The sequence below is a fragment of the Brevibacterium sp. UBA7493 genome (assembly GCF_002479565.1).
Classification (GTDB): Bacteria; Actinomycetota; Actinomycetes; order Actinomycetales; family Brevibacteriaceae; genus Brevibacterium; species Brevibacterium luteolum.
The window spans coordinates 148779-206449 of record NZ_DLOD01000002.1; the positions used below are offsets into that span (position 1 = coordinate 148779).

47 protein-coding genes, 1 pseudogene and 1 CRISPR repeat array (1 of these 49 only partly in view) are annotated in these 57671 nt (G+C 65.6%); of the genes and pseudogenes, 40 read left to right on the forward strand and 8 right to left on the reverse strand.

Annotation, left to right across the window (positions count from 1 at the left end; translation table 11 throughout):
- The first annotated feature begins 83 nt into the window (after nt 1-83).
- Both B4E96_RS01015 and B4E96_RS01020 read left to right on the forward strand, forming a co-directional pair.
- Nucleotides 84-971 (forward strand): universal stress protein, encoded by an 888-nt coding sequence (locus B4E96_RS01015; RefSeq protein WP_286956058.1) that lies wholly within the window; start codon nt 84-86, stop codon nt 969-971.
- 64 nt (nt 972-1035) lie between these two features.
- Complete coding sequence (locus B4E96_RS01020) at nt 1036-2556, forward strand: RNB domain-containing ribonuclease (protein ID WP_286956060.1); 1521 nt, start codon at nt 1036-1038, stop codon at nt 2554-2556.
- Nucleotides 2557-2597: 41 nt separating this feature from the next.
- Here the strand turns inward: B4E96_RS01020 and B4E96_RS01025 are convergent, their stop codons facing one another.
- Entirely contained in the window at nt 2598-3233 is a 636-nt protein-coding gene (locus B4E96_RS01025) for a TetR/AcrR family transcriptional regulator (protein WP_286956061.1), read from the reverse strand.
- Between the two features lie 116 nt (nt 3234-3349).
- Nucleotides 3350-4222 carry a hypothetical protein gene (locus B4E96_RS01030; RefSeq protein ID WP_286956063.1) on the reverse strand — a complete coding sequence of 291 codons (873 nt, stop codon included), beginning with the start codon at nt 4220-4222 and terminating at the stop codon, nt 3350-3352.
- 210 nt (nt 4223-4432) lie between these two features.
- Between B4E96_RS01030 and B4E96_RS01035 the strand changes: the two genes are divergently transcribed.
- The 3 genes from B4E96_RS01035 to B4E96_RS01045 are packed head-to-tail and all read left to right on the forward strand — an operon-like array spanning nt 4433 to nt 9230.
- Nucleotides 4433-6046, forward strand: a complete 1614-nt coding sequence (locus tag B4E96_RS01035; protein WP_286956066.1) for a carboxyl transferase domain-containing protein — start codon at nt 4433-4435, stop codon at nt 6044-6046.
- Nucleotides 6046-8058 carry an acetyl/propionyl/methylcrotonyl-CoA carboxylase subunit alpha gene (locus B4E96_RS01040; RefSeq protein WP_286956068.1) on the forward strand — a complete coding sequence of 671 codons (2013 nt, stop codon included), beginning with the start codon at nt 6046-6048 and terminating at the stop codon, nt 8056-8058. Before B4E96_RS01035 ends, B4E96_RS01040 begins: the two co-directional genes overlap by 1 nt.
- Entirely contained in the window at nt 8055-9230 is a 1176-nt protein-coding gene (locus B4E96_RS01045) for an acyl-CoA dehydrogenase family protein (RefSeq protein ID WP_286956070.1), read from the forward strand. The genes B4E96_RS01040 and B4E96_RS01045 overlap by 4 nt, the downstream gene beginning before the upstream one ends.
- Nucleotides 9231-9844: 614 nt before the next feature.
- On the opposite strand, the gene B4E96_RS01050 is transcribed toward B4E96_RS01045, so the two are convergent.
- Both B4E96_RS01050 and B4E96_RS01055 read right to left on the reverse strand, forming a co-directional pair.
- On the reverse strand, nt 9845-10186 hold the full coding sequence (locus tag B4E96_RS01050; protein WP_259856735.1) for a DUF3024 domain-containing protein: 342 nt from the start codon (nt 10184-10186) through the stop codon (nt 9845-9847).
- A gap of 48 nt (nt 10187-10234) precedes the next feature.
- Nucleotides 10235-10927: a FadR/GntR family transcriptional regulator gene (locus tag B4E96_RS01055; protein WP_259856746.1), complete on the reverse strand. Its 693-nt coding sequence runs from the start codon at nt 10925-10927 to the stop codon at nt 10235-10237.
- A 144-nt stretch (nt 10928-11071) separates the two neighbouring features.
- Here B4E96_RS01055 and eat point away from each other — a divergent pair, with 144 nt between their 5' ends.
- The 14 genes from eat (at nt 11072) to cas2 (ending at nt 28827) form a co-directional block, all read left to right on the forward strand.
- Nucleotides 11072-12508 carry an ethanolamine permease gene (eat, locus tag B4E96_RS01060; RefSeq protein ID WP_259856748.1) on the forward strand — a complete coding sequence of 479 codons (1437 nt, stop codon included), beginning with the start codon at nt 11072-11074 and terminating at the stop codon, nt 12506-12508.
- A gap of 47 nt (nt 12509-12555) precedes the next feature.
- Nucleotides 12556-13965, forward strand: coding sequence for a glutamine synthetase family protein (locus B4E96_RS01065; protein WP_259856750.1), 1410 nt, complete (start codon nt 12556-12558; stop codon nt 13963-13965).
- On the forward strand, nt 13946-14749 hold the full coding sequence (locus B4E96_RS01070) for a gamma-glutamyl-gamma-aminobutyrate hydrolase family protein (RefSeq protein ID WP_259856751.1): 804 nt from the start codon (nt 13946-13948) through the stop codon (nt 14747-14749). Before B4E96_RS01065 ends, B4E96_RS01070 begins: the two co-directional genes overlap by 20 nt.
- Complete coding sequence (locus tag B4E96_RS01075; RefSeq protein WP_259856752.1) at nt 14746-16116, forward strand: aldehyde dehydrogenase family protein; 1371 nt, start codon at nt 14746-14748, stop codon at nt 16114-16116. Before B4E96_RS01070 ends, B4E96_RS01075 begins: the two co-directional genes overlap by 4 nt.
- A 75-nt stretch (nt 16117-16191) precedes the next feature.
- A complete protein-coding gene (locus tag B4E96_RS01080) occupies nt 16192-16947 on the forward strand; it encodes a 3-oxoacyl-ACP reductase (RefSeq protein WP_286956133.1) in 756 nt (251 codons plus the stop codon).
- Nucleotides 16948-17078: 131 nt separating this feature from the next.
- Nucleotides 17079-17750, forward strand: a complete 672-nt coding sequence (locus B4E96_RS01085) for a GAP family protein (RefSeq protein WP_259856754.1) — start codon at nt 17079-17081, stop codon at nt 17748-17750.
- 60 nt (nt 17751-17810) lie between these two features.
- A complete protein-coding gene (locus B4E96_RS01090; protein ID WP_414632654.1) occupies nt 17811-19058 on the forward strand; it encodes an amidohydrolase in 1248 nt (415 codons plus the stop codon).
- 98 nt (nt 19059-19156) lie between these two features.
- A complete protein-coding gene (locus B4E96_RS01095) occupies nt 19157-19474 on the forward strand; it encodes a putative quinol monooxygenase (RefSeq protein ID WP_286956077.1) in 318 nt (105 codons plus the stop codon).
- A gap of 657 nt (nt 19475-20131) precedes the next feature.
- On the forward strand, nt 20132-21373 hold the full coding sequence (gene cas7g / locus B4E96_RS01100) for a type I-G CRISPR-associated RAMP protein Csb1/Cas7g (RefSeq protein WP_286956079.1): 1242 nt from the start codon (nt 20132-20134) through the stop codon (nt 21371-21373).
- A 5-nt stretch (nt 21374-21378) separates the two neighbouring features.
- Nucleotides 21379-23022 carry a type I-G CRISPR-associated protein Csb2 gene (gene csb2 / locus B4E96_RS01105; protein ID WP_286956081.1) on the forward strand — a complete coding sequence of 548 codons (1644 nt, stop codon included), beginning with the start codon at nt 21379-21381 and terminating at the stop codon, nt 23020-23022.
- Complete coding sequence (gene cas3g, locus B4E96_RS01110) at nt 23019-25865, forward strand: type I-G CRISPR-associated helicase/endonuclease Cas3g (protein ID WP_286956083.1); 2847 nt, start codon at nt 23019-23021, stop codon at nt 25863-25865. The genes csb2 and cas3g overlap by 4 nt, the downstream gene beginning before the upstream one ends.
- Complete coding sequence (locus B4E96_RS01115) at nt 25862-26905, forward strand: aldehyde dehydrogenase (protein WP_286956084.1); 1044 nt, start codon at nt 25862-25864, stop codon at nt 26903-26905. Before cas3g ends, B4E96_RS01115 begins: the two co-directional genes overlap by 4 nt.
- Nucleotides 26886-28517 carry a CRISPR-associated endonuclease Cas1 gene (gene cas1 / locus B4E96_RS01120; RefSeq protein WP_286956087.1) on the forward strand — a complete coding sequence of 544 codons (1632 nt, stop codon included), beginning with the start codon at nt 26886-26888 and terminating at the stop codon, nt 28515-28517. Before B4E96_RS01115 ends, cas1 begins: the two co-directional genes overlap by 20 nt.
- 37 nt (nt 28518-28554) lie before the next feature.
- The gene (cas2, locus tag B4E96_RS01125) at nt 28555-28827 is read left to right on the forward strand and encodes a CRISPR-associated endonuclease Cas2 (protein WP_286956089.1); all 273 of its coding nucleotides are present in this window, start codon (nt 28555-28557) and stop codon (nt 28825-28827) included.
- A gap of 203 nt (nt 28828-29030) precedes the next feature.
- A CRISPR array of direct repeats spans nt 29031-30157; the repeat unit is 36 nt; unit sequence CCCGCGGCTTCTTCGGGAGCCGCGCTTCGTTGAGGG.
- A gap of 56 nt (nt 30158-30213) precedes the next feature.
- On the opposite strand, the pseudogene B4E96_RS01130 reads toward cas2, so the two are convergent.
- Both B4E96_RS01130 and B4E96_RS01135 read right to left on the reverse strand, forming a co-directional pair.
- Nucleotides 30214-31400: pseudogene (locus B4E96_RS01130) on the reverse strand (IS3 family transposase).
- A 705-nt stretch (nt 31401-32105) separates the two neighbouring features.
- Nucleotides 32106-33797: an AMP-binding protein gene (locus B4E96_RS01135; protein ID WP_286956091.1), complete on the reverse strand. Its 1692-nt coding sequence runs from the start codon at nt 33795-33797 to the stop codon at nt 32106-32108.
- Nucleotides 33798-33987: 190 nt separating this feature from the next.
- On the opposite strand from B4E96_RS01135, the gene B4E96_RS01140 reads away from it, so the two are divergent.
- The 13 genes from B4E96_RS01140 (at nt 33988) to B4E96_RS01200 (ending at nt 47014) form a co-directional block, all read left to right on the forward strand.
- Nucleotides 33988-34542, forward strand: a complete 555-nt coding sequence (locus B4E96_RS01140; protein WP_239557126.1) for a MaoC family dehydratase — start codon at nt 33988-33990, stop codon at nt 34540-34542.
- Entirely contained in the window at nt 34542-35360 is an 819-nt protein-coding gene (locus B4E96_RS01145; RefSeq protein ID WP_170273528.1) for an HpcH/HpaI aldolase/citrate lyase family protein, read from the forward strand. Before B4E96_RS01140 ends, B4E96_RS01145 begins: the two co-directional genes overlap by 1 nt.
- A complete protein-coding gene (locus tag B4E96_RS01150) occupies nt 35357-36073 on the forward strand; it encodes a peptide deformylase (RefSeq protein WP_170273193.1) in 717 nt (238 codons plus the stop codon). The genes B4E96_RS01145 and B4E96_RS01150 overlap by 4 nt, the downstream gene beginning before the upstream one ends.
- Nucleotides 36074-36130: 57 nt before the next feature.
- Nucleotides 36131-37111 carry a hypothetical protein gene (locus B4E96_RS01155; protein WP_170273194.1) on the forward strand — a complete coding sequence of 327 codons (981 nt, stop codon included), beginning with the start codon at nt 36131-36133 and terminating at the stop codon, nt 37109-37111.
- 89 nt (nt 37112-37200) lie between these two features.
- Complete coding sequence (locus B4E96_RS01160; RefSeq protein WP_286956093.1) at nt 37201-37413, forward strand: hypothetical protein; 213 nt, start codon at nt 37201-37203, stop codon at nt 37411-37413.
- Nucleotides 37414-37423: 10 nt separating this feature from the next.
- On the forward strand, nt 37424-37663 hold the full coding sequence (locus tag B4E96_RS01165; RefSeq protein WP_102161271.1) for a hypothetical protein: 240 nt from the start codon (nt 37424-37426) through the stop codon (nt 37661-37663).
- A gap of 246 nt (nt 37664-37909) precedes the next feature.
- On the forward strand, nt 37910-38431 hold the full coding sequence (gene msrA, locus B4E96_RS01170) for a peptide-methionine (S)-S-oxide reductase MsrA (protein ID WP_170273196.1): 522 nt from the start codon (nt 37910-37912) through the stop codon (nt 38429-38431).
- On the forward strand, nt 38431-39183 hold the full coding sequence (locus tag B4E96_RS01175; protein WP_286956096.1) for a nitroreductase family protein: 753 nt from the start codon (nt 38431-38433) through the stop codon (nt 39181-39183). The genes msrA and B4E96_RS01175 overlap by 1 nt, the downstream gene beginning before the upstream one ends.
- Nucleotides 39184-40452, forward strand: a complete 1269-nt coding sequence (locus B4E96_RS01180; RefSeq protein WP_286956097.1) for an MFS transporter — start codon at nt 39184-39186, stop codon at nt 40450-40452.
- Between the two features lie 161 nt (nt 40453-40613).
- Nucleotides 40614-44156, forward strand: a complete 3543-nt coding sequence (locus B4E96_RS01185) for an efflux RND transporter permease subunit (protein ID WP_286956098.1) — start codon at nt 40614-40616, stop codon at nt 44154-44156.
- Complete coding sequence (locus B4E96_RS01190; protein ID WP_286956099.1) at nt 44153-44935, forward strand: CPBP family intramembrane glutamic endopeptidase; 783 nt, start codon at nt 44153-44155, stop codon at nt 44933-44935. Before B4E96_RS01185 ends, B4E96_RS01190 begins: the two co-directional genes overlap by 4 nt.
- 353 nt (nt 44936-45288) lie before the next feature.
- Nucleotides 45289-46239, forward strand: a complete 951-nt coding sequence (locus B4E96_RS01195) for an ABC transporter ATP-binding protein (RefSeq protein WP_286956100.1) — start codon at nt 45289-45291, stop codon at nt 46237-46239.
- A complete protein-coding gene (locus B4E96_RS01200; protein ID WP_286956102.1) occupies nt 46232-47014 on the forward strand; it encodes an ABC transporter permease in 783 nt (260 codons plus the stop codon). The genes B4E96_RS01195 and B4E96_RS01200 overlap by 8 nt, the downstream gene beginning before the upstream one ends.
- Before the next feature lie 68 nt (nt 47015-47082).
- Here B4E96_RS01200 and B4E96_RS01205 read toward each other — a convergent pair whose 3' ends face one another.
- The gene (locus B4E96_RS01205) at nt 47083-47724 is read right to left on the reverse strand and encodes a VOC family protein (protein WP_286956104.1); all 642 of its coding nucleotides are present in this window, start codon (nt 47722-47724) and stop codon (nt 47083-47085) included.
- Nucleotides 47725-47958: 234 nt separating this feature from the next.
- Nucleotides 47959-48447 (reverse strand): inorganic diphosphatase, encoded by a 489-nt coding sequence (locus B4E96_RS01210; protein WP_286956105.1) that lies wholly within the window; start codon nt 48445-48447, stop codon nt 47959-47961.
- A gap of 160 nt (nt 48448-48607) precedes the next feature.
- On the opposite strand from B4E96_RS01210, the gene dacB reads away from it, so the two are divergent.
- From dacB to folK, 8 genes are all read left to right on the forward strand, one after another.
- On the forward strand, nt 48608-50050 hold the full coding sequence (gene dacB / locus B4E96_RS01215; protein WP_286956106.1) for a D-alanyl-D-alanine carboxypeptidase/D-alanyl-D-alanine endopeptidase: 1443 nt from the start codon (nt 48608-48610) through the stop codon (nt 50048-50050).
- Nucleotides 50047-51186, forward strand: a complete 1140-nt coding sequence (locus B4E96_RS01220; RefSeq protein ID WP_286956109.1) for a zinc-dependent metalloprotease — start codon at nt 50047-50049, stop codon at nt 51184-51186. The genes dacB and B4E96_RS01220 overlap by 4 nt, the downstream gene beginning before the upstream one ends.
- Nucleotides 51183-52298 carry a tRNA lysidine(34) synthetase TilS gene (gene tilS / locus B4E96_RS01225; RefSeq protein ID WP_286956111.1) on the forward strand — a complete coding sequence of 372 codons (1116 nt, stop codon included), beginning with the start codon at nt 51183-51185 and terminating at the stop codon, nt 52296-52298. Before B4E96_RS01220 ends, tilS begins: the two co-directional genes overlap by 4 nt.
- Nucleotides 52299-52369: 71 nt before the next feature.
- Nucleotides 52370-52921, forward strand: coding sequence for a hypoxanthine phosphoribosyltransferase (gene hpt / locus B4E96_RS01230; protein ID WP_102161284.1), 552 nt, complete (start codon nt 52370-52372; stop codon nt 52919-52921).
- A 164-nt stretch (nt 52922-53085) separates the two neighbouring features.
- A complete protein-coding gene (gene ftsH, locus B4E96_RS01235) occupies nt 53086-55293 on the forward strand; it encodes an ATP-dependent zinc metalloprotease FtsH (RefSeq protein ID WP_286956112.1) in 2208 nt (735 codons plus the stop codon).
- 1 nt (nt 55294) lies between these two features.
- Nucleotides 55295-55858 carry a GTP cyclohydrolase I FolE gene (folE, locus tag B4E96_RS01240; RefSeq protein WP_180964730.1) on the forward strand — a complete coding sequence of 188 codons (564 nt, stop codon included), beginning with the start codon at nt 55295-55297 and terminating at the stop codon, nt 55856-55858.
- A gap of 26 nt (nt 55859-55884) precedes the next feature.
- Nucleotides 55885-56781 (forward strand): dihydropteroate synthase, encoded by an 897-nt coding sequence (gene folP, locus B4E96_RS01245; RefSeq protein WP_286956114.1) that lies wholly within the window; start codon nt 55885-55887, stop codon nt 56779-56781.
- Nucleotides 56782-56847: 66 nt separating this feature from the next.
- Nucleotides 56848-57671 carry the 5' portion of a 2-amino-4-hydroxy-6-hydroxymethyldihydropteridine diphosphokinase gene (gene folK / locus B4E96_RS01250; protein ID WP_286956116.1) on the forward strand. The gene runs 145 nt beyond the window's last position, so the window shows 824 of its 969 coding nt (coding positions 1-824); it begins with the start codon at nt 56848-56850; the stop codon falls past the right edge of the window.

Below are 57671 nucleotides of genomic sequence, written 5' to 3' on the forward strand. Positions count from 1 at the left end.
GCGCCCAGCGCCGGTTCCGTCTGTCGGACACGCAGCGAGACCCGGTAGGGTACGCAGTGAGGGTTTGAACCGAGGCAGGTGCGATGCAGATCAACGGCGACATCATTGTCGGAATCGACGGCTCCGAGGCGTCATGCGAAGCCGCAGCCTGGGCGCTGAAGGAATCCCGGCGCTCCGGCCAGCCGCTCAGGCTTGTCTCCGTCGCGGCCGCCGCCCGCCCCAAGTTCGCTGACCTCACCGAAGCCCGGCAGGCCGCCGAGACCGCACGCGCCGAGGTGGGCCGCAGGCTCACCGAGCTCATGGAAGGCCAGGAGACCCCGGCTGAGTTCACCACCGAAGTCCACGACGGCGACCCTGCTGAGGTGGTGGCCGAGCTGAGCGAGGACGCCGGTCTGCTCGTCATCGGCCACCACGGCTCCGACCAGCCGCCGACCGGCCGGATCGGCACCGTCAGCTCCGGACTGCCCGGCCACGCGCTCAGCCCCGTGCTCATCCACCGGGCCACCCGCGGCAGCGAATTCGACTCCGTCGATGTGCACCCGCGCGGTGAGGCCGGCGTCGTCATCGGCCTCGACACCTCCGACTACTCCGGAGTCGCTGCCCTCAACGCCGCCGGTTACGCGGCTGCGACGAACGCGACCCTGCACATCGTCGTCGGCACCGCCCCGCTTGATGGCGACGAGAAGGCCCGCGCCCAGACCGAACTCGACATGACCTGGCTGCGCTCGCACTTCCCGGGCCTGCGTGTCGACGCCGCCTACCACGACGCCGACCCCGTCGACCTGCTCATCGAACAGTCGAAGGATGCTGACCTGCTCGTCATGGGCAAGCGCGGCATCGGCCGGTTCGCCAGCATGCTCGCCCAGCTCGGCCGTACCACCTCGCAGGTCATGCCGCGTGCCGAATGCTCGCTGCTCGTCGTGCCCTTCCGCGACGATCCGAAGCTCGACGACCGCCGCCTGGCTGACTGAACAGGCTGCAGTTGCCCAGCCGCAGGTCCGCAGACGGGTGGGCGGTTCCCGGTAACCTGATCCCATGCTCACCCGCCTGCGTCTGCCCGCCTCACTGTCGCCTCGGCGCCGGGACCCGGCCCCCGGCCCGCTCGCCGCGCACCTGCGCGAAGCCTACGCCGCACTTGCCGCCGACCTGCCGGAAGAGTACCCGGCAGCCGCACTGGCCGACGCCGAGGCGGCGGTCGCCGAACTCGGAGACGCCCCCTTCGCACTCGGCCGGGACGGCATCGACACCGAGCGGGCCGACCTGCGCGAGATCCCGTTCGTCACCATCGACCCCCACGGTGCCACCGACCTCGACCAGGCGATGTTCCTCGAAGCCCTCGACACGGCTGAAGACGGGGCTGCCTTCCGTATCCGCTACGCGATCGCCGACGTCGGCCGGTTCATCACCCCTGGTGGGCCGCTCGATGCCGAGACCCACGCCCGGGGGCAGACGATCTACCTGCCCGACCGGCGCATCCCGCTGCACCCGGAGGTCATCTCCGAAGGCGCGGCCTCCCTGCTGCCCGGCGAGGACCGGGCCGCCTACGTCTTCACCGTCGAACTCGCCGCCGACGGCACGATCGCAGGCCAGGACCTCGGGCGCGCGGTCGTGCGCTCCCGTGCCCAGCTCGACTACGACACCATCCAAGCCGACGCCGATGCCGGCCGGCCGCTGCCCGAGGCGATCGCCGCGCTGCCGGCGATCGGCGCGGCCCTCAAGGCCGATGAAATCGCCCGCGGCGGCATCGACCTTGCGATCCCCGACCAGGAGGTCACCGAGACCAACGGCGATTACACGCTCAGCTACCGGCCCAGGCAGGGCATTGAGGATGACAACGCGCAGATCAGCCTGCTCGCCGGCCGGGTCGCAGCCGATTTCATGCTGCGCGCCGGCCACGGGGTGCTGCGCACGATGCCGCGCCCGGATGAGGAGACTATCGAGGCATTCCTCGCCATCGTCGCAGGCCTTGGCTTCGATGCCGCAGCGCCGTACCAGGCCGTCATCCGCAGCATCGGTCACCAGGAGCGCAATCCGCGTGCGCTGGCCGTCCACTACGCCTCACCCTCGCTGTTCCGGGGTGCAGGCTACACGCTCATCGGTGCGGAGACCGGTGCGAATGAGCTGCTGCAGGCCGCCGTCGGCGCACCCTATGCGCACACGACCGCTCCGCTGCGCCGGCTCATCGACCGCTACGTGCTGCCGATCGCTGAAGCCGCCTGCCGGGACGCCGATGCCCCGGCGTGGGCGCTCGGCGGGCTGGTCGAGCTGCCTGCGGTGATGAAGGAGACCGGCCGGCTGGCCGGCCAGATCGACAAGCAGGTCATCGAATACACCGAAGCCCGACTGCTCGCCGAACGCACCGGCGAGGTCTTCGACGGGGTCGTCGTCGGCTCGCGGACCACGAAGGACGGCACCCAGCTCGTCGAGGTGCATGTGCCCGAACCTGCCGTTGTTGTGTGGGCTGCCGGCAGGGCGCAGGTGGGCGAGCCGGTGCAGATCCGGCTGCGCTCAGCTGAACCGGAGACAGGCGTGCTGTACTTCGACGTCGTCACCTGAGCCGCAGCTGCAACCCGGAGGCAACGGGTTGAGCCGCCGCTTCAGCTGCGGGCCGGCAGCTGAAGCGAGGCGCGCGCACCGGTGAGCAGCTGGACGCGGACGATGTCGCGGTCGATGCGGCGGGCGACATAGGGCGTCGAGTTGATCATGCCGAACACGGCATGAACCCGCACTGTCGCCTCATCAAGGCTGAGTGCCGGGTCGAAGACGGTGACCTGCTCGGCCCACAGGGTCACGTACTGCCGCTGCAGCTGCCGCACCCGGCGGCGGGCCGCATCGGGCAGCGCGGTGAAGTCACGGTCCTGAATCCGGATGAGCTCTGGTTCGCCGAGGGCGAAGTCGACATGGAAGTCGATGAGCTGGCCGATGAGCGCAGCCGCGCCCGAGGTGCCGGTCGCCTCGGCCAGCAGCTCGCGGCCGCCGGTGTGCAGGTATTCGGAGATCCCGACGAGCAGCTCGATGAGGATCGCTTCCTTCGACGCGAAGTGCCGGTAGACCGCAGGCCCGGAGATCCCGGCCCCGGTGCCGATGTCCTCGATGCCGACAGCGTGGAAGCCGCGCCGGGCGAACAGCCCTTTGGCCGCCTGCAGGATCGCCTCGCGGCGCTGAGCCTTCGCAGCAGCGCGCACACCACCGCTGGGGGAGTGGGTGGCAGCCGGGACAGCAGAGGCGTTCATGGCCGACAGCCTAACTCAGTGAGTCACCGCTAACCGAATCATCTCAGCGTCGCCGGAGCAGATGCCCTCAGCGCCGCCGGAATCGATGCCCTCAGCGGCAGGAGTTCGCGTGCGGATCAGTGCGGGCGCTTCCAGTTGTGCGCGGTGGGCGGTGCGGCACCCCGGTAGGTCATGCCGGATTCAGCGGCGGTGAAGAAGCGCAGATCTCCCAGCGGCATGCGGGCCTCGGGGCTCGGATGGGACAGCGCGGCGATCATCTCGCAGGCGCGGTCCTGTCTGCGCATCATGCGTGTGAAGCTCAGAATGACGCCCACTCCGCAGGCGATGAGCGGAATGGTGACGACGGCGATGCTGATGATGCCCGCGACGATCTGCCCGCCGCCGAAGAAGATCGGCGGCGCGGCGACAGCTGGGACGATGCACAGGGTACTGGCGGCGACGCAGATCTTCCAGTCATCGGGTTGGTATCCGCCGTGGAAGTTCGGCAGGCCGTCAACGCCGCGGGCCAACCGTCCAGGCTGGCTGCTGGCCCATTCGAGCACTGTCTCGATGACCCTCGCCTGGTATCGGTCAACTGCCCGCATTTCGACGCCGCGACTGACGGTTGCCGCGATGAGGATGCAGAAGCCGGCGACCACCGCCGCCCCGCCGATGGTGCCGCCGGAGCCGGGGGAGCGGTGATCGAGCCAGAACGCGAGCGCGATCACCGCCCAGGAGGCGACCCACAGCCAGATCAGCGTCATCGTCACACGCCTGAGGAGTCGGCTGCGCCGCCAGGCGCCTCCGCAGGTGGCAGCGAGGACGGCCTGCAGCTGACGGGCCTCCGCCTCGCGCACAGCATCCGGGCTGGGTGCGGCAGCTTCGGCGCGACGCGCCTGCGCCAGCTCGGCGACAGCCCGGCCGCGGTCGGTGATTCCGAGGGCGCGGGACAGCTGGGCGTCGCTGAGCGCGGCGACCATCAGCTGGGCATCAGCGTGGGAGGTGTCCATGACTCCACACTATGACCCTGTCACCGTGTCAAACGGTGCACGCATGTGGCAGGACTGCCACTGCCGGAGGGCCGGGCGGCCGCGGGTGTCAGCCGGCAGCAGTGCACGCCGCCACAAATGCTGGCGGCAGCTGTGTTGTCCCTCACGTGAATCGTTCGCTACCATAAGACTCGGTTAACGATCATTAACTGAACTGTCGGGAGATCACATATGCCAGTCATCGGCTCACCGGTCAATCCCGCCACTGCAGAGGCCAACGCATCCGCCCACGCTGAGCTCATCGCCGAGCTGCGCCAGCGGATCGAAGCCACTGCCCACGGCGGCTCTGAGAAGTCACGCGAGAAGCACCTCGCGCGCGGCAAGCTGCTGCCGCGTGACCGCGTCGAGAACCTCCTCGATCCCGGTTCGCCGTTCCTGGAGCTCTCCCCGCTGGCCGCCGGCGGCATGTACGACGACGCCAGCCCGGGAGCGGGCATCATCACCGGCATCGGCCGGGTTGCCGGGCGCGAATGCGTCATCGTCGCCAACGTCGCCACGGTCAAGGGCGGCACCTACTATCCGATGACGGTCAAGAAGCACCTGCGCGCTCAGGAAGTCGCACGCGAGAATCGCCTGCCCTGCATCTACCTCGTCGACTCCGGCGGGGCGAACCTGCCCAACCAGGACGACGTGTTCCCTGACCGCGACCACTTCGGCCGGATCTTCTACAACCAGGCGACCCTCTCAGCCGCCGGGATCCCGCAGCTGGCCGCCGTCATGGGCTCCTGCACCGCCGGTGGGGCCTACGTCCCGGCGATGGCCGACGAATCGATCATCGTCCACGAACAGGGCACGATCTTCCTCGGCGGCCCGCCCCTGGTCAGGGCCGCCACCGGCGAGGTCGTCACCGCCGAAGAGCTCGGCGGCGGCACCCTGCACTCCCGCACCTCCGGTGTCACCGACCACCTGGCCGCCAATGACTCCCACGCTCTGGAGATCATGCGCGACATCGTCGCCACCCTCGGGCCCAAGGACGCCCCGGCCTGGCAGCGCACCGAACCCGAGGCGCCGGCTTATGACCCGGCCGAACTCACCCAGGTCGTCCCGACCGACTCGAAGGTCCCCTACGACGTCCACGAGGTCATCGCCCGGATCGTCGACGGCTCGAAGTTCCACGAATTCAAAGCCGAATACGGCACTACGCTCATCACCGGCTTCGCCCGCATCGACGGCCACCCCGTGGGCATCATCGCCAACAACGGCGTGCTGTTCGGCGAATCGGCGATGAAGGGTGCCCACTTCATCGAACTGTGCGATCAGCGCGACACCCCGCTGCTGTTCCTGCAGAACATCTCCGGCTTCATGGTCGGCCGCGACTACGAAGCCGCCGGCATCGCCAAGCACGGCGCCAAGATGGTCAACGCCGTGGCCACCGCCCGGGTGCCGAAGTTCACCGTCGTCATCGGCGGCTCCTATGGTGCTGGCAACTATTCGATGTGCGGGCGCGCCTACAGCCCGCGCTTCCTGTGGATGTGGCCCAACGCCCGCATCTCCGTCATGGGCGGTGAGCAGGCCGCCAGCGTGCTGGCCACCGTGCGCCGCGATGCCATCGAGGCCCGCGGCGAGGACTGGCCGGCTGAGGCGGAAGCCGAGTTCAAGGCCCCGATCCTCGACCAGTACGAAGCCCAGGGCAACCCGTACTACTCAACCGCCCGCCTGTGGGACGACGGCATCATCGAACCCGCCGACACCCGCCAGGTGCTCGCACTGGCCCTCGAGGCCTGCCGGTATGCGCCCCTTGCCCGCCCGCTCGACGCGCCAGGCTATGGCGTCTTCAGGATGTGATGACCGTGAAGCTCTTCGACACAATCCTCATCGCCAACCGCGGCGAGATCGCCCTGCGCGTCATCCGCACGTGCCGGCGCCTGGGCATCCGCACCGTCGCCGTGTACTCCGATGCCGACGCCGAGGCCGCCCACACCCTGGCAGCCGATGTCGCCGTGCACCTCGGCCCGGCTGCCGCGAACGAGTCCTACCTCGTCATCGACAAGGTCATCGCCGCCGCCCAGGCCACCGGTGCGCAGGCGATCCATCCCGGTTACGGCTTCCTGTCTGAGAATCCCACGTTCGCCCGCGCATGCGAAGAGGCCGGCATCGTGTTCCTCGGCCCGACGGCCGATGCGATCGAGACGATGGGGGACAAGATCACCGCCAAGCAGGCGGTCGCCAGCCACAACGTGCCGCTCGTGCCCGGCGTGTCCGAAGGCGGGCTGAGCAATGAGCAGCTGGCCGCCGAGGCGGTGAAGATCGGCTTCCCGGTCCTCATCAAGCCCTCGGCAGGAGGCGGCGGCAAGGGCATGCACGCCGTGTTCGAGGAATCCGAGCTCGCAGACAGGCTCGCAGCTGCCCGCCGTGAGGCGGCCAGCTCGTTCGGCGATGACACCTTGTTCCTCGAGCGCCTCGTCGCCACCCCGCGCCACATCGAGGTGCAGGTGCTCGCCGATGAGCACGGCAACGTCATCCACTTAGGCGAACGCGAATGCTCTCTGCAGCGCCGCCACCAGAAGGTCATCGAAGAGGCCCCGTCGGCGCTGCTCGATGAGGAGACCCGCGCCCGCATCGGCGAGGCCGCCTGCAGCACCGCCCGCTCGGTCGGCTACCGCGGCGCCGGCACAGTCGAGTTCATCGTCGCCGCCGATCAGCCCGATGAGTTCTTCTTCATGGAGATGAACACCCGCCTGCAGGTCGAGCACCCGGTGACCGAAGAGGTCACCGGCATCGACCTCGTCGAATGGCAGATCCGGATCGGCGCCGGTGAGGAGCTCAGTCTCACCCAGGACGACATCACTCTGGACGGCCACTCGATCGAGGCCCGCATCTACGCTGAGGATCCCTCCCGCGGCTTCCTGCCCACCGGCGGGCAGGCCATCGACGTCATCACCCCGGCAGGGGAGGGCATCCGCGTCGATGCCGGATTGGCCGCCGGTCAGTTCATCGCCTCGGACTACGACCCGATGATCGCCAAGCTCATCGTCCACGCCCCTAACCGGGCCAGTGCGGTGCAGAAGCTCATCGCCGCGCTCGGCCGCACCGCAGTGCCGGGGATCGTGACGAACATCGACTTCCTGCGCACACTCATGAGCCGTGACGACGTCAAGGCAGGCGAGCTCGACACCGGGCTGATCGACCGGATGAGCGAAGACGAACTCGCCCACACCCCAGCCGAGCTCGACCTGCTCTTCGCCGCCGCGGCGATCATCGAACGCGAGCAGCGAGCCGCGACCGCCGCCGGCGCGGTGACCGTCGACGGGGCCGACCCAGCCGGCGCCTCGGCGTGGGACCGGCCGACCGGCTGGCGCACCTCGCGCCCGGTCGAGGTCACGGTGCCGCTCGTGCACGCCGGAACCGCACACGAAGCGATCTGGCGCGGCGAGCAGGTGCGCTGGTCTGCAGACGGCCAGTGCCGCCTCGTCAGCGGCGGGCGCACCCACCGTGCGCGAGTCGCCGTCAGCGGCGAGAGCGTCTGGGTGATGAGCGAACGCGGCATCTTCGCCTTCACCCGTCCGCAGGCCGACACCGCCCTTGACCCCGGTGCCGCCGGGGCCGACATCACCGCCCCGATGCCAGGCGCGGTCATCGATGTGCGCGCCGCAGACGGCGCCGAGGTGACCGCCGGCACGCCGGTCGTCGTCGTCGAGGCGATGAAGATGGAGCATGTGCTCACCGCCCCCGCCGACGGGATCGTGCACCTGAAGACCCAGGTCGGCACCCAGGTCGCACTCGACGAGGTGCTCGCCACCATCGTCGACACTGACGCAGAAGAAGACAACCAGACTGACAGTAAGGAAGAATCATGACGCAGACATTCACCCCCGGCATGCTGCCCGAGGAGTATGAGGACCTGCGCCTGCAGGTCGCCAAATTCACCGACACTGAGGTCGCGCCGGTCAGCGCCGAACTCGATGAGAAGCGCGAGTTCCCGTATGCGCTGGTGAAGAAGATGGGCCAGATGGGCCTGTTCGGCCTGCCGTTCGACGAGGAGTACGGCGGCATGGGCGGCGACTACTTCGCCCTGTGCCTGGCGATCGAGGAGATCGCCCGGGAGAACCAGTCACTGGCCATCACCCTCGAAGCCGCCGTGTCGCTCGGTGCGATGCCGATCTACCGCTTCGGCACTGAGGAGCAGAAGCGCGAATGGCTCCCGCAGCTCACCGACGGCTCCGGCCTGGCCGCCTTCGGGCTGACCGAGCCGGAGGCCGGATCCGATGCCGGTGGGACGAAGACGAAGGCGACGCTGGCTGACGGTGAGTGGACGATCAACGGCGGCAAGTGCTTCATCACCAACTCCGGCACCGACATCACCCGGCTCGTCACCGCCACCGCGGTCACCGGCACCCGCACCGGCCGCGACGGCACGGAGAAGCCGGAGATCTCGACGATCATGATCCCATCGGGCACCCCGGGTTTCACCGTCGAGCCGAAGTACGACAAGGTCGGCTGGAACTCCTCGGACACCCACCCGCTGACCTTCGAGGACGTCAAGGTCCCGGAAGAGAACCTGCTCGGTGAGCGCGGCCGCGGCTACGCGAACTTCCTGCGCATCCTTGATGAGGGCCGCATCGCTGTCGCTGCACTGTCGACCGGTGCTGCACAGGGCTGTGTCGATGAGTCGGTCAGGTACGCCAAGGAGCGCACCTCCTTCGGCAAGCCGATCTCCGAGTACCAGGGCATCTCGTTCAAGATCGCCCGCATGGAGGCCCGTGTTGTGGCCGCCCGTGCAGCCTACTATCTGGCCGCCTCGCGGATGATCGCAGGGCTGCCGTTCAAGAAGGAGGCCGCGATCGCGAAGATGATCGCCGGCGACGCCGCGATGGACAACGCCCGCGACGCCACCCAGATCCACGGCGGCTACGGCTTCATGAACGAATACCTCGTCGCCCGCCACTACCGCGACTCGAAGATCCTCGAGATCGGTGAGGGCACCACCGAGGTGCAGCTCATGCTCATCGCCCGCGACCTCGGGCTGTGAGGCCGAAGGGTCAGTGATGCAGGCCGGCTGCGGCTGAAGCCCAGCAGACAAGCGGGGTCGTGACGAATCGTCGCGGCCCCGCTTCGTCGCGTCAGCACCACGCAGCGCGGGCGGAGTCCGCACCGGCGTCGGTGGGGTTGTCCGTGCATGGTGCGACTCTTGAGGAAAGAGGCTTCATGTAGAAGACCCGGACACAGAAGGAGAAAGCCATGTCTGCCCAGATCACTGCGATCACCGTCGGTTTGGTTGCAACCGTTGCGCTTCTGGTGACTCTCTACGCTGCCTGAGCGCCGATGTGGGGGCAGGTCGTGCTCCTGGTGTTTGCGGCAGTGCAAGCCCTCGCACTGTTGCTGTGGATGAATGATCAGCGACGCAAGCGCAAACAATGACCGAGCGTAATCTAGCTGCCGGCGAAGCGGCGGAGTTGAGATATGTGCCGCCCACGACTCTTTCGCGGTGCACACGGCCAGCGCGCGACGCGCGGACCGGCCGCGCGCTCGGCTGGCGATGAGAGGCGACCGACGAATGCCGCAGGTGTTCGCAGTCTGGACGCTGTCTTCCTGCGGTGGCCGCGGCTCAGAGTCTCGCGTCTGACCAGCTGTTAGTCAGCGTGGTCAACCCCAGAACACACAGACCTCATCACGGTCGATGCAGTGCAGTGCTGAGTTGATGTCCGGGCCGGGCGTGAAGAGGTCGTAATATCTCCAGCGCTGGTTCCCGTCCATCCAGTAGATCGACCATTCGCCACGGCTGGCGGTGTACCGCAGGCGCGCAAAGGTCTGTTCTATCCAGCCGGGCTGCGAGCTTGATCCACCGGGCCACAGATCCCACAGGCTGATGGTGACGTGGAGACGTGACGGTGTGCAGGTCACACGCATCGCGTCTCTTGACTCCTCAGGAGACTGGTTGAGGCACCATTCTTCGATGCGTCGGAGATCCTGTTCCGGTATCACCATGTCGCAACGGTAGCAGGGCAGTGGAAACGCGCGGTGGCGTCACGGAGCTCAGGAACCCTTGAGGTACCCGACGAGAAGCGCGGCGGTCCCGCGCGCGTGCTCGAGTGCCGCATGCTCAGCTTCCAACGGATTCCCGTTCAGCACCGCTTCCAGAATCGCGCGGTGCTGTTCATTGGAGTGCGCGAGGTTCGTCGTGATCATCGGGATGCGATCGAGCATCGCGTTGACCCGGTCGCGCACCTCGGCGGCCGCCTTGTGCAATGAGGGGATGCCGGTCAGCTCAGCGATTGCGAGGTGGAATCGAGAATCGAGCTGACGATACTGGCCCGGCTCGGCGGTGTCACAGGCATCGCAAGCTTCGCGCAGGTGCCGGCGCTGCTCGCCGGTCAGTGGCGCTTCTGCAGCGAGTCGAGCGGCTGCGGCATCCAGCACTGCTCGGAACTGCAGTGCATCGTTGAGTTCGGATTCGTCGATCGGTCGATGCAGTTCATGGTCTGCTGGCAGTCCAATAATGAATGCTCCACCGTAGCGTCCGCGCTTGATGTCAAGGACACCTGTCTCCTGCAGCTCGTGGAGGACGTCGCGCAGCGTAGCTCGTGAGACTCCAAGGCTTTCAGCGAGCTCCCGTTCGGCTGGGAGCTTTTCACCCACCATGTACTGGCCAAGGCTGATGGCGCGCAGCAAGCGAGACAGGGTCTCTTCAAAGACATTGCCGGTGCGTACCGTGCGGATGCTGCTCACCTGTGTCTGCCCCTCTTCCGAAGTGTCTGCCTCTCAATGAAAGTATACGGAACCCTTGACACCGGCGTGTGATCGGGATTACATTCTCATCAGTTCAATGGTTTGTAAACAGACCAATTAAATAGTTTTTGGGCAGGGGTCCTGATGAAGCAAAGAGTTGAGTACGGCAGCGTTGCCGACAACTACATGGAGAAGCGCCAGCTGCGCAGTGGAGCAGCCGGATGGATCCTGCTGGCAGGTCTTGGCGTCGCATATGTGATCTCCGGGGACTTCTCCGGATGGAACCTGGGCCTGGCCGAAGGTGGCTGGGGCGGACTTGCCATCGCGTTCTGCCTGATGGGCATCATGTATGTGTGCATGACCCTTGGGCTGGCGGAATTGTCTTCGACACTGCCGACCGCTGGAGCAGGCTACGGCTTCGCTCGGAGGGCCCTTGGTCCGCTCGGAGGTTTCGCCACCGGAACCGCGATCATCATCGAATACACGATGGCGCCAGCAGCGATCTCCACGTTCATCGCAGGTTATGTACAAGCCCTCGGTATCCTCCCGGAAAGCGTCCCCAACTGGGTCATCTACCTCGCCGCCTATCTCATCTTCGTCGGCATCCACCTCTGGGGAGTCGGCGAAGCGCTGCGCTTGATGTTCCTCATCACCGCCATTGCAGTCATTGCCCTCCTCGCCTTCGTCTTCGGCATGATCTGGCACGTGGAACCGGCCAACATGTTCAACATCGCGCCTGATGGATCACTCGGATCCAGCGAGTTCCTTCCCTTCGGGGTCTCCGGGGTGCTGGCATCGCTCGTCTTCGGCATCTGGTTCTTCCTTGCCGTTGAAGGCGTGCCGCTCGCCGCCGAAGAATCCGCTAACCCCAAGCGCGACATGCCGCGGGGAATCCTCACCGCGATGGGGCTGCTGGTTGTATTCGGTGCGCTCATGCTCATCATCGTCCCCGGCACGGCTGGCGCAGATGCCATGGGCGTGTCCGATAACCCGCTGCCGGAAGCAGTGCGGACCGTGTATGGAGAGAACTCGGCGCTGGCAACGTTCGTCAACTGGGCCGGTCTCGCAGGCCTCATCGCCAGCTTCTTCTCGATCATCTTCGCCTATTCGCGTCAGCTCTTCGCTCTTTCGCGCGCTGGCTATCTGCCGAAGTTCTTGTCGCTGACTGGTAAGCGCAAGACGCCCTACATGGCGCTCATCATCCCGGGCACCATTGGCTTCGCTCTCGCTGTCGCAACCGGTGGAGACGGTGGAATCCTGCTGAATGTAGCCGTGTTCGGCGCAACGGTCTCCTACGTCCTGCTCAACCTCTCCCACGTTGTCCTGCGGTTCAAGGAACCGCACCTTGAGCGGGGATACCGCACACCCGGTGGAGCAGTCACCACGACCATCGCACTGGTTCTGGCTTCCGTCGCCGTCGTCGCAACCTTCTTCGTCGACATCGTCGCTGCAGGGATCGCTGCCGCCGTATTCCTCGTATTCCTCGCATACTTCTGGTTCTACTCGCGCCACCACCTTGTTGCGAAAGCTCCGGAAGAGGAATTCGCCCAGATCGCCGAAGCCGAATCGGGTCTGCACTGACGATCGGCACACCTCGACACACTGACCAACCCCACGGAAGGATCTCAATGACCGCGCCCACAGGATTCGGGGACCCGCAGCGGGTCACCACCGGTTCGAACCCAGCACCAGCCCTCACGCGCGAGGACCTCATCGGCCTCGTCGACGAAGGAACGATCGACACCGTCGTCGTCGCGTTCACCGACGTGCAAGGGCGGCTGCAGGGGAAGCGGCTCGGAGCGCGCTTCTTCGTCGACGACGCCATTGACCACGGTTCGGAAGGATGCAATTACCTCCTCGCCGTCGATGTCGACATGAACACCGTCGATGGTTACGAAATGTCGTCGTGGAGCACCGGTTACGGTGACCTCGTCATGAAACCGGATCTCTCGACACTGCGGCTCATCCCTTGGCAGCCGGGAACTGCGCTCGTCACCTGCGACATCGAATGGACCAACGGTGAGCCCGTCGTCGCCAGCCCGCGGCAGATCCTCGCGGCCCAGGTGAAGCGACTCGAAGAGCGCGGTCTCAAGGCTTTTGCCGGCACTGAGCTGGAGTTCGTCACCTTCGACACCAGCTATGAGGAGTCCTTCAACCGCGGCTATCGCGACCTCACTCCGTCGAACCAGTACAACGTCGACTACTCGCTGTTGGGTACCGCCCGCATCGAGCCGTTGCTGCGCGACATCCGCAACTCGATGGCCGGGGCAGGCATGTACGTCGAAAGCGCCAAGGGCGAATGCAACCTCGGCCAGCACGAGATCACCTTTAAGTACGACGAGGCGATCCGCTCCTGCGACAACCATGCCGTGTACAAGAACGGGGCGAAGGAGATCGCCTCCCAGCACGGCAAGGCGATCACGTTCATGGCGAAGTTCAACGAACTCGAAGGCTCGTCCTGCCACGTGCACCTGTCCTTCCGCGGACTCGACGGCGAACTCGCCATGGCCGGTGACGACGAGCACGGATTCACCCCGCTCATGGGCCAGTTCATCGCCGGCCAGCTCGCCTGCATCGAAGACTTCACCTACTTCCACGCCCCGAACATCAACTCCTACAAACGCTTCGTCGAAGGCTCATTCGCCCCGACAGCCGTCGCGTGGGGCTTCGACAACCGCTCGTGCGCCTTCCGCGTCGTCGGCTCCGGCCCGTCGCTGCGCGTCGAGTGCCGCGTCGGAGGCGCCGACCTCAACCCGTACCTCGCCGTCGCCTCGCTCATCGCCGCCGGCATCCACGGCATCGACAACGAGCTCGAACTCCCGCCTGTGACCGACGGCAACGCCTACGCCTCCGACGCCCGCCGCCTGCCGACGAATCTGCGCGACGCCCGCGACCGCCTGGCGAATTCCGAGATCGCCCGCGAGGCATTCGGCGAGGACGTCATCAAGCACTATGTCAACGCCGCGAACGTCGAGATCTCGCAGTTCGAGGCCGCCGTGACCGATTGGGAGCGCTTCCGTGGCTTCGAACGGCTCTGACGCGCCCGAGGCGGCGGTCCCGCCGCGGATCGGGATCACGACGTACATGCAGCCGGCTGACTGGAGTCACTGGCGCGGAGTCGAGGCGGCCCTCATCCCGGCCGAATACGTCCGCATGGTCACCGCGGCCGGCGGCGTGCCGATCCTGCTGCCGCCGCACGGCACCCACCCGTCGATGCTCGACGCGGTCGACGGGCTGCTCATCTCCGGAGGAGCAGACGTCGGCCCGGAGACCTACGGCGCTCAGGCCCACCCGACGACCGCCGCACAGTCATGGCGGGACGAACATGAGTTCGCTCTGCTGGCCGAAGCCCGCGACCGAGGCATGCCGGTGCTCGGCATCTGCCGCGGGATGCAGGTCATCAACGCGGCATTCGGCGGCACGCTGCACCAGCACCTGCCCGAGATTCTCGGCCACTCCGACTATCAGCCTGCCCCGGGCGTCTACGGCGAGGTGACCGTTCAGATCGAACCGGGCTCCACTGCTGCCGCGCTGCTCGGGGCTGAGACGACGGCACCATGCTTCCACCACCAAGCCGTCGACCGCCTCGCCCCCGGACTGCACGTCACCGGGCGGGCCGCCGACGGGACGATCGAGATCCTCGAGCCGGCCGCCGCCTCGGGAACGGAAGCGCAGAGCGGTGAAATCGCGCTGCCCGGCAGCGGCTGGCTGCTCGCCGTGCAATGGCATCCCGAACACAACAGCGCTGATGCGCGCGTCGTCACAGGACTCGTCGCCGCAGCCCGCAGCTACCGCACCGATATGTCCGGAGGAGGACAATGAGCACCTACGAGGTCATCAACCCCGCCACAGCCGAAGCGATCCGCACCGTCGAGCTGGCCGATGTCGCAGCCGTCGATGATGCGATCGAACGCGCCCAGCGGGCGTTTGAGCAGTGGCGGGCCGTCGCGCCGAGCGACCGCGCCCGCCTGCTGCGCCGCTTCGCCGCCGTGGTCGACGAGCACATCGACGAGCTCGCCGAGCTCGAAGTGGCGAACTCGGGGCACACGATCTCCAACGCCACCTGGGAAGCCGGCAACGTCCGTGACGTGCTGGAATACTCCGCCGCCGCTCCCGAACGTCTCTTCGGCCGGCAGATCCCGGTCGACGGAGGCATCAACATCACCTTCGCCGAGCCTCTCGGCGTCGTCGGCGTCATCGTGCCGTGGAACTTCCCGATGCCGATCGCCGCATGGGGATTCGGCCCAGCGCTGGCCGCCGGCAACACCGTCGTGCTCAAGCCTGCCGAGGTGACCCCGCTGACGGCTATGCGGATCGGTGAGCTCGCACGCGAAGCCGGCATCCCCGAGGGCGTGCTCACGATCCTGCCGGGCAAGGGCTCGGTCGTCGGCGAGCGGTTCGTCACCCACCCCGGCGTGCGCAAGGTCGTCTTCACCGGGTCGACCGAAGTCGGCAAGCGGATCATGGCCGGCTGCGCCGACCAGGTGAAGAACCTCACCCTGGAACTCGGCGGCAAGAACGCCAATATCGTCTTCCCCGACGCCGACCTCTCAGCCGCAGCCGCCGCAGCACCCGGCGGTGTGTTCGACAACGCCGGCCAGGACTGCTGCTCCCGCTCCCGGCTGCTTGTCCACGCGGACGTGTTCGACGACTTCCTCAGCGAGCTCAAAGACGCCGTCAGCGGGTTCCGGTGCACTGACCCGACGGACCCGGACGCGGACATGGGGCCGCTTGTCACCGCCGCCCACCGCGATTCCGTCGCAGCCTATGTCGACGGTGCCGAGGTGGCGTTCCAGGGTGAGTGCCCGACCGGCCCGGGATTCTGGTTCCCGCCGACGGTCATCACCCCCAATGACATCACCGCCCGTGACTTCAACGAGGAGATCTTCGGCCCCGTGCTGTCCGTGGTGCCGTTCCGCTCAGAGTCCGAGGCAGTCTCGATCGCGAACAACACCGAGTACGGACTCTCCGGTTCGATCTGGACCCGTGATCTCGACCGGGCGATCCGCGTCTCCCGGTCCGTCGAAGCCGGCAACCTGTCGGTCAACTCCCACTCATCGGTGCGGTACTGGACGCCGTTCGGCGGCTACAAGCAGTCCGGCCTCGGCCGGGAGCTCGGCCCCGATGCGGTCGCCGCCTTCACCGAGACGAAGAACGTCTTCATCGCAGTCGGCCCAGCCTCGGACTGACCGCGCTGACCTGATCCCAACAGCATTCCCTGACAGAAGGAGAACTCCGTGAACACACCAGTCGTCGCCGGCCGGATGGACGGCAAAGTCTGCGTCATCACCGGTGGGGCCTCGGGCATCGGCCTGGCGAGTGCCCGCCGCTTGGCATCCGAAGGCGCCACCGTCGTCATCGCCGACCTTGACGAAACCCGCGGCCGGGAGGTCGCCGAGGAGCTCGGCGGACTCTTCGTCCGCACGAATGTCGCCGACGAAGACAGCGTCAAGGCACTGTTCGAGCAGACAGTCGCCGCGTATGGACGCGTCGATGTGGCCTTCAACAACGCAGGCATCAACCCGACTGAGGACAACTCGATCCTCACCACCGGGATCGAGGCGTGGGCGAAGGTGCAGACCGTCAACCTCACATCGGTCTACCTGTGCTGCAAGTACGCCCTTGAGCACATGGTCAAGCAGAAGTCCGGCTCGATCATCAACACTGCCTCCTTCGTCGCCCTGCTCGGCGCGGCAACCTCGCAGATCTCATACTCCGCATCGAAGGGCGGAGTGCTGTCGATGAGCCGCGAACTCGGCGTGCAATTCGCCAAGGAGGGCATCCGCGTCAACGCGCTCTGCCCCGGACCGGTCAACACGCCGCTGCTCGAAGAGCTCTTCGCCAAGGACCCGGAGCAGGCGCAGCGCCGCCTCGTCCACGTCCCGCGCGGACGCTTCGGCGAGCCCGAGGAGATCGCCGCCGCCGTGGCCTTCCTCGCCAGCGACGACGCCTCCTTCGTCAATGCTGCGACGTTCACGGTCGACGGCGGGATCTCAGCGGCATACGTCACCGCTGAGTGACACTCCCGCACACGCCCGCCGCCTGAGAGCACACCGCTCCCGAGGCGGCGGGCGCGTCTGCGTCTCGGGCCGCCACTCGGCGGGCGGCCGGCGCCTCGGGCCCGGTGGCCGGTCGTGCTTGAATGGTGACGATGACTGCCACGTTGCTCCTCCTCGCCGGGCTCGCGCTGCTCGATGCCACGAGCATCGGCACACTCGGCATTCCGCTGTGGATGCTGCTGGCCCAAAGGGTGCGCATCAGTCTCGTCTTCGTCTACCTCTTCGTACTCGCCGGGTTCTACTGGCTGGTCGGCATCGCGCTGTACTACGGCGGGCTGGCGGCCTTCAGCTGGATCGGCGAATGGTCAGCCATCCCGTGGATCGAGCTCATCCTCGGCGTCATCTGCCTCGCCTCGGCATTCCTGCCCCGCAGGCTGTGGGAGGGCCAGGTGGGCTTCGCGAACCGATTCCAGGACAAGGTGGCCGTCACCGGCACCTTCGCCACCGCCTCGGGCCTGGCGCTCATCGCCGGTCTCATCGAGATCACCGGCATGTACCCCTACCTGGCCGGCATCGGCGTCGTCATCAACAAGGGCCTGCCCGGCGTCCTGACGCTGGCAGCCTACGCGGTGGTCATGGTGCTGCCGGCGCTCATCCTCACGCTCATGCGGCTGCTGGTCCATGAGCGGATCGAGCCTGCGCTCGCCGGTTTCCGCGCCTGGGTTGAGCGCAACACCGGAACTGTCACCGCGGTGACCTTCTTTGTCATCGGCGTGCTGCTCATCTTCGACGCGGTGGTCAATCGGTTCGGGTGGATCGGGTAGCGCGGCAGATAGGCTGAAGGGACGCGCATGAACAGCGCTGACCACGGAAACGGAGGACCTATGCCCATCGACGCGCCGCTCACCTCAGCCGAGATCGACCGCCAGCTCAGCACCTTGCTGCCGCAGCTCGAAGAAGAGTACCGGGAGTTCCACGCGCATCCAGAACTGTCGATGCAGGAGGAATGGACCGCCGCCCGCATCGAGGAGCACCTGCGCGCCCTCGACCTGACACCGCAGCGCTTCGGCGGCACCGGCGTCGTCGCCGTCATCGACAACGGCACCGGACCGGTGGTCGCCTACCGGGCGGACACCGACGGCCTGCCGATCGCCGAGGACACCGGCCTCGACTACGCCTCGACCGCCCGGGGCACCCTGCCCGACGGTACCGAATCACCGGTCATGCACGGCTGCGGGCACGACACCCACATCACCGTGGCGCTCGGCATCGCCCGGCTTTTGACCGCAAACCGCGGGGCCTGGTCCGGCACCGTCGTGATGATCTTCCAGCCCGGAGAGGAGACCGGCCAGGGCGCACTCGCGATGCTCAACGACGGGCTGTGGGATCAGGTGCCCAGGCCGCAGGCCGTCTACGGCCAGCATGTGTGGCCCGGCCGGGCCGGCCACGTCAGCCTGTCGGTCGGCACTGCGATGGCGATGTCGGACTGCCTGCGCGTGACAGTGCACGGCAAGCAGGCGCACGGCTCCCAGCCCGAGGCGGCGATCGACCCGATCGTGTTGGCGGCGTTCATGATCACGCGCCTGCAGACGATCGTGTCCCGCGAGATCTCCGCACGCGAAGCGGTGGTGGTCACGATCGCGACGGTCAAGGGCGGGCTGAAGGAGAACATCATCCCGGACTCCGCGGAGTTCACGATGAACATCCGCACCTTCAGCGAAGGGATCCGCGAAGCGGTCCTCGCCGCGATCGAACGGATCATCAAGGCCGAAGCCCAGGCCTCGGGGGCGCCGGAGCCGACGATCAAAGAGATGTACCGGTTCCCGCGCTGCTACAACAGCCCCAGCCATGCCGAGGAGCTGTTGGAGGTGTTCGCTGAGACGATCGGCGAGGACAAGGTCGAGCAGACCGAGCCGGCGACCGGGTCCGAGGACGTCGGCTTGTTCGGCGACACCATCGACGTGCCCTACGTCTACTGGTTCTTTGGTGCCTTCTCAGAGGAGAAGATGGCCACCGAAGGCGGCCCGGCCGGCAATCACTCGCCGTTCTTCGCCCCGGATGAGCTTGGTACGACGCTGGGGACCGGTGTGCGGACCGGGATGGCTGCGATCCTGCACGAACTGCGGCGCTGAGCGAGCTGCTGGCTGCGCGGACTGCTGGCCGCAGTGGGTCAGATGTGCGATTCTTGCAGGTGAGACCGTTTGATCGAGTGTCGCGCCGAGGAGGCATCGTGTATTTCATCGTCGTCAAGTTCCCCGTCAAGGATGAGAGCGTCGAACAGTGGCCGGAGATCGTCCGCGAATTCACCGAGGCGACGCGCGCCGAACCGGGCAACCTGTGGTTTGAATGGTCACGCAGCCTCGAGAACCCGAACGAGTTCGTCCTCTGCGAGGCATTCACTGACGACGGCGCCGAACCGCACGTCACCAGCGACCACTTCGCCAAGGGCCTCGAAGCGATGAAGCCGCACCTGACCTCCACGCCCAAGATCATCTCCCGCCAGGTCGACGGCGAGGGCTGGGACGAGATGGGCGAACTGCAGGTGTGATGCGGACACGTGGTCTCTCGATTGAAATCAGTCGAGAGACCACGTCGTTTTCCCGGAAGTGAATGCGGAACGTCAGCAACCCCGGTATCATTTCTGATCAAGAAGTATGTTCCCCGCACTCGCGGGGATGAGCCCGTTGAAGCCGCCACAATGTAGGTAGATGGCATATTCCCTGCCGTCGCGGGGCTGAATCGGTGCGCGGGCCTGGCCTGCGCACCGATTCTTTCTTCTGCCGGAGCTGTGGGCAGCTGACTTCAAGTCGGCGGCCGTGACCGGCAGCTCTCGCGCATGAGCGCTTCTCCAAGCGCGTCCGAGTCGATTGGTTCTGAAAACCGGTAATTGTGGACCGTCCCAGATTCTCGACTCCGTGCTGGTCAGGCTCAGCCTCATCGACGGAACCCAGACGAGAACCCAGACGAGATTGACTAGCTCCATGTGATGCCCTGCTTCGTGTCGTGTGGGGCGCGCCCGGTTCCGCGGCAACAGGGCGACCCACACGGTTGAATGATACTGTGGTCATAGAGAAAAACAGTTAGGGTGTTGATCGCTAATCCGGGAGGCGCTCAGCGATGTCAGTCCCCGCCGGTACAGTGAAAGACATCACACTTTTATCAGCAGCGGACTGGCTGTGCGCCGCCTTGCTCCATCGTGAGGCGGATGAATCGCGAACTTCTGAAACAGGAGAAGGACATGAAGAAGCTCACTCTGGACACTCTTACCGAAGCATGCCGAGCAGGCGGGTCATCAGTACTGACATCAGTGACACAGCTGGAGCCGGCTGGGGGACACATGTCTGCAGTGGCTCCGGCACGGTTCGTATCTGCGCAGCGCGGTGGAGGTTCGACCTACTCATACATCAAGAGGTATGACGATGGTGTTGCGAAACACGCCGTTGTCATCGACTCTAAGCAAAGCCAGCTGAATCGCTGCGAGGCCGAGCTCGCATACGCAATCGCTGACGGTGAGGAGCCGCTGGTGCGAACCCCGCGCGTCAACCTGAGCTACGACGATCTGGTCTTATCTGACATCGAACTTCCTCATCGCATCTTCGACGGCCACCTCCGCGCGGGCACTATTGATGGAGTGCCGACAACGCAGCACCCTCAGTACCGAGCTGCCCGGGATGCAACGAAGGCAAATGCCAGGAGCTTGCTGGAACTCAGCCCGGGAAGCCTGGTGTTCGGTTCCTGGGACTCAAGCCGGGCCACGAATCAGGGGCGGTATCAGAGTGCGCTCGTTGGTGAGATTATCGGAATCCTGGCAGATCAGACTGGCATAGAGTCTGAGGACCCCCCGATGAAGGGCGGCGCCAGGGTCGACCCCGTCGGTATGAGCGTGCAGCTTTCGGGAAAGCAGATGAACGCGTTGGCGGAAGCGCAGGCCGACGAGCTGAGTCCAAAGCTGTTGGAGAAACTCAAGAAGGACGCACGGGGCGCGAAGAGCGGTACGGTCTCCGGTTCATCTCTCGGCCTCGGAGGAGTCCCACCCACGCTCGGAACCATGGGCGGTGTCGCGTGCTCGAAGATCGTCCGCTCCCACGTACTGTCATTTGCTGCTCTGCGGCAGCTGCGATTCGACGCCGGCACTGAAGGGGACGCAGGCTGCAGAGCGCTGCTGGCCGCGTATGCCCTGAACGCGTTGGCGCGGTCCGACGCAGAACTCAATCTTCGAGCCGATTGCCATCTCGTGGAATCTGGAGAGCCAGAGGTGACTCTTGACCTCCGTCGGGGTCGCACTGAGTCACTCTGCCCGCTCACCATCGCTGAAGCCGATGATCTCCTAGCTGCAGCGATCGAGCAGGCTGAGACGAAGGCTGGCATCACGTGGAACGGTGTTGTCTTGGAAGTCACCGGCAACCCAGAAATCCGCCGGGGCGCCGTTGACGAAGACGAGGAATGATCCCGATGGGTGTCTTCGAAGTGACGATCACACTGCCACTGGGGTCGTACACCGGTCACCGCGCTGACGGATCGCAAGATCCCTTTCCCGACCCAGCGCGCGTATTCTCTGCGCTTGTGCAGGCGGCTTATACGGGTACAAGTGCGACCGACGACGGAGGTGTGAGTCGGCCGTCACCTGCGAGTGCAGCGGCTCTTGAATGGCTTGAAACCCATCCACCGGATGCGCTGCATCTGCCACAGGTTCTACCGCTCAGCAGTGCGCCGCCGACGGCCTACCGGAGAGAGGGGCTCATCCGCAAGGAAGTCGGACGCGTAGTCGATAAAACCTCTGGAAAAGCAACCGATGACGGCGTTGCCGTGAGCGGAGCCTTCGGCTTGGCCTGGAACACAGTTCCGCCGAGCGAGATCGCTGAGGCAATCGACGCGTTGTGCCAGGATGTGTCGCATATCGGCGAGTCGCTCTCGCTCGCGGTGTTGGAGGCACACCTCACTAAGGAAGAAGGGGCAGCTCTTGCTCCCTCGTGGCTCCGTGACAAAACGGCCGGGAGATTCACGCCAGGGGGAATGCGGGTCCGGGTGGCCGTCGCCGGTCGACATTCGGAGCTTCAGAAATTTCACGAAAGCCAAATGGCGCGAAAGAAGATCCCTCTCAGACGAGACAACCACAAGATGTCGGAGGACTCGGTGATCTTCAAGCCGCCGACAGAATGCCTTCGAGAAATTCGATTCACCCGTCCACATCGGCCTCAATCTGACCTTCCGTGGGGCAACGCCCTTGTGATTGCGGTTGACTCGATTGCCGCCCATGCGGACGGCGAGCGTGGGGACCGCCGATCTGACGTCATTCCGGAACATGAGCGCGTCGACTGGTGTGTGTCACTCCATCGGGGTCTTGCAAAGCGCATCGCGGGTCCGGCACCGGCTCTCATCACCGGTCGCTACCCTGAGGGTTTCCCGAAACCGGCCAATCGACTCGCGATCCAATACCTCGATCCGACACTGATGGCCGCCACCGCGTCGCCAGGGGCAGCCGGCGCGGCTGGCGCCTTTGTGCTGCTCATTCCCAGTGATGCAGCGTCAGACGATCTCCTGCTGCTGCACAAAGCATTGTACGGCCTTCGTGAAGTCCGCAGCAGACACGGTGTCGCCCGTGTTCGCCCACAGGACTTGGAGGTCTCCTGTGAGCGCTTTTGGAAACCCCCCGCAGCCGGTATGGCGCGGATACACCAAACAGTTCCTGCAATGGTGGCCGACGTTCGGAAGCAAGGCTCGTCATGGACGCTCGCCGACTGCGTTCTAGTCGCCATCGGTTACACCTGGCGGGATCGGTTGGACTTCACGCCTAAGTCGCATCCTTCGCGGCAGAGGCACCGGGCCTTGCTTACCTATGTGAGCGAACACCTGGACCCGCGCGTGCTCTCAACCCATCGTCTTCCAGTCGATGGTCGGCGGTATGTGCACCGACTGCCGAAAGAGGTCCCTGCTGAGCCATTCACAGCACTAGTCGATATGCGCTCAGTACTTCCGCCCCAGGCTTTGGCCGCCATTGGTCAGAGTCGACACCTAGGCGGGGGACTGCTTGCTCCAGTCGATATGCCTGAGTCCCTACTGGCAGGTTTTGCTGCATTCACCAAGGAGTCACATTGACGAGTACGTTGACGAGAACCGACTTCCCAGAGTTCTTCAGGGAGGTGACAGGACATTTCCCCTTCGCCTGGCAGCTGCGCCTCCTCGATTTCATCCTCGATCATGGGCGATGGCCGGATGAGATCGCTGCGCCGACAGGGACTGGGAAGAGTGCAGTCATCGAGATCCATGCCTTTGCTAATGCCGTGTCGACGAATATTGGCGTGCGCGTGCCGCGGCGGCTGAGTATCATCGTGCCGCGTCGAGCAATCGTTGACTCACACTTTTTGCGGGCTCGCCATTTGCATGATCATCTACAGGAAGCCGACGGTGACACGGTCTCCGGAGCGGTCTGCCGCGCTCTGCTCGCCCTCGGCAGACCTCTTTACGGAGAGGACGGCGGCTCGCAGAGCCCCATACAAACCGTATTGCTGCGCGGCGCTGTTCCAGCAGACCGCGCGTGGGTTGACGATGTCCTCAGCTGTTCCATCATCTGTGCAACGCCTGCGATGTTCGCAAGCCGGCTCCTCTGGCGCGGATACGGGTCTACGCGGTACGCTCGCCCACGCGAAGCGGGCATGCTGGCCTACGACACGGTCGCAGTGCTCGACGAAGCGCATCTGATGAGGCAGCTGGAGATCACGGTACGGCGCGTTCCACAGCTTGAGGCAATGGCTTTGGAAGTGCCTGATCTCCCGGCGCTGCAGGTCGTCGGTTCAACAGCGACACCTGGGGCAAACCGCGCCGGAGGAGGAGAAACGTACTGCTCGGTTGGAGTTGTGGACGGTGACTTCTCCGACGAGGTGCTGGCAACTCGCCTCAACGCGCCGAAGCACATTCGGATAGTTGAGACGCAGTCTTGGCCAGGACGGCGGACTCCCTCCGTCGCATATGTGAAAGAAGTGTGCGCAGAGGTCCTGGATCTTGTTGACAAATTCCGTGGTGACGAAGCGGCTTCTGAAGACAAGCGGACGGTTGGCTGCGTCGTCAACAACGTCGATACCGCTTATGCCGTAGCGAGAGCGTTGGCGAAGGACGCCAGCAAGCCTGTCGTTGTTTGCCGGACTGGCCAGTCTCGACAATACGATTTGGACCGCTCCTTCGGCCTGCAAAACGGAGACGAACTCGACGAGCCCCTCAACGCCGAGCAGCAGCGAAGTTCAGTGACCTCAGACGAAGAACGGTTCGGTGGACTCTATACGATCGCGGGAAACCCACACGTCGATGTATTGGTTTCGACACAGGCAATCGAAGTCGGGATCGACATCGACCTGGCCGCGATGGTGACCGAACTCGCTCCAGGCGCAGCGCTGGCTCAAAGATTCGGCCGGGTCAATAGAGTGGGAAGGTCACGTGGGGCGGATGTGCGGGTGCTGGCTCCCGCAGACACAAGCGGTGATTATGCGAAGGCACCATACGAAACAGATGATCTGAACTCCGCATTGGATTGGCTTCACATGCTGGCTGCTTCACCGGCGGGTGCATCAGCGTGGAATGTGGCACTCAACCCACCAAGCGAGCACACTCCGCGCCGCAATGTCTATCAACGGCTGGAGATCTACGATGCGATTCACCTTTCTCATTCCTCTGAACCACAGTTCGATGATGAGGACATCAGCCTCTACTTCCGGGAAGATCTCGACAGTGACGATGAGCAAGCTGGAGTAGTCGTGCGTGACCGGCTCCCAGCCGACGATTCCGATGCGCTCGCACTGCTTTCTGCTGCCCCACCACAGACAGTTGAGGTATTCCCTTCCCGGAAGTGGGTAGCCGAGCAGCTAACTAGGCGAGTTCTGGAACACCAGCCGGTTGCCGTGAACGACGGAAAGAGTCGTGCGTTCGTCTACCGCAATGGTGAAGTTGTGCAAGTAACGGACCCATCGGATGCTGCATTCAAACCGGGAGACATTGTCATATTTGATGCAGCTGCACCCATTCTCGACGATGACGGCAGGCTCTCAGCCCAGCCTACAAGCTGCGCACGTGCAGTTCCCTGGGAACACTTGGACGGAGTCGTCGGTCTCATCGCTGGAGAGGCCGTCCAGACTTTCGGACCTGATTGGACGCCTGGCGAAGTAGGTAGGCTCGTCAACGAAGAGATTATGGCGACCGGTGATGAGGATACAGTACAGGCGGTCTTCGAAGAGCCAGAAGACGGTGAAGCGCCGCCGTGGATTCTCATAATCGAGAACACAGTGGTGAAGAACGATGAAGACGACCGGCAAGAGGCTTCAATGGCATCAGCTGCAGTTTCGCTTCATCAGCATGCGCAAGCGGTTGGATCACGAGCACGAGCAGTTGCCGACAGTTTGGGATTAAGGCGCAGCCTTATCGATGCACTTGGGTCCGCTGGCATCCTTCATGACGACGGCAAGAGCGCTTCTGCATTTCAAATGATGTTGGGGCGACAATCCGGAGAACCGGTCCTGGCGAAAAGTGCAGCACGCAGTCGCGTGGAGCGCATAAGAGCGCGAGAGCGTTCTGGTCTGCCCACCAATTGGCGGCACGAGCAGCTGTCTGCCGTGATGGCGTCGGCACAATTGCGCAAGAGTCCTGATCACAGCGACAACCATGACCTCGTGATGCAACTGGTTGGTACAAGCCATGGGCGAGGTCGACCGTACTTCCCACACAGCTTCGAAACCCTGTCGAAAGGTCACTCGGCTAGGGCTGGCCAAGACTCAGATGTTGCTTTGCTCAACGACTGGGCGGCGCTGTCGGCTGCCGGGCTCGAACTCTTCAACAGGGGGGAATGGGACGCTGCCATCGAACGGAATCGCCGGCGTCACGGTACATGGGGAACTGCGATCCTCGAAGCTCTGCTACGAGCTGCCGACAGCCAAGTCTCAAAGGAAGGCTCATGACAGAAATCGCGATTGCAGGACCAATCGAGTCTGCCCTGACACACTTTGCAGGCCTGGGACTTGCATCTGTGCTCGATGGAGCAGGTGCTGAAGACATAATGCTGTTCTGGACGGACGAGATTGTGCCGCAGCTCCATCTGCGTACGGCACAACTGAGTGAGCAGGAAATCGCAAAGGTGGTTCATGAGCACGCAGAGTCGCTCAACAGCCCAGACTCGTGGATTCACGCAACCATCGACCACGAGAAGCGAAAAGATTCTGGACTGTTCAGCCCGCGAATCAAAGCACCGGGGAGTCGGGAATCCTGGACAGCATTGACTCAAACACGTCAGCAGCATATCGACCAGCTGATCGCTAATGGCGACCTGCTCTCATTGGAGATGATTGGAGGACTCGGCGAACCTGCATCCTGGCGTTTCGAAAAAAGCGAAGCTCGCCCTGACCACGGCGCAAGTCGATGGGAGATGAAGACGCGCAACCGGGGAGAAGAATTTGTCGGGAACCGGTTTGCCCCATTATGCGATGTAGTTGCTGCACGAACATCAGAAGCCGTACTCGACGGCATCGTAGGTCGAAAATGCGTTGACGAACTTGATTCTAAGGCGACGTCGCGGACTTCTACCGGATTTCAACGACCGGGCCCAACGGACAGCGTCCTCGCATGGCTCGCCCTTTGGGGGCTGACCTCTTTCCCTGTCAGACCGCGTCTGTCATCGATATCTCAGACTGCAGGAGCGTTTCCACAAGACGTTCTGCATACATCCCTGATGGTTCTACCGATCGTTACACGGCCCACTTCTCTCGCACGATGGCGCGGACTCATTGCTCACGCCGTAATCAGAAGGATCGGGGAGGACTTAGTTGACGGAAACCAGACAATTGACATAACGGTTGCGAGTCCTCTTCGCGAGTTGGGGGCTGTAGCACTTGGAACCGCACGGGTTCTGCTTCAGGGCAGTGCCTCGGCTCCGGAACGGGTGGTCCTAGATCTCGAAGTCGTCCCACTAGCTGAGAAGGACTATGGAAGTGACAGTCGGTGAGAACCCACTAAGCAACCGGTCGCCAGATCCAATCCCCTTGAGTTTGGTGGTGCACACGGTCTTCTGCGAAAGACGTGCGTGGCTCGAGTCGGTTGGGGAACGGACTGGTACATGGCAGGTGCAGTCAGGTAAGAGCGATCATCAGCGAACGGACAATCCCAGGGCCTCAACCGCAGGTCAGCATCGCGCCCTTGACATTCATCATCGCTCGCTCGGACTGATCGGCCGATGCGACGTAGTGGAAGGTGTCTCAGACAGCCCGCTGACACTCGTTGAGTACAAGGCGAGCCCGGTGAGGCGCAGAAGCGAGGTCACATACGCCAACCGCATTCAACTCGCCCTCCAGCAACTCTGTCTTGAAGACATGGGCTTCAGCGTGGGGCGCACAGAGATATATTTTACGACTACCCGACGGCGCGTAGACGTTGCCTTGTCTGACTCAGACTTTTCGGAGGCAATTGCCTATGTTGCGCGAACAAGAGAGATTATCAGTGGCGCAGTTGCTCCATCCCCGTTGGAAGATGACTCGCGGTGTACGAACTGCTCACATGTGGCGGTCTGCTTGCCCGACGAACGTGCGGAGGCTCCGGTCACACGGCGAATACTGGTTGCAGATCCGGACGCCCAGGTAGTCCATCTGGCGACTCCCGGAAGCCGCGCTGGAGTCCGTCGTGGGCGGCTGGTCGTTTCGAAAGCAGGTGAGTCGCTTGGAGATGTTCCCCTCGAACGAGTGATGGGCCTCGTCGTTCACGGCAATGTTGACGTGTCCAGTGCGCTGATCCGCGAAATGGCGTGGCGGGACCAGACAGTTGTGTGGTGCTCAGGTACAGGACGTTTGTACAGCTGGTCTAGGCCGGCACGTTCGGCAAACGGACTGAACCGAGTATCGCAACACGTGGCTAGCGCTCAAGGGATGCCAGCGCTGGCAGCCGAGTTCGTCAGTGCAAAGATTGCGAATCAAGCGACCCTGCTTCGCCGATCTGGTGGTCTGAACAAAGCGGTAGAACAATTGAGATCGCTGCAACGCGCTGCCCGCAGGTCCAGACACCTCGGCGAGATCTTCGGATTGGAAGGCGAAGCCGCATCGACGTATTTCGGTGAGTTTCCATCGCTTATCAAATCGTCAGACAGTGATTTCTTCCTGAGCACCTGGACAGGGAGGCACGGGCGAGGAGCAAGTGATCCGTTGAATTCGACACTGAACTACTCCTACTCGCTGCTTACCGCAGAGATGAAACGCGCCATAGCGGCGTGCGGTCTCGATCCCCACGCAGGATTTCTTCACAGCTCCAATCGGAACAAACCAGCTCTTGCCCTTGACCTTGTGGAGGAGTTTCGTGCTCCGGTTGCGGATTCTGCGGTTCTCCGCCTTATCAACAATGGCGAGCTACGCGCGGAGCACTTCGACCAGCGCCTGGGCGGAGCCAGGCTGACTCAGGATGGGCGGCGCCGGGTCATTTCTGGAATCGAGACCCGAATGCAGACCCAGATCACGCACCCGGTGTTCGGGTACGGGGCGACTTGGCGCCGGACGATGGAGATCCAGGCCCGGATGGTGCTCGGTGTACTTGACGGCTCTCAGCAGCGGTACGTCGAAATTCGAGTCAGGTAGGGGCAACATGGGTAGAGACCAAGCGCGCAGGACGCTAGTGGCATATGATGTGCCCGACGATCGGCGGCGAACTCGACTGGCGAAGGTGTTGGAGAACTTCGGCGACCGGATTCAATTCAGTGTGTTTGTTGTCGATGTGTCACCGGCGAAGTTGCTTCGAATGCGTGCGAAAGTTTCCGAGGTCATAGATCCGGACAGCGATTCGGTTCTGTTCTGTGATTTGGGTCTATTGTCCACTCTCGATGAGAAGCGCTTTTCCTACCTTGGCCAATCTCGTGGCATCACCGCGGAAGGTGCCATTATCCTCTGAGCAGCGGCTTTCGAGCGACAGAAGTGCCGCGAGCGCTCCGGTGGTTCAAAAATCGTCGGGGAGCTCTCGCGGGCTATTCGTGCAGGTGGGCGAGCTATAGGCGCGTTTTTATTATTGGGAACTCGGCCTTTTGGACTAGATTGGCAGTACCTCTCGCGTGAGGATGAGTCGTGCGAGGTGAGATATGCTGAATTCTCGGTGCACCCGCGGCTTCTTCGGGAGCCGCGCTTCGTTGAGGGTCACTCATCGTCTTGTCCTTCCATGATCTCCTCCAGCTCCCGCGGCTTCTTCGGGAGCCGCGCTTCGTTGAGGGCGTCGAAGCCGGACAGTCCGTCGAGCGACTGGTCGGCCCGCGGCTTCTTCGGGAGCCGCGCTTCGTTGAGGGCGGGACGGGTTGGGCCAGGATGAGCAGTGCCAGATGACCCGCGGCTTCTTCGGGAGCCGCGCTTCGTTGAGGGTCACCGCCCTCAGCAAGGCGAGCGCTCTCGGGCAGCCCGCGGCTTCTTCGGGAGCCGCGCTTCGTTGAGGGTTCGCACCCATCACCTGAAAGGACACGATCATGCGACCCGCGGCTTCTTCGGGAGCCGCGCTTCGTTGAGGGGTCGGCAATCGAGACCGGGACCGGTGGCAGCGATGCGCCCCCCGCGGCTTCTTCGGGAGCCGCGCTTCGTTGAGGGGGCTCGGCATAGACGGGGATGCACCGCCTCTCGACCCCGCGGCTTCTTCGGGAGCCGCGCTTCGTTGAGGGCGCAGCGACGGCTGGTCATGCGGCCACCACCTGCCAGAACCCGCGGCTTCTTCGGGAGCCGCGCTTCGTTGAGGGTTCGAGACCTTGTACTCGATCTCAGTCTCGGAGAGGCCCCGCGGCTTCTTCGGGAGCCGCGCTTCGTTGAGGGGGCAAGGCCAACACTTTCTCGATGCCTGGCGGGTCGGCCCGCGGCTTCTTCGGGAGCCGCGCTTCGTTGAGGGTCGAGGACGACCTGGTAGACCGTCTTCCGGGACACCCCGCGGCTTCTTCGGGAGCCGCGCTTCGTTGAGGGAGCCTGTTCTACGACTGGTTGCTCGGCGCGACACCTCCTGCGGCTTCTTCGGGAGCCGCGCTTCGTTGAGGGATCCACATACAGCTCGCCAACGGCACCACCAAAGAGCCCGCGGCTTCTTCGGGAGCCGCGCTTCGTTGAGGGCGGCGCAGCGCTACCGACGACCCGGCCTCCTCTGGCACCCGCGGCTTCTTCGGGAGCCGCGCTTCGTTGAGGGGGTTCAGCTTCACCTTATTCTTGCTCATCCGTCCACCCCCGCGGCTTCTTCGGGAGCCGCGCTTCGTTGAGGGGGTCAAAGCCGGTGTCGGGAGTTCGGGACTGCTGAAGGTTTGGTTGACTCTGGGGTTTATGCCGCCAGGGCGACGGCCTTGTGGTGAACCAGCTCGTATTCGATCGGGGTCAGTTTACCTAAGCGCCGTTGCCGACGCTTCTGGTGATAGGTCCGCTCGATCCAGTGGACGATTGCTGTGCGCAACCTCGCTCGCGTGTCCCAACGGCGGCGATCGAGGACGTTTTTCTGCAATACAGCGAAGAACGATTCCATCGCAGCGTTATCGCCAGCAGCGCCAACCCGACCCATCGATCCGACGAGCCCATGGTTTCGTAGAGCATGCTGGAATCTGCGGGAGCGAAATTGCGACCCGCGGTCGCTGTGTACGAGGCAACCGGCCACAACGCTGGGCCCGCCGCGACGGGCCACAGCATCGTCAATTGCTTCTACAGCCAGCCGCGATTTCATGCGCGAATCGATGGCATAGCCAACGATTCTATTGCTGAACACGTCCTTGACCGCGCACATATACAGCTTGCCCTCACCGGTGTGATGCTCGGTGATATCGGTCAGCCACAACTCGTTGACTGCCTGAGCTGTGAAGTCACGTTCGACGAGGTCATCACACACCGGCGGGCCGGGCTTCTGACCACGTTTCCGGGCCCGTTTGACCGTGTGAGAGAACAATCCCTGCCGCGAACACAATCGCCACACACGACGCTCAGAAGTGCAGTAGCCGGCAGCAGCGAGTTCATTAGCGATGAAGCGATATCCGATACTGGCGGGTCATCTGCATGGATGTCGTAGGCGGCATTGAGCAGGTGCGCCTCCTCCCAGTCCCGGGCTGAGACCGGATTCGCACACCATTTGTAGAACCCCTGCGTGGTAAAGCCGAGCACCCGCGCACGTCACTGCCACCGGCACGCCGGTGGCAGCAAGATCACGGACCAGCGGGTACGTCATTTTGGGTGATGACCGCCGAGCTTCAAGTTCGCCTGCGAGAGATACGCTGCTGCTTCACGCAGGATCTTGTTCTCTCGTTCTAGCTCGCGGATGCGTTTGAGTGCTGCCGCCTGGGCGCGTGACTCCTCGGGATCACGGGAGGGCTCGAGGCCGTGCTCGCGCAGGCGGGAGTCACGGACCCAGGCCTGAAGGGCTGATTTCGAGATCCCGAGGTCAGCACAGACCTGCTTCTGGGTCATTCCGTCGCCTACGAGATCGAGCGCTGATTGCTTGAACTCATCGGTGTAGATCTTCGGCATGACCTCTCACCTTCCTGGAATCTATCCAGTCGTGAAGTCAACCAAACCTTCAGCAGTCCCGACTAGATGTTGTGTCCGAATACGGGCCAGAACCGAATCAGGAATCGCTACGGGTCCGATTGTTGTTCCTGGTGGCCGGAATCTACAACAAGTGGAGCCTCAAAAGCTTCATAGGCGCACCGTCTGGGTGACCGTGCCTTCGTCATGTGAGCAGTGTAGGAGGCTCCCTTCAGAATTCGACCAAGCGCCGTTTTCCGTCGGTGTTGTGGCCCAACGCTTGATAAGCTCGGTCGAGTTATCGAAGCGCCACGTCTGCTGTGGCCTTCCACCACGTGCACGATCAGCTTCATTAGACGAGTCGCGACAGCGTGGAAATCTCCAGCGGACTCTTCGTTGAGGATGTGGACATAGACCGGTATCTACATCAGCAGGCGCTTACGCGGCTAAGAGCCGCACTTCGATGGACGATTGAGCCAACCGGCATCCGGGGATGGGCCGGCGGAACACTCCGCCGGCCCACGCTGCGTTCCCTATGCCTTGCGTTCGTCGTTTGTGTTTGAGCCTGCGTACAGCCCAGCGCATCAAGCTTCATCAGCAGATCGCTTGAACGCAAGTCGATCACGCTACTGAGCTGTGGCGACGGAACGAAGATGCTATACGCACCCCTTGCTCTGCTGACATCTCGGCTGGTGGAGTGCCAATGCCCTACCCCACCAGCTCCTCAGCCTTCGCCCGTAGCTCGACCTTGCGGATCTTGCCGGAGACCGTCATGGGGAACTCGTCGGTGATCTGCAGGTAGCGGGGAATCTTGTAATGCGCCAGCTGGCCGGAGCAGAACTCGCGCAGCCCCTCGATCGTCAGCTCCTCAGCCCCCTCACGCAGGATCACCCAGGCCATGAGCTCCTCGCCGTACTTCTCATCGGAGACCCCGACCACCTGCACGTCACGGATCGCCGGATGCTGGTAGAGGAACTCCTCGATCTCACGCGGGTAGATGTTCTCCCCACCGCGGATCACCATGTCCTTGATCCGGCCTGTGATATTGAGGTACCCGTCATCGTCCATGATCGCCAGATCCCCGGTGTGCATCCAGCGCGCGGCGTCGATCGCCTCGGCGGTCTTGTCCGGCTCCTGCCAGTACCCGAGCATGACGCAGTAGCCGCGCGTGCACAGCTCACCCTTCTCACCGCGCGGCACCGTCAGCCCGGTGACGGGATCGACGACCTTGACCTCGGTGTGCGGCATCACTCGGCCGACGGTCTCGGTGCGGCGCTCCAGGCTGTCATCGGTGCGGGTCATCGTCGACACCGGCGCAGTCTCAGTCATGCCGTAGCAGATCGCCACCTCGGACATGTGCATGTCGCTGATAACCCGCTTCATCACCTCAACAGGGCAGGTCGAACCGGCCATGACGCCGGTGCGCAGCGTCGAGAGGTCGAAGTCGGTGAAGTTCGCCAGCTCCAGTTCGGCGATGAACATCGTCGGCACACCGTACAGCGATGTGGCCTTCTCATCGGCGACCGCCTGAAGGGTCGCCTGCGGGTCGAAGCCGGGGGAGGGGATGACCGCGCACGCCCCGTGGGAGTAGATGTCGAGGTTGCCGATGACCATCCCAAAACAGTGGAAGAACGGCACCGGCAGGCACACGATGTCCTCTTCGGTGTAGCTGAGCAGCTCGCCGATGAAGTAGCCGTTGTTCAGGATGTTGTGGTGGCTTAAGGTCACGCCCTTGGGGAAGCCGGTGGTTCCCGAGGTGTACTGGATGTTGATCGGCTCGTCGGCTCCCAGCTCGGCGCCGAGCGTTGCCAGCCGCACATCGGCTTTGACCGCCGGGCGGTCCATGAGCTCTCGGCCGCGCTCGAGCAGGTGGCTGAACGATTCCGACTCGTCGAGGCCACCGGCAGGGGAGGCGACGACCTCCTCGGCGGCGGTGTCGATGAAGACCAGCCGCAGGTTCGCCACCGCATCGGCCACCTCGCGGGCGAGTGCCACGAAGTCCGAGTGCGGGGCGGCCATCTGCGAGATGAGCAGCGTCGTGCCGGACTGCTTGATGACGTATTCGAGCTCATGTGCGCGGTAGGCGGGATTGATGTTGACGAGGATCGCGCCGATCTTCGCCGTCGCGTACTGTACGACCGTCCACTCCGGCAGGTTCTGCGCCCAGATGCCGACCCGGTCGCCCTTGGCGATCCCTCGGTCGATGAGGCTCATCGCCACCGCATCGGAGTCGCGATCGAGTTCGGCGTAGGTCCAGCGCCGGCCGGTCGGGGCGTCGACGAGGGCTTCGCGGTCAGCGAACCGGGCGACGTTCTTCTTGAAGTTCGCACCGATCGTGTCACCGAGCAGCGGCTGGGACGACGTGCCCGAGGCGTAGGAGAGTTCTCGTAGTGCGCTCACGTAGTGACTCCTCATCGAGATCGTAGTGTGACTGCCATCACCGGGTGTGGTGCCCATCATAAATGCAGGCGTCACCGCCGTGCATGCCGGGTCTCGAGCACGGCCGCAGCCAGCTGACAGGGTGCACGGAAGCCCGAGCATAAGAGCTGCCCGAGTGCCCCGCGTCACCTCCGGCTTGTACGCTTGAGCCATGACTGAGAACACGCCATCGACTGAGCAGAACGGCGCCGCTGATGCCGCCCAGCCGGACGCTGCCGAGCCCACCCACGTCATCCAGCAGCGCGGCCTGTGGTTCGAGGAGTTCGAGATCGGTGCGGTGTACAAGCACGCCCCCGGCCGAACGATCACCGAGGCTGACAACACCTGGTTCACCGCCGTGACGATGAACACCCAGGCACTCCACCTCGACGCCGCTTTCGCTGAGACCGAGCCGTTCGGCCAGCGCCTGGTGAACTCGATGTTCACGCTGGCCACCCTCGTCGGACTCTCGGTCTCGCAGCTGACCCAGGGCACGATCGTCGGCAACCTCGGCTTCTCCGAGGTCGCCTTCCCCAAGCCGCTGTTCCACGGCGATACCCTGTATGCGGAGACGAAGATCGTCGACAAGCGCCTGTCGAACTCCCGCCCCGGCCAGGGCATCGTGAGCCTGGAGCACATCGGCCGCAACCAGCACGGCGACATCGTCGCCAAGGCAGTGCGCAAGACGATGGTCTTCACCGCCGACCACGCTGAGAAGGAGGCATGATGACCTTCGCCTTCGCTCCCGCCTGGCTGTTCGTCCCGGCAGATCGCCCCGACCGCTACCGCAAGGCCGCCGACCGTTCCGATATCGTCATCGTCGACCTCGAAGATGCCGTCGCCGAGGCGGACAAGGCTGCCGCCCGGAAGGCCCTGGCTGAGCACTCCGCTGGCGATGATGCCCTCGATCCTGCCCGCACCGTCATCCGCGTCAACGCCCCGGACACCGAGCACTTCGCCGCTGATCTTGAGCTGCTCGGTCGGCTCCCGTTCACCCACGTCATGCTGCCCAAGGCAGAGGACGCGACCGGGCCCGAGGCGCTGGCCGGCTACCAGGTCATTGCGCTCATCGAGACGGCCGCCGGCGGCATCAACGCCGCCGAGGTCGCCGCTGCTGAGAACGTCGCCGCCCTCATGTGGGGTGCCGAGGACCTGACCGCCGACCTGGGCGGCGGATCCTCCCGCAAAGCCGATGGCACCTACCGGGACGTCTGCCGCACGGTGCGCTCACTCACCTTGCTCGCCGCCAAGGCCCACGGCAAGCGCGCCCTCGATTCGATCTGGGCAGCCATCGACGATCTCGACGGCCTCGCTGTCGAGACCGAGGATGCCGTCGAATCCGGCTTCGACGGGAAGGTCTCGATCCATCCCAAGCACATCGCCGTCGTGCGTGAGGCGTTCGCCCCGACGGAGGAGCAGCTGACCTGGGCGCGTGAGGTGCTCGCACTCGCCGAGACCTCCTCAGGTGCTTTCAGCTATGAGGGCAAGATGATCGACGCCCCGCTGCTCAAACACGCCCAGACGATCGTGGACCGCGCCCGATGACCGCACGGACAACCAGCGCCGCACCGATCACGGACTTCGAACCGACCAGCCGCGTCGAGCCGACCACCGTCGCCGAACAGGTCGAGGCCGCACTGGCCGCCGCAGCCGACAACGACGGGATCATCCCGATCGTCGAAGCCGGGCACCCGGTGCTGCGCCAGCCGACCGAGGAGGTCGACGGGCAGATCGACGACGCGACCCTGACTCAGCTGGCCGAGGCGATGCGGACGACGATGAACGCAGCCCCCGGCGTCGGGCTCGCCGCCCCGCAGGTCGGCATCAGCCTGCGGATGTTCGTCATCGAAGATCCGGCGCCGGTGCTCGGTGAGGTCGCCCGCATCCGCGAGCGCACACCCACCCCGTTCGCCGCGATCATCAACTCCCACTACGCACCCGTCGGCGATGAGCAGGTCGCCTTCTACGAAGGGTGCCTGTCGATTCCCGGTTATCAGGCCGTCGTCGCCCGTCCGCGGACGATCACGCTCACCGGCCACCACCTCGGCGGCGGCAGTATCGAACGGGAGGTCACCGGCTGGGAAGCGCGCATCGTCGCCCATGAGACCGACCACCTCGACGGGGTGCTCTACACCGATTTGGCCGAGATGCGCTCGCTGGCGACTTCGGCTCAGGTGGCGCGCTGGTGGAGCCAGCCGACCGCCGCCGAGGCCGCCCGCGCGCTCGGCTTCGAACTGCCCGACTCTCCGATCCTCTGACCTGCCCGAATCCCTGACTCAACCGATTCAGTCCGCCTACGGCCCAAGGAGCCCCACATGCGACTCAACCCGTTCGTAGCCGCGTCCGTCGACCTCGGCCTTGCCGGTCTTGCCGCGTTCCGCCCCTGGTGGGTGCCCGCAAAGCACCAGCAGACCGCCCGCCTCGTCTACGCCGGCGCCACCGGTGTGTTCTCCGCCGCCTCGGGCACGGACTCCTACACCGGTGTCATGCTGACAGATGATGAGAAGACCGAGAACGCCATCAACGCCGGTGTCGGCGTCGGCAGCGCTGTGCTCGCCTATGCCGCATGGCCGCTCATCACCCGGTTCAACCGGTGGACCGATGACAAGCTCAGCAGCTGGGGCGTGAAGAACCCGCCGCTCGTCAGCGCCGCTGTCTCCATTGGAGCGACGACGTTGGCTCACGTGGCGCTCCTCGCGCTTGACAACAAGTTCGAGTGGGCAGCCGATGGGAGCTGGGACGACCTGTCCGAGCAGAAGATCGTGCTGCCGGCCCATGTGCGCGAGGCCGTCCTCGCACTGCTCGATGACAACCACGCCCTCGATGCGCAGACCGCGCAGGTGCTGCGCGACCAGTTCGCCGCAGCTGAGTTCTGGGCTATGCGCGATGACGAGGCCGGCAGTGAAGAGCCCAGCGAATGGCACGTCAGCACCATCACCGTGCAGGTGCCCGACGATGCCGAACGCGTCGTCCCCTCCCGCCAGGCCTACCCGGTGCGCGGGCACATCATCGCCCCGGACGGCACCGACCTGTACCTCAGCATCGAGACCGCCGACGGCCGGATCGCGAGCATCGACCTGACCGAGGACTACGACGTCTACCCGGACCTCGCCGCCGAGACAGAGGGCGAGGCCTTCGGCATGATCGGCAGCGCCGAGAATGCCGAGGACTGGGACGACGATGCCGCTGAAGCTGACTGGGAGGCCCGCGAAGCGCTGTTCGTGCTGCGCAACTGGCCGCGCGCCGGCGAGTTCGAGATCGTCTCCGACGCCGATCGGATGCCGAACCTGAGCTGAGCGCAGTCTGCTGCGCCCAAGATCCGCATGGTAACTGTCGTTGACAACTTGAGTTCCGGTAACTAGAATTACCAAAAAGCAGAGTGTAGATGGAAGTCAAGGACAGTGCTCTCAAGCACGGGGTTCGGCCCGAGGACATTCGTCATGCTCTTGTCAATGTGATAATCGTGCATTTCTTTGATGACTACAGGATGGTGGTCGGGCCCGCTCGGGACGGTTCGCTTCTAGAGGTCGCGGTGAACCGGTCAAGTGAGGTCTTCCATGCGATGCCGGTTCGGCCCAAGTTCCTGCGGCGAAAGTGAGGGATCAGCGATGCGCAGCGATGAAGACCGGCTCGCAGAAATCGAATCTGGAGATGGCCCGGATCCGATTGCCTCAGTGTCGGGAGAACTGGCGCGTGTTGCGGTGGCTGCGATGGACGTGGAGGGTGCGGAGGCGTCGCTTAGAGATGCTGTTGCTTCTGCCCGACGGGCAGGACACACGTGGCAGTCGATCGGCGATGTGCTCGGCATGACTCGGCAAGGTGCGCTTAAACGATTTCGGGTGGCCTGACTGTTGCGCCATGCATCACTGGTTCTCATCGGTTGCACGGTGCTGATGTTCGACTCTTGACAGTTGCCGCTTTGAGCCGAAACCCTTACTCGTCCTGCCGTGGTCGCGGCAACTTAGGTTGCATCATTGGTGTTGCGCTTCCGCGTTCAGATGACAAGCACACTCGTCCTGGTCTGCAACTTTCGAGGCGTGTGTCGACTGCAGCACCCCTGGAATAACTCGCCGGCCGGGGTGGTTCCGACGAATATGCAGACTTTGACCCTGGCCGCAGGGTGCTTCTGGTGTTTGGAGGCCATCTACCGGCAGACCCGCGGCGTCGACTCCGTCATCAGCGGCTATACCGGTGGTCACACCTCTGACCCGGACTACTACTCCGTGTGCTCGGGCACCACCGGCCATGCCGAGGCCCTGCAGGTGACCTTCGATGAGGACGTCATCACCGACGACGTGATCCTCTCGATGTTCTTCACCTCGCATGACCCCACCAGCCTCAACCGGCAGGGCAACGACGTCGGCACCCAGTACCGTTCGGCGATGTTCTACCGCGACGAGGACGAACGGCAGCGCTTTGCCGCCGCCATCGAAGACGCCCAGGAGCTCTACGCGGAACCGATCGTCACCACTCTCGAACCGCTGGGCGACTTCCACGTCGCTGAGGACATCCACCAGGACTTCTACCAGCGCAACCGGTTCAACGGATACTGCATGTTCATCGTCGACCCCAAGCTCGCCGCCGCCCGGCGCGCCTACGCAGAATGGATGCAGTGATGAGCCACGCACAGCCTGCCGCCACCCGCTTCGACGACCCGGTGCTGGCCGCGATGGCCGCCCGCCGCTCGATCTCGAAGGTCGGCTCGCAGACCCCGAACGACGACGAGCTCCTCGCCCTCCTCGACGCCGTCACCCCGGTCGCCGATCACAAGGCGCTCAAACCGTGGCGACTGCTGACGATCCGCGGCGACGACCGTCTCCGGCTCGGTGCGGCCCTCGACGCAGCCGCCGGACGCGAACCCGGTGACAAGCCGAACCCCAAACCGCTGCGCGCTGAACTGCTCATCGCCGTCATCGCCTCACCGACCGAGCACCCTAAAGTCCCCGAATGGGAGCAGCACGCCACCGCCGCCGGTGCCGCCCACTTACTCGAACTCGCCCTCTGGCAGGCCGGCTGGGGCGTCATGTGGCGCACCGGGCTTGACGCCAACGCCCCGGCTGTGCGAGCCCTGCACGGGCTGGGGGAGGACGAGCTGCTTATGGGCTGGCTCTACGTCGGCGACATCGACCCTGCCTTCCGCAAGCGCCTGGAGACCTCCCGCCGCCCACCGAAGGACCCCAGCCAGTTCCTCTCCACTCTGCCCGCGCCCGAGGAGGTGACGGCGGAGAGCACCGATGCTGACGATCCAGCAGGGGAGCGCGCCGGCCAGCGCGCCGACGAGAAGGCGGCCACAACTGCGGCGAAGAAGACCGCCAAGAAAGCTGCGAAGAAGGCAAAGAAGAAGGCAAAGAAGAAGGACCGGCGGTAAGTGAGCCACCCCGCATCCGCCGCCTCCCGGCAGCCCCTGCCCGGGGAGATCACCGTCCTCGTCGCCGCGGCCTTCACCGTCGCCATCGGCTACGGCATCATCGCCCCGGTGCTGCCGCAGTTCGCCGAAAGCTTCGACCTCGGCGTCACCGCCGCGACCATCGTCGTGAGCTCATTCGCCTTCTTCCGGTTCGTATTCGCCCCCGCCGGCGGCAGCCTCGTCAACGCACTCGGCGAGCGCCGGGTCTACATCACCGGCCTGCTCATCGTCGCCGCCTCCACCTTCGCCGTGGCACTCGCCCAGAACTACTGGCAGCTGCTGATCTTCCGCGGCCTCGGCGGGCTCGGTTCGACGATGTTCACCGTCTCGGCGATGGCCCTCATCGTCCGCATCGCTCCGGTCCGCCAGCGGGCCCGGGCGACCAGCGCCTACGCCACCGCCTTCCTCGTCGGCAACATCGCCGGCCCCGTCGTCGGCGGGCTCATGGCCGGGTGGGGGATGCGCGTGCCGTTCATCGTCTACGCCGTCGCCCTCGTCATCGCCGCCGCGATCGTGTGGCTGCGCCTCGATGCCACCCGCATCGACGTGCTTGCCACCAGCGCCAACCGCGACGAGGCGACCACCGCCTCGGGTGCGGAGGCGCCGGACACCTCGCGGATGGGCTTCCGCGAAGCCTGGCGCGACTCCGCCTACCGGGCCGCTCTGCTGTCCGGATTCGTCCACGGCTGGGCGTCGATGGGCATCCGCGTGGCCCTCTACCCGCTCTTCGCCCTCCACGTGCTCAGCGCCGGACCCAAGACCGCCGGGCTGGCGCTGACGTTCTTCGCCCTGGGCAACTTCGCCGCCGTGCGCGTCGTCGGCCGCTACTCCGACTTCCACGGCCGCAAGCCCTTCATCGTCACCGGCCTCATCATCATGGGTGCCGCAACGATCGTGCTCGGCCTCAGCCCGTCGGTGTGGGTGTTCTACGCCCTCTCCGTCATCGCCGGCATCGGCGCAGGCCTGCTCAACCCCGCCCAGCAGGCCGCGATCTCCGATATCGTCGGCTCGACCCGCAAGTCCGGCACCGTGTTCTCCCGCTACCAGATGGCGATGGACGCCGGCGCGATCCTCGGCCCGATCCTGGCCGGCATGCTCGTCGACACCAGCGGCTACGCCCTGGCCTTCGCGCTGACGGGGGTTCTCGCGCTGCTCGCCGCACTCGTGTGGGCCTCCGGTCGCGAAACCCTGCCCGCCGGCGAGGGTGCCGGCGACGCGGTCAGGGAATGACGGCTGCACAGCCGCCGGCAACTGCACAGCCGCCGGTGACAGAGCAGCCGCCGGCAACTGTAGGGAAAACCCGACCTTCCCGATGCGTCACCGGGACTGCTGCTGTGACAGACTGTGTGTAGCCTCAAGCGTTCGCTGCACCCCACATGTGAAGGACCCGCATGAACCTGCTCACCCGTGTGAGTCTGCGCAATCGAGCGCTCATCGCGCTCATCTCCGTCATCGCGATCGGCTTCGGACTCATCGCCACCGCGCAGATGAAGAAGGAGCTCTTCCCCGACCTGCAGCTGCCGCAGGCCTTCGTTACCACCAGCTACGAAGGCGCCACTCCCGAGGCGGTTGAGACTGAGGTGACCGAGCCGCTGGAGGCGGCCCTCAACAACGTCGCCGAGGTCGAAAGCGTCTCCTCGGTCTCGACCTCCGGGTCCTCCCAGGTCATCGTCGAAACGAAGTACGGCACCTCCTCCGATGAGATCGTCCGCCAGCTGCAGCGCGCCGTCTCCCAGATCCAGCCCCAGCTGCCGGACGGCTCCGAGCCCGAGGTGTTCGCCGCCTCGACCTCGGACATCCCGGTGGCGATGCTCACCGTCACCGGCGGCGACAACCCCGAGGCGCTCGCCCAGGAGCTCGACGACGTCGCGGTGCCCGAGCTCAAGCGGGTCGAAGGGGTGCGCGATGTCGAGGTCACCGGTGCGCCGGAGAAGGAAGTCGTCATCGACGTCGATGAGGACAAGCTCGAAGACGAGGGCCTGAGCGCCGATGTGCTCGCCGGCATCCTGCAGTCCAACGGCATCCCCACCTCGGCTGGGGATCTGCTCGACGGCGACGCGACCACGCCGGTGACCGTCGGGGCGCGGCTGACGACCGTCGAGCAGATCGCCGACCTCGCCCTGCCCGGCGCCGATGAGCCGGTGCTGCTCAAGGACGTCGCCGATGTCGAGATGCGCGAAGCGGACGTGCAGACGATCTCGCGCACGAACGGCGAACCTGCGCTGTCGCTGACGATCATGAAGAAACCCGATGGCAGCATCGTCGACATCTCCGACGGTGTCAGCCAGGCGCTGCCGGACATCGAAGAGAAGATGAGCGACGATGTCGCGTTCCACACCGTGTTCGACCAGGCGCCGTTCATCAAGCAGTCGATCGACGACCTCGTCAACGAAGGCGTGCTCGGTCTCGTCTTCGCCGTCGTCGTCATCCTCATCTTCCTGCTCTCCGTCCGCGCGACCGTCATCACCGCGATCTCGATCCCGCTGTCGCTGCTCGTCACGCTGCTGACCCTGTGGCTGAGCGGCTACAGCCTGAATATGCTCACGATCTCGGCGCTGACGATCTCGATCGGCCGCGTCGTTGACGACTCGATCGTCGTCATCGAAGCGATCCGCCGCCGCCACTCCCAGGGTGGGACGAAGTTCGCCTCGATCATGGGGGCGGTCTCCGAGGTCGCTGGTGCCATCACCGCCTCGACGCTCACGACGATGGCCGTCTTCGTGCCGATGATCTTCGTCGGCGGACAGACCGGCGAGATGTTCCGGCCCTTCGCGCTCACCGCCGCGATCGCCCTGGCCTCCTCGCTGCTCGTGGCGCTCACGATCGTGCCGGTGCTCGCCTACTGGTTCCTGCGCGCCCGCGAATCCCGCGTCAAACTCAGCCGCGAGCAGAAGCAGCAGATCCGCACGACTCGCACCGCGAACCTGCGCGAGTGGAAGAAGGAGCGCAAGGCCGCCCGCAAGCGCCCGCTCTCCATCGACCAACCAGCCGGCCGGCACGCCACGAGCGAACTGCCGGTGATCCCGGAGTCCGCTGGGGCCGCAGCTGCCGCCGCTGAGGCGGGGGCCGCCTCGGGTGCGGGAGGCGAGGAGGGTGCCCCCGACGAGCTCGCGGCGCTGCGCTCGCCGGTCACCCGCCTGCAGAAGACCTATGTGCCGTTCATCTCCGCATCGACGAAGCACCCGGTCATCACGCTCGTCGTGGCGGTGCTCGTGCTCGTGGGCACCGGATTCATGATCCCGCAGCTCAAGACCGAGCTGTTCCCCGATACGGGGCAGGACTTCCTGCAGATCGATCAGGCCTTCGAGCCCGGCAGCTCGCTGGAGGAGACGAGCGACCAGGCTGCGAAGGTTGAGGAGATCCTCGCCGGGTATGACGAGATCGAGTCCTATCAGCTGTCGATCGGCGATACGTCGATGGGCGGCGACTCGACCTCGGCGATGCACATCCTCAACCTCAAGCCCGGCACGAGCATCAAGGCGCTCTCCGGCAAGCTCGACGACGACTTCGAGGAGCTTGAGGGCGCCGGCGAGGTCACCGTGCTCAGCGACGCCGCCGGCGGCATGAGCAACGACATCGAGATCTCGGTGACCGGTTCGGACAACGACAAGCTCGCCACCGCAGCTGAGGACCTCGTCGCGGCGATGCGCGACCTCGATGAGGTGCAGAGCGCGACGACCGACCTGGAGGACACGCAGCCGACGATCGAGGTCGACATCGACCGGAAGAAGGCCGCCGAGGAGGGCCTCGACGAGGCGACGATCGGCCAGATCGTGCAGCGGGCCGTCAACGGCCAGCAGATCGGCGATGTCGTCATCGACAACCTCGGCCACCGCGTCGTGCTGCATGCCGGCGACGTCAGCAGCGTCGAGGAGCTCGAAGACCTCGAGATCCCGCTCAGCGCCCAGGCTGCCGGTCCCGGCGGTCCGGGCGCAGGCCAGGGTGCTGAGGGCGCGCTGCCGCCGGGAGTCCCGGCGCCTGCGCCGGAGCCGGAGACTGAGACGATTGCGCTCAGTGAGATCGCCGAGGTCAAGCGCACCGAGACTCCGGCCCAGATCCGCCATACGGAGGGCCAGCGCTCGGTGACCGTCACGGTGACGCCTGCCGGCAGTGACCTGGGAGCGGCCAGCCAGGCGGTGCAGCAGGCGGCCGACGAGGTCGACACTCCGCAGGGTGTGACCGTCGACTTCGGCGGTGCGACCGCGGAGCAGCAGGAGGCGTTCACGCAGATGGGACTCGCGCTGCTGGCGGCGATCCTCATCACCTTCGTCATCCTGGTGGCAACCTTCAAGTCGCTGCTGCAGCCGCTCATCCTGCTCGTGTCGATCCCGTTCGCGGCGACCGGCTCGATCGGCCTGTCGCTGCTGACCGATACGCCGCTGGGCATGACGTCGATGGTCGGCCTGCTCATGCTCGTGGGCATCGTCGTGACGAACGCGATCGTGCTCATCGACCTCATCAACCACTTCCGCCGTCACGGCGTGGAGCTGCGCACCGCGATCATCCACGGTGCCCGGCTGCGCTACCGGCCGATCCTCATGACCGCTGCGGCGACGATCTTCGCGCTCGTGCCGATGGCGCTGGGGATCTCCGGTGAGGGCATGCTCATCTCCAAGCCGCTGGCGATCGTCGTCATCGGCGGCCTGGTGAGCTCGACGCTGCTGACCCTCATCCTCGTGCCGGTGCTGTACCTGCTGCTCGAAAGCGTCAAGGAGCGCCGCACCGAACGCCGTGCCATCAAGGACATGGCCCGCTCGCACGTCATCGACGAGGCCGAGGCCGCCGCCGAGCGCCAGGCGGCAGAGGCGACGGTCAAGGCCGAGGCGACCGCCACCTCGGGCACGGGCGCAGCCGAGACCTCGGGCACGGCCGCCACAGACACCTCGAGCACGGACGCAGCCGAGACCTCGGGACCGAAGCAGAAGCCGGAGTGATCCGTCCGCGCTTCGGTGCCGAGCTGCTCATCGTCGCTGCGCTGTCGCTGGGGAAGTCAGCGGCGTATGCGGTGGTGAACCTGCTCGACACCGTCTCGCGGGGGCCGCTGGCTGAGGCGCAGGCGAAGCTCAACACGGAGGCCGCGTCCCGGCCGTGGTTCGATCTGACCTACCAGCTTATGGGCATCGGGTTCGCGCTCGTGCCGGTGCTGCTGGCGATCTGGCTGATGAATCGCGACACCCTCTACAAACAGGCCGGCAGCCTCGATGCCGATGCTGATACCCGCCCGGCGCTGACCCGCATGGGCTTCGACTTCCATGCGCCTGCTCGCGACACGGCGTGGGGGCTCGGCCTGTTCTTCGTCATCGGCATCGGCACACTCGGTGTGTACTTCGCCGGCCGGCTCACCGGGCTGACAGCCGAGGTGCTGCCGAACAATCTGGGCGCCTACTGGTGGACGATCCCAGTGCTCATCCTCTCGGCGGCCAAGAACGGCATCCTCGAAGAAGTGCTGCTGCTCGGCTACGGGTTCGACCGGCTGGCGAAGATGCGCCTCTCGCCGTGGGTCATCATCCTCGGGCTCGCGCTCATGCGCGGCAGCTACCACCTGTACCAGGGGATCGGCCCATTCACCGGCAACGTCCTCATGGGCCTCATCTTCGGGGCCGTTCATCTGCGGTATCGGCGCGTCATGCCCTTCGTCATCGCCCATACCGTCATCGACGTCGTCGGCTTCCTCGCGCCCGAGGTGTTGGCGACGGTCGACCCGCTGGGCTGAGCCCGGTGCTGGGCTGCCCGGTGCTGGGCTGCCTCAGCGAGCCGCGAGCCTCACAGCGAGCCGCTGCGCCGAGCTCTCTGCACGTGCCGCTTCGATGGGGTGCAGGCGTGGCGCTCCTCACATAGGATTGAAGGCAACCCGCAGAGAGGACATCGACGCCGACGAGACAGCGACGCCGGCCGCCGGCTGCAGCTCACAGCCTGACGCACCCAGACTCCAACCCGATGATCCCCAAGCTCCGCTATCCCCAAGGAGGAGTTCTTCATCATGAGGACCGCGACGACGCGATCCCCGCATGACGCCGGCCAGCCGCATGGCCACCCGATGTCATCCCGCAGATTCGGGGCATCACGATGAGTGAATCGGCAGTCATCGCGCAGTCGCTGCAGAAGTCCTACCCAAGGGGAGGCGAGTCGTTCAGAGCGGTGGACGAGATCAGCTTCGAAATCCCCTCCGCCGGGATCTATGGCCTGCTCGGTCCGAACGGAGCGGGCAAGTCGACCACCCTGGAGATGATCGCCGGGTTGCGCAAGCCTGACGGCGGCTCTGTGTGGGTACTCGGACTCGATCCGTTCCGCGACCGGGGCGCGATCACCCACCGTCTGTCCATCCAGCCTCAGAAGGCCGCGCTGTTTCAGCATCAGACGGTCAGAGAGCTCCTGCGCACATGGGCGTCCTTCTATCCGCGGGCCCACACAGCAGACGACATCATCGACGCCCTCGCATTGGGGGCCTCGGCCACGACCCGGGTCGCGAAGCTGTCAGGCGGTCAGCTTCAGCGACTGTTGATCGGCACGGCCATCATCTCCAAGCCCGATGTGCTCATCCTCGACGAGCCGTCAGCCGGACTGGACCCGAACGCCCGCGACGATCTGTGGCGGGCGATTCGTGCCGAAGGCGAACGCGGAGCCACCGTCATCCTCTCGACCCATTCGATGGAGGAGGCCGAAGCGCTCTGCGATTCGCTCATGATCCTCAACGAGGGAACGATCGTGGCAAACGGCACTTCGCAGGCCCTCATCAGCCAGCATGCCTCCGGCAGCACGGTCACCTTCGATCCGTCCAGCTCCCGGCTCGCGGATTTCGACGCCGATGCTGAGCTGCGCGCACTCATGACCTCCTCTACCCGAACAGATCACGGGGCGCGCACTGAGGTCGCCGTTGAGACCGAACAGGCCGAGCACTTCCTCAAGAGCCTCATGAGTTCGGACCTGGCCACCGACGTGCAGAACCTCACAACTACCACTGCCGGACTCGACAGCGTCTTCAAGAAGGTCGCAGGAAGGGCGTTCGACGATGACTGATGCTGCTGTGCGCACCCCTGAAGCGATGTCCTGGCCGCGCATCCGCGCTCTGCTGGGACTGCAGCAGCGTGAGCTGCTCCGGGACAAACGGAACTTCTGGTTCGCCTTCCTCTTCCCCTTCGTCCTGCTGGGGATGTTCCTGCTCATCTTCGGTTCGGTGGGCTCATATGAGGACGGCACAAGCGCGACCGATCAGGTGATCGCTATGACGCTGTTCATGGGCGTCACATCGGTCGCCTTCGTCGCCACGGCATCGCCGCTTGCGACCGTGCGTCGCGACGGAGTCCTCAGACTGCTGGGCACCACACCTGTCACGCGGCTGGAGTTTCTGCTCACACACATGCCGGTCCGTCTGGCAGTCGTAGTCGTCCAGGTGCTCATCATCCTGGCGATCGGTGTCGCGCTCGACGCTCTCGAACCGAGCCGGATCCTGCCCGCTCTGGGCGTCTGCCTGCTGGGACTGACGATGTTCGGGGCGCTGGGCTATCTTCTGGGAGGTGTCATGCCCGGCCCTGATTCGGCATCGAATATGAGCACGCTCGTGCAGCTTGCCGCGTTCTTCCTCTCAGGCCTCGTCTTTCCGCTCGACTCCTTCCCGAAACCGGTCGAAGCGGTTCTCACCTATCTTCCCTTCACATTCTTCGCCGATCTTCTGACCGGCGCCCTCATGAACGTGGACACCAGCCACCCGTGGTGGCTGTCAGCGCTTGTGATCATGGCGACTGCAGTCGTCATCAGCGTCATCGCTGCACGCGTCTTCAAATGGGAGGAATGACCGCGCCATCCTGTGGTCGCTCTTCCGGCCATTCCTGGTCGAGTCGAGCCTCACAGCACGACAGAGCCTCAGATCGTCACCGCGCCCTGCGGGGTCTCGAAGGTCACCGACATAAGACCGGGCGTGCCGTGCGGGGAGTCCCAGTCGATGCCGATCTCGGAGATCGGCTTCTTGTCCTGGGTGCCGAGCCAGTCGCGCAGCCGGTCGCGGTCGCCGGCGATCTTGAGCGAGGTGATCGACACACCGCAGCCAGCACCGCGGGCCGAGGGATGGTCCTCGGTCGGGGAGACCCAGCGGATGAAGAACGGCAGCTGCGGATCGGCGATGAGGCCCTTGACGCCGATCTGCTTCCACAGCAGCTCGACGCCGGTGTCGGGCGTGCGGTTGCCGTCCACGGCCTTGCGCTCGAGGCGCTCCTCGACCGGGTCGAGGTCATCGACGGCCACGCACCAGCCCATCCAGCCGCCGCCGAGTTCGCTGCGGGCGCGCACCGCCTGACCGAACGGCGTCGACAGTGCGGCAGGGTGTTCGAGGGCTTCGACGACCTCGACATAGTGCCCGTCGGCGAGCGGGAAGATGAGATTGCGGGTGCCGAAGCGCGGATGCACGCCGCCGTCGTAGGCCTCGATGCCCAGCTTTTCGGCGATTCTGGCCGCGGTCTTCTCGTAGCCGTCGGGTTCGCTTGCGAAGGAGACGTGGTCAAGATGCATACGTGAAGAATCCCACACTGGCAATACCTGTGCTCCTTAGCCTAGCCTAAGTCGTCTGCCGGCGGCGGTGCGCGTCGTCACGGCTCACCGGGGCCGAGGCGGTGAAGCCCCAGGTGGCACCGGCACCTCTGCTGACCGGCAGGGTGAGCAGACGTGTCCGGCGGCCTGTCCACCTCGTGGAACAGGCCGCCGGAATCAGGTGCGTCTCAGCGCCTCAGCGGGCTCAGCCGGGGGTCAGTGTCCTTCGGACTGGAAGCGCTTGATCGAGGCTTCGACCTCCGCCTCGGCTTCGGCACGGCCGACCCACGAGGAGCCCTTGACGTACTTGCCCGGCTCCAGGTCCTTGTAGTGGACGAAGAAGTGCTCGATCGCATCGAGGGTGAACTTATCGACGTCCTCGATGTCGGTGTAGGAATCCCAGCGCGGGTCGCCTGCGACCACGCCGAGGACCTTGTCATCGCCGCCGGCCTCGTCTTCCATCTTGAACATGCCGATCGGGCGCACATCGACCTGGCAGCCGGGGAACACCGACTCGGTCAGCAGCACGAGCACGTCGAGCGGGTCGCCGTCCTCACCGAGGGTCTCCTCGAAGTAGCCGTAGTCGGCCGGGTACTCCATCGAGGTGTAGAGGTAGCGGTCGAGCTTGACCCGGCCGGTCTCGTGGTCGACTTCATACTTGTTGCGCGACCCCTTGGGGATCTCGACAGTTGCGAGCAGTTCCATTGCGTCTCCTTGGTCAGCTCTGAGGTGACATCGGTCGGATGGGCGGTCGGCGGCGCTTCGGCAATCGCACCGAACTCACTTAGCATAGTGAATGCGCCGCCGGCACACTGCACCGCCCCACAGGCCGCGCTCCCTGACCGCAATGCGAAAGAACCCGACAGTGGCCCACACCCGATCCACCCGGCGCGCAGCCCGCAGCCGTCGCCGGCTCACTGCTGGCATCGCAGCCGGAGCTGCGCTGGCGCTGCTGGCCGGATACGGAGTCGCTGACGCTTACGACCGGGTGCCCGGCATTCTGACGGTGGCCGAACCGATCCACATCGACCCTGTGCCCAAACCCGAGGCCAACGCCGGCCAGCAGCAGCTCGCCAGCCCGCTGGACACCTCGGCGCCGGTGCCGGCAGACCTGGCCGGCCGGCTCGATGAGCTGTTCGACGACGAGCGGATGACCGGCAAACTCAGCATCGACATCCGCGATGCGGCCACGAACGACGTCCTCTACACCCGCGGGGAGGCCAGCGCGAAGACCCCGGCCTCGGTGACGAAGGTGCTCACCGGTGCGGCCGCGCTCTTAAGCCTCGGCGGCGAATCCCGGTTCACCACCACGGCAGCGCTGACCAGCACAGACGGCGGTTTGGCCCAGCTGCACCTCATCGGCGGCGGCGACGTGCTGCTCGGGCCAGGCGAGTCCGATCCCATGCAGGTGATGGGCCATGCCGGCCTGGCGACCCTGGCCGAGGAGACCGCCGAACAGCTCAGGGCGCGCGGCATCAGCTCCGTGCAGTTGTCAGCCGACGTCTCGCGCTACACCGGCCCGACCTACAACGACGGCTGGGAGCCTGGCGACATCGGCCATGGCTTCATCACCCACATCAGCCCGCTCATGACCGAATCCGGCTGGACGAAGCTTGAGCGCGGGGCGCCCCGGCACGCCGATCCCGTGCAGGTGGCCGTCGACCAGTTCGCCGAGGCGCTCGCCGCCCACGGCATCGACGCCGAGGTGGGCGATCCCGCCGCGGCCGGTGACGGTGCCGAACAGCTCGCCCAGGTCGAGTCCGCGCCGGTCTCAGCGGTCGTGCAGAACATGATGCTCGCCAGCGACAACGTCTCCGCCGAGGTGCTCGGCCGGGAGGTCGCGCTCGCCGCCGGCAAGCCCGGCTCCGGTGCCGAGTCGCCGCTGGCGGTCATCGAGACGCTGCGCAGCGCCGGACTCGACACCGGGTCGATCGCACTGGAGGACGTCTCCGGGCTCAACTACGGCAACCGGATCTCCGCCCACGACCTCACCACTCTCATCCAGGCCGCGGCCGCCTCCGACGGCGACCTCTCCAGGCTCATCCCCGGCATGCCCGTCGGCGGGCTGTCGGGCACCCTGGCCGAACGCTACGAGGACCCGGAGACGACACCGGCCGCCGGGCGGGTCAACGCCAAGACCGGCACACTGCGCACGGTCACGAGCCTGGCCGGCACCGTGCTCACCGCTGACGGCCGGCTGCTCGTCTTCTCCCTCATGGCCGACGACCTGCAGCCGGGCACGGCTGGACGCGGACGCGAGGTCTTCGACGAAGCCGTCACCCTGCTCGCAGAATGCGGCTGCTCATGACCACACCTCGCCCTCACGACCCGGCAGCTTCCGGCTGGGTGTCCGTCGACGCCGTCCGCCAGACCGCAGCCGAACTCCTCGGCGCCGGCCGGCTGCCCGAACCGGACGACGCGGCAGCGCTGGTCGAGGAGCTGCGCGAGGACGCTGAGACCGCTATCGACCTCGTGCTCACCGTCATGCGGATGGACACCGAGACCGACACCCGGATCCGGCGCCGGCTGGCCGAAGGCCGCACGCTCATCGTCGACCGGCTCAGCTGGGTCGAGGCCAACGCCCAGTCCTTCGGCCGCGTGCTTGCCGACGCCGCAGCAGCCACCGGGACGCCGGACCCCAGCCGCGCCCAACGGTGGGCGAGCTCGGTGGAGATGGGCGCAGCTCTGGCGATCGTCGGTTCGCGGGTGCTCGGCCAGTTCGACCCCTTCACCGCTGACGGCCGGCTGCTGCTCGCAGCCCCGAACATCCTCACCGTCGAACGCGAACTCGAAGTCCCCGCCCGCGACTTCCGGCTGTGGGTCGCCGTGCACGAACGCACCCACCACGTCCAGTTCGCCGCCGCCCCCTGGCTGCAGGCACACCTGCAGGAGCGGATGCAGGCCTTCCTCGCCCCCGTCATCAGCGGCTCCCTGCCTGGCCGATCCCGTCAGCCCGCCGGTATCGAGAATCCCGGGCTCGTCGAGACCCTCGCCGCGCTCGCCCGCGCGCTCAGAGACGACACAAGCATCATCGACACGCTCATCGGGCCCCGGCATGCCGAACTGCTCGATGAGGTCACCGCGCTCATGAGCCTGCTTGAAGGCCACGCCGATGTCGTCATGGACGCTGTCGGCCCCGGCGTCATCCCGAGCGTGCGCCGCATCCGCGCAGCCTTCGACGCCCACCGGCACTCGGCCACCGGCATCAAGGCGGTCATCAACCGGGTACTCGGCATCGACGAGAAGCTCGCCCAGTACACCCGCGGTGCCGCGTTCGTCCGCGCCGTCGTGCGCACACGCGGCCACGCCGGGCTCAACCGCGTGTGGGAATCCCCGGAGAACCTGCCGAGCTTGTACGAGATCGAGCACCCCGCCGACTGGGTCGCCCGCATCCTCGACGCCCCGGAGCAACCAGGCCCGCTGAGCCCGCCGGAGCAGATGTGACCGGCAGGCGCCCGCGGCTCGATGCGGCCACGGCCGCGATCCGGAATGCGCTGCGCAGCTTCCTCGACACCGCCGTCGCCCGCCTGCCCGCCTCTGATTCCACAGCTGAGCCTGCCGCCGGCGATCCGGTCCGGCTCATCATCGCCGTCTCCGGGGGAGCCGACTCCCTGGCCCTGGCCGATGCCGCCGCCTTCCTCACCACCCGCCCCGCAGGCCTGACAGCAGCCGGCCGGCCCATCGAGATGACAGCAGCGACCGTCGACCACGGCCTGCAGCCAGCCACCGCCGAGGTGTGCGCGACCGTGCGCGATCACCTCACCGACCGCGGCCTGCCGACCACCGTCCTCACCCACCCGGTCACCACCGGACCGGAGGGCCTCGAAGCCGCCGCCCGCACCACCCGCTACACAGCACTCGACGAGCACCGCCGCCAGCTCGGCGCTGCCGCCGTGCTCACCGCCCACACCCGTGACGACCAAGCCGAAACCGTGCTCCTCGGCATGGCCCGCGGGTCCGGCGCCCGCTCACTGGCCGGGATGCGGGCTGTCAGCACCGTCGCCGGGTGCCCGGTGTGGCGGCCGCTGCTGGACATCACCCGTCAGCAGACCACCGCCTCGGCTGCGGCACGGCACCTGCCCGTCTGGCACGACCCGATGAACGACGACCCCGCCTACGCCCGGGTGCGGGCCCGCCAGCAGGCATTGCCGGCACTCGAAGCCGCGCTCGGCCCCGGCATCGCCGACGCACTCGCCCGCACCGCCGGGCAGCTCGCCGCCGACACCGACGCACTCGATCACTGGGCCGCAGACGCCAGCGCCACCCACACCTCGGGCACGGAAACCCACGCGAGCCTGGCCGCGCTGCCGGCAGCGATCCGCACCCGCGTGCTGCGCGCCTGGCTGCACACGGGCACTGGCCGGGCTCAGGAGGTCACCGCGGCCCACATCTCCGCCGTCGACGATCTGGCCACCGGCCGCAGGCGCGGCAAGGTCTCCGTGCCAGCCGCCGCCGAGGTGGTGCGAACCAGGCGCGGACAGGGTCCCGCAGGCCTGCGGTTCCAGCCAGCCGACCGCCGTGAGAACGATGCGCCACCGGCTGCCGATAGGCGCTAGTGTTGGTCACGAACGGCAACAGGCATCAGCGCAGGGCGACGCGTCGCCGGCGGACAAGGAGCTGACCCACTGTGGATGAAAAGGACCTCGGCACCGACATCGAGCGGATTCTCGTCACCGAAGCACAGATCAAGCACCGGCTCGTCGAGCTGGCAGCCGACATCGACCGCGACTACGAAGGCAAGGACGTCCTGCTCGTCGGCGTGCTCAAGGGCGCAGTCATGGTGATGGCCGACCTCGCACGCGCGCTGCACTCGCCGCTGCGGATGGACTGGATGGCAGTGTCCTCCTACGGCTCGGGCACCAAGTCCTCCGGTGTCGTGCGGATCCTCAAGGACCTCGACACGGATCTGAAGGACCAGCATGTGCTCATCGTCGAGGACATCATCGACTCCGGCCTGACCCTGTCCTGGCTGCTGGCGAACCTTCGCTCGCGCGGGGCCGCCTCCGTCGAGATCTGCACGATGCTGCGCAAGCCCGAGGCCCTTAAGGTCGACATCGACGTCCGCTATGTCGGCTTCGATGTGCCCAACGAGTTCGTCATCGGCTACGGCCTCGACTACGCCGAGAAGTACCGCAACGTGCCCTTCGTCGCCACCCTGGCGCCGCACGTCTACGCCTGAGCCGAGGCGGTCGCCGGCCTGCATGGGCAGGTGCGGGTGTGATTCAGCGGCTTTCCGGAATATCCCACTAGGCTGAGCTCTTGTATCCTCAGGGGGTCACGCCTCAGCGGGCCCTGCACCCGGCGCACCTGAGCCCTGAGCACACATGAGTCCTGGAAGGATCAATGGCAGAAACGAAGAAGAACCGCCCGACGATGAAGAAGCTGGCGCGCGGACCGCTCGTGTGGATCCTGCTGGCGATCATCATCGTCTCGATCGGCACGATGCTCATCGGCGGCGGCGGATTCCAGCGCATCGACACCAACCAGGGCCTCAAGCTGCTCGCCGATGACAAGGTCGAGCAGGTCAAGATCATCGACAACGACCAGCGCGTCGACCTCGTGCTCAAAGAGGAGTTCAAGCACGAGGACAAGAACTACGGCAAGAACGTCCAGTTCTTCTATGTCGAACCCCGCGGCGAGGACGTCGTCAAGGCCGTCAACGATGCCGCACCTGAGAAGGGCTACACCGATGAGGTGCCCAAGCAGGGCTGGTTCACCAGCCTGCTCATCAACCTGATCCCCTTCGTCATCATCTTCCTGGTCTTCTGGTTCCTGCTCTCCCAGATGTCCGGTGCCGGGCGCGGGATCATGAACTTCGGCAAGTCGAAGGCCAAGCTCGTCAACAAGGAGCACCCCGACGTCACCTTCGCCGACGTCGCCGGTGTCGACGAGGCACTCGAGGAGCTCGAGGAAATCAAGGAGTTCCTCGCCGAGCCGAAGAAGTTCCAGGACGTCGGCGCGAAGATCCCCAAGGGCGTGCTGCTCTACGGTGCACCGGGCACCGGCAAGACCCTGCTCGCCAAGGCCGTCGCCGGTGAGGCAGGGGTGCCGTTCTACACGATCTCCGGTTCGGACTTCGTTGAGATGTATGTCGGTGTCGGCGCCTCCCGTGTGCGCGACCTGTTCGAACAGGCGAAGAACAACTCGCCGTGCATCATCTTCATCGACGAGATCGACGCTGTCGGCCGCCAGCGCGGCGCCGGCATGGGCGGCGGTCACGATGAGCGCGAGCAGACGCTCAACCAGCTGCTCGTCGAGATGGACGGCTTCGACGCCACCACCAACGTCATCCTCATCGCCGCGACCAACCGCCCTGATGTCCTCGACCCGGCGCTGCTTCGCCCGGGCCGCTTCGACCGGCAGGTCCAGGTCGAGGCTCCGGACATGAAGGGCCGCCAGCACATCCTGCAGGTCCACGCCCGCAACAAGCCCCTGGCCCCGAACGTCGACCTGGCGATGGTCGCCAAGCGCACCCCGGGCTTCTCCGGTGCTGATCTGGCCAATGTGCTCAACGAGGCAGCCCTGCTGACGGCGCGTTCGTCGAAGACCGTCATCGACATGGAGATCATCGACGAGGCCATCGACCGCGTCATCGCTGGCCCGCAGAAGCGCACCCGTCTCATGAACGACAAGGAGCGCCTCGTCACCGCCTACCACGAGGGCGGTCACGCACTCGTGGCAGCGGCGATGAACGACACCGACCCGGTGACGAAGGTGACGATCCTGCCGCGCGGACGGGCCCTGGGCTACACGATGGTGCTGCCGAGTGAGGACCGCTACTCGACGACCCGCAATGAACTGCTCGACCAGCTCGCCTACGCGATGGGCGGCCGGGTGGCTGAGGAGATCGTCTTCCACGACCCGACCACCGGCGCCTCGAACGACATCGAGAAGGCGACCTCGATCGCCCGCAAGATGGTCACCCAGTACGGCATGAGCGAGAAGCTGGGCATGGTCAAGATCGGCGATGAGTCCTCCGAGCCGTTCGCCGGCAAGGGCTACGGCCACGACGACACGTATGCGGATCAGACGATGCAGACCATCGACGCCGAAGTCCGCGCCCTCATCGACGACGCGCATGCCGACGCCTACTGGGCGCTGACAGCCAACCGCGACATCCTCGACCGGCTCGCCTACGAGCTGCTCGACAAGGAGACCCTCGACCAGCACCAGCTGCAGGAGATCTTCGCCGAGGTGCGCAAGCGCGACAAGCGCGAGGTGTGGCTGGCCCACGACGACCGGCCGGTCTCCGACCGTCCGCCGATCGAGGTGCCCCCGCGCCGCCAGACCGACGAGGATGCCCGCACCGGTTCGCACGCCAGCGGCCTGGACGCACCCGGCACACCGGGCGCACCCGCCGGCCAGCCCGGCCAGCCGGGCGTTGGGCAGCCGGGTCACCCGCAGCCCCCGCATGAAGGCCAGCCGGGCACCCCGGGACAGCCGGGACCGGCCCAGCCGCCGCAGCCCCCGCACCCGGGTCAGCCGGGCCAGCCCCCGCATCCGGGTGAACCCGGCCAGCCGCCGCAGGGCCCCTGGCAGGACGGGCGCTGAGATGGTCGACCAGCCGCGCATCGAGGCGGCGGTCAGGGAGATCCTCCTCGCAGTCGGGGAGGACCCTGACCGCGACGGCCTGCGTGACACCCCCGCCCGGGTGGCGCGCTCCTATGAAGAGGTCTTCTCCGGCCTGCACAAGGACGCCGCCGATGTCCTCAGGGTCGTCTTCGACGTCGGTTACGACGAGATGGTGCTCGTGCGTGACATCGAGATGTACTCGACCTGCGAGCACCACCTCGTGCCCTTCCACGGCTCGGCCCACATCGGCTACATCCCAGGACCCGAGGGCAAGGTGACCGGGCTGTCGAAGCTCGCCCGCCTCGTCGAGATCTACGCCCGCCGCCCGCAGATCCAGGAACGGCTCACCAGTCAGATCGCCGACGCGATCGTCGAGCACCTCGAACCGAGAGGTGCGATCGTCGTCATCGAAGCCGAGCACCTGTGCATGTCGATGCGCGGGGTGCAGAAGCCTGGGGCGACGACGATCTCCTCAGCCGTGCGCGGCCAGCTGCGCGACGCCGCCTCCAGGGCTGAGGCGATGAGCCTCATCCTCGGCCGCTGAGCCCACCTCAAGCGAAGGAGCAGCTGATGCGCACCCAGATCATGGGCGTCCTCAACGTCACCCCCGACTCGTTCTCCGACGGGGGCCGGTGGTTCGACTTCAGTGCGGCCGTCGACCACGGCCTCCAGCTGCTGGCCAACGGTGCCGACATCATCGACATCGGCGGCGAATCGACCAGACCCGGCAGCACCCGGGTGTCGGCCGAGGAGGAAGCCCGCCGCGTCATCCCCGTCATCAGGAAACTCGCCGCCCAGGGCGCGGTCATCAGCATCGACACGATGCGCGCCGACATCGCCCGCCAGGCCATCGACGCCGGTGCGGCGATCATCAACGATGTCTCCGCCGGCCAAGCCGAAGCCGCGATGCTCAAAGCCGCAGGCGAAGCCGGCGTGCCGATCATCCTCATGCACTGGCGCGGACTGCTCTCCGACGCGACCGCCCGCTACCACTACGACGACGTCGTCGCCGAAGTCCAGGCCGAGCTCACCGAGCGAATCGAGGCCGCCCGCACCGCCGGAGTCGCCGATGAGGACATCATCATCGACCCCGGCATCGGGTTCTCGAAGAACGCCGAGCACAACTGGCAGCTGCTCGCCCAGATCGAACGCTTCACCGAACTCGGCCCCCGCCTGCTCGTGGCTGCCAGCCGCAAACGGTTTATCTCCACCCTGCTCGGGGCCGAGAAGTCCGATGACATCCCGCTTGCCGACCGCGATGCCGCGACCGCCGCGATCACCGCGATCTCCGCCCAGGCAGGTGCGTGGGCGGTGCGCGTGCACGAACCGCGCGCCTCACTCATCGCCGCACAGGTCGCCGAGGCGATCAGCGCCCACCGGCCCCACACGCGCCCGCTGCCACTCGACCTGCCGGAGAACCCGGCCACCGCCTCGGGCACGGAAATCCGGCCCTCCTGGCCGACCTGAGCCCAGAGCGCGAAACCGCCGGGCGCAGTACGGTAGAGACCAACGACGACACGACAGGGAGACACAGTGGCCGACCGCACGCGCGCAGGCGACGCCATCACGCTGACCGGGCTGACGGTCTACGGCTACCACGGCGTGTTCGACTTCGAGCGCCGCGAAGGCCAGGACTTCATCGTCGACGTCACCCTGCACACCGACACCCGCGCGGCAGCCGCCTCCGATGCGCTCGTCGACACCGCCGACTACGGCACCCTGGCCGAGGACATCGCCGCGATCATCGCAGGTGAGCCGCTCAACCTCATCGAAACGCTCGCCGAGCGCATCGCCGATCACTGCCTCACCGTCGCGGATTCCGCGACCGTCACCGTGCACAAACCCGGCGCCCCCGTGCCGGTCGCCTTCGACGACGTCAGCGTCACCATCACCCGCCCCGCACCCGAGGCACCGGCCGGCTCCCTGCCCGCGCCCGAGGCGGGGGACACCCGCGCCGAGAGCACCGGCCTGCAGGCGGTGCTCGGTCTCGGCGCCAACCTCGGCCAGCCGCTCGAGGCGCTGCGCGCGGCGCTCAGCGCGCTTCACCTCCACCCGGACATCAGCGTCGATGCCGCCTCGACGGCCTTTGCGACCAAGCCGGTCGGTGGAATCGACCAGCCCGACTTCACCAATGCCGTGGCGATCGTGACGACCGAACTGTCACCGCTGCAGCTGCTCGGTGTGTGCCAGGGCATTGAACTCGCCCACGGCCGGACCCGTGAGACCCGCTGGGGCCCGCGCACCCTCGACATCGACCTCATCCGCTGCACCCGCACCGGCAGCCTCGACGACGCGGCCGCCGAGATCACCTGCGAGACCGGCCAGCTCGTCCTGCCTCACCCGCGGGCCGCCGAACG

What these genes read in the sequence shown, in the direction of transcription:
- B4E96_RS01015 (WP_286956058.1), top strand. Translation starts at nt 84, where the DNA reads ATGCAGATCAACGGCGACATCATTGTCGGAATCGACGGCTCCGAGGCG.
- B4E96_RS01020 (WP_286956060.1), top strand. Translation starts at nt 1,036, where the DNA reads ATGCTCACCCGCCTGCGTCTGCCCGCCTCACTGTCGCCTCGGCGCCGG.
- B4E96_RS01025 (WP_286956061.1), bottom strand. Translation starts at nt 3,233, where the DNA reads ATGAACGCCTCTGCTGTCCCGGCTGCCACCCACTCCCCCAGCGGTGGT.
- B4E96_RS01030 (WP_286956063.1), bottom strand. Translation starts at nt 4,222, where the DNA reads ATGGACACCTCCCACGCTGATGCCCAGCTGATGGTCGCCGCGCTCAGC.
- B4E96_RS01035 (WP_286956066.1), top strand. Translation starts at nt 4,433, where the DNA reads ATGCCAGTCATCGGCTCACCGGTCAATCCCGCCACTGCAGAGGCCAAC.
- B4E96_RS01040 (WP_286956068.1), top strand. Translation starts at nt 6,046, where the DNA reads ATGACCGTGAAGCTCTTCGACACAATCCTCATCGCCAACCGCGGCGAG.
- B4E96_RS01045 (WP_286956070.1), top strand. Translation starts at nt 8,055, where the DNA reads ATGACGCAGACATTCACCCCCGGCATGCTGCCCGAGGAGTATGAGGAC.
- B4E96_RS01050 (WP_259856735.1), bottom strand. Translation starts at nt 10,186, where the DNA reads ATGGTGATACCGGAACAGGATCTCCGACGCATCGAAGAATGGTGCCTC.
- eat (WP_259856748.1), top strand. Translation starts at nt 11,072, where the DNA reads ATGAAGCAAAGAGTTGAGTACGGCAGCGTTGCCGACAACTACATGGAG.
- B4E96_RS01065 (WP_259856750.1), top strand. Translation starts at nt 12,556, where the DNA reads ATGACCGCGCCCACAGGATTCGGGGACCCGCAGCGGGTCACCACCGGT.
- B4E96_RS01075 (WP_259856752.1), top strand. Translation starts at nt 14,746, where the DNA reads ATGAGCACCTACGAGGTCATCAACCCCGCCACAGCCGAAGCGATCCGC.
- B4E96_RS01080 (WP_286956133.1), top strand. Translation starts at nt 16,192, where the DNA reads ATGGACGGCAAAGTCTGCGTCATCACCGGTGGGGCCTCGGGCATCGGC.
- B4E96_RS01085 (WP_259856754.1), top strand. Translation starts at nt 17,079, where the DNA reads ATGACTGCCACGTTGCTCCTCCTCGCCGGGCTCGCGCTGCTCGATGCC.
- B4E96_RS01090 (WP_414632654.1), top strand. Translation starts at nt 17,811, where the DNA reads ATGCCCATCGACGCGCCGCTCACCTCAGCCGAGATCGACCGCCAGCTC.
- cas7g (WP_286956079.1), top strand. Translation starts at nt 20,132, where the DNA reads ATGAATCGCGAACTTCTGAAACAGGAGAAGGACATGAAGAAGCTCACT.
- csb2 (WP_286956081.1), top strand. Translation starts at nt 21,379, where the DNA reads ATGGGTGTCTTCGAAGTGACGATCACACTGCCACTGGGGTCGTACACC.
- B4E96_RS01115 (WP_286956084.1), top strand. Translation starts at nt 25,862, where the DNA reads ATGACAGAAATCGCGATTGCAGGACCAATCGAGTCTGCCCTGACACAC.
- cas1 (WP_286956087.1), top strand. Translation starts at nt 26,886, where the DNA reads ATGGAAGTGACAGTCGGTGAGAACCCACTAAGCAACCGGTCGCCAGAT.
- B4E96_RS01140 (WP_239557126.1), top strand. Translation starts at nt 33,988, where the DNA reads ATGACTGAGAACACGCCATCGACTGAGCAGAACGGCGCCGCTGATGCC.
- B4E96_RS01145 (WP_170273528.1), top strand. Translation starts at nt 34,542, where the DNA reads ATGACCTTCGCCTTCGCTCCCGCCTGGCTGTTCGTCCCGGCAGATCGC.
- B4E96_RS01150 (WP_170273193.1), top strand. Translation starts at nt 35,357, where the DNA reads ATGACCGCACGGACAACCAGCGCCGCACCGATCACGGACTTCGAACCG.
- B4E96_RS01155 (WP_170273194.1), top strand. Translation starts at nt 36,131, where the DNA reads ATGCGACTCAACCCGTTCGTAGCCGCGTCCGTCGACCTCGGCCTTGCC.
- B4E96_RS01160 (WP_286956093.1), top strand. Translation starts at nt 37,201, where the DNA reads ATGGAAGTCAAGGACAGTGCTCTCAAGCACGGGGTTCGGCCCGAGGAC.
- B4E96_RS01165 (WP_102161271.1), top strand. Translation starts at nt 37,424, where the DNA reads ATGCGCAGCGATGAAGACCGGCTCGCAGAAATCGAATCTGGAGATGGC.
- msrA (WP_170273196.1), top strand. Translation starts at nt 37,910, where the DNA reads ATGCAGACTTTGACCCTGGCCGCAGGGTGCTTCTGGTGTTTGGAGGCC.
- B4E96_RS01175 (WP_286956096.1), top strand. Translation starts at nt 38,431, where the DNA reads ATGAGCCACGCACAGCCTGCCGCCACCCGCTTCGACGACCCGGTGCTG.
- B4E96_RS01185 (WP_286956098.1), top strand. Translation starts at nt 40,614, where the DNA reads ATGAACCTGCTCACCCGTGTGAGTCTGCGCAATCGAGCGCTCATCGCG.
- B4E96_RS01195 (WP_286956100.1), top strand. Translation starts at nt 45,289, where the DNA reads ATGAGTGAATCGGCAGTCATCGCGCAGTCGCTGCAGAAGTCCTACCCA.
- B4E96_RS01200 (WP_286956102.1), top strand. Translation starts at nt 46,232, where the DNA reads ATGACTGATGCTGCTGTGCGCACCCCTGAAGCGATGTCCTGGCCGCGC.
- B4E96_RS01205 (WP_286956104.1), bottom strand. Translation starts at nt 47,724, where the DNA reads ATGCATCTTGACCACGTCTCCTTCGCAAGCGAACCCGACGGCTACGAG.
- B4E96_RS01210 (WP_286956105.1), bottom strand. Translation starts at nt 48,447, where the DNA reads ATGGAACTGCTCGCAACTGTCGAGATCCCCAAGGGGTCGCGCAACAAG.
- B4E96_RS01220 (WP_286956109.1), top strand. Translation starts at nt 50,047, where the DNA reads ATGACCACACCTCGCCCTCACGACCCGGCAGCTTCCGGCTGGGTGTCC.
- ftsH (WP_286956112.1), top strand. Translation starts at nt 53,086, where the DNA reads ATGGCAGAAACGAAGAAGAACCGCCCGACGATGAAGAAGCTGGCGCGC.
- folE (WP_180964730.1), top strand. Translation starts at nt 55,295, where the DNA reads ATGGTCGACCAGCCGCGCATCGAGGCGGCGGTCAGGGAGATCCTCCTC.
- folP (WP_286956114.1), top strand. Translation starts at nt 55,885, where the DNA reads ATGCGCACCCAGATCATGGGCGTCCTCAACGTCACCCCCGACTCGTTC.